The sequence below is a fragment of the Pseudomonas congelans genome, assembly GCF_900103225.1.
In the GTDB taxonomy this organism is placed as follows: domain Bacteria; phylum Pseudomonadota; class Gammaproteobacteria; order Pseudomonadales; family Pseudomonadaceae; genus Aquipseudomonas; species Aquipseudomonas congelans.
Map to the genome: position 1 here is coordinate 57,672 of NZ_FNJH01000003.1, position 56,615 is coordinate 114,286.

Here is a 56,615-nt window from a genome sequence, read left to right on the forward strand (position 1 = left end):
CAGGCCGGGTATCAAATGGCCGCAACGCTTGCCCCATGGTCGTATCGGCTACCCGCTGAGTGGGCGGCTGCGACGTTTCTTTCGTCGCCTGGGCATCGGCGCTTCCAGGCACTCGCCGGAGCTTGCGGTAAAAAGCTTATACCCTGATTTTTCCGATGCCGAGGTGTCCGGCTTTCTGAGCGCGTTGCGCGCCGAGCACACCGGACCGGCGAGGGAGTTGTCGGGTTTTGTCAGACAACGATTGAGCAGCCTCGCCGATGAGTTGCGAGCGCTTCAATTGACTCTGGACACCTGGGTCGCAGAAACGCCTTTTTCTGCGTTGCGCAGGCCGAGGGAGGTCGCCGCGACACGCATTCACGATTGCTGGAAACGCTTGAGCGTTCAGTGCAGAAACTTTCAGGGTGATTTTTTAGGGTACGCGCTCGACCTGGATAATCTGCGTATCGGGCAACTACCGGATATCACGGCCAACTTCGACCATGTGGCGGTGCTGAAAGCGCGCGCCATGCAGCTTACCGATCCGCAAGCAGATGCATTATTGAAAAACTTCAATAGATTGCGTTCGCTGAGCCTGGACTTCAATGACCTGCGATCCTTGCCCGCTTCGATAGGGCAAATGCCTCAGCTTGCAGAGCTGTCCATCAGCCACAATCCGCTGATCTGGACAGAGTCCTCAAACATCGCATTGCAGAACCTGAACCGCCTGGAAATTCTGGACCTGAATTTTTGCTCGCTCGGCTCGGACGTCCCCATTAACGCGCTGAACTCGCTACGCCTGCTGTTTTTGCGCGGCACGGGCATCAGCACATTGCCGGCGTGGAACTGGCTGCGGTCTGAGCTGATTCGTATTGATGTGCGTGATAATCGCATCTCGGAAATATCCGTTGATGAACTCGATAACATCGAACGCTCTCTCAGCTCCTCGCGTCTGCACTTGCATCTGAACGGCAATCCATTGAATTCACCCACGCTGGAGCGCATCCGGTTGTTTCGCGAGGGCAGGCTGCGACCGCGTTGGGGTGTCAGCCAGAACCTGCGTTCGGTCGAAGCCGGACCTGACAGTGCACCGTGGCTTGCAGGCCTGAATCGTGAGCAGGTGAATGCCCGCACACGGCTGTGGCAAGACCTGCGCGCGTGCGCCGGGTCCACGGATTTCTTTCAGATGCTGAGCGATCTGACGCACTCGGCCGACTTTTCAAGTAACCGCGACGAGCTGATTGCGCGAGTCTGGTCGATGATCGAATCCGCTTCCGTAAACGCCGAACTGCGTACCCAGCTTTTCGATCTTGCCGCACACCCGCAGACCTGTGGCGATGGGCTCGCATTGGTGTTTGGCGACATGGAGGTGCGCGTCCAGGTGTTCTCGATCATGTCATCCACGCCGGAGGCCGCGCAGCCACGCAAGCTGTTCAAGATGACCCGCAGCCTGGACCGCCTGGATCAGGTTGAGAAAATTGCCCTGCGCGATATTGCGCTTCGTCAGGCAAGCGGCGAAAGGGTCGATGAAGCCGAAGTGCGTCTGGCCTACCGCGTCGGTCTGCAAGCGCGACTTGAATTGCCCGGTCAGCCGCGAACCATGCTGTTCAGCGCTATTGCCAGAGTGAGCGAAGCGGATTTGCAGGCGGCTTACAACGAAATCATCGATCGCGAAACCACCCCTGCGTTTTTCCAGTCGATGATTAGCCGGGAGTTCTGGATGAGTTACCTGGAAATTCGTTACGCCCCGGAGTTCGAACCGGTCAAGCAGCCTTTCAATCAGCGTTTGTCGGTACTTGATGAGAGGAGCCCGGATCAGCAATCCGATCAACAGTACCTCGAGCAGATTGGCGTGATCTCCCGTGAGCGTGAGCAGGCGATCAATGAATTCGCGATCAATCTTTCCAGGCAGATTGCGGAGGCGGTGAACATGACGCCTCAATAAGGGATATTCTTCACCCTGTCTGCCTATCGGGGAACCTGCATGCCTGTTCACGTAATCGACAGCCTCGCCAGCGTCGCGCCTGCCCAGTGGGATGCGCTGGTACCTGGCAACCAGCCATTCCTGCGGCATGCGTTTCTCAGCTCGCTGGAGGACAGCGGCAGTCTCGGGCCACGATCAGGCTGGCGTGCCGAACATGTGCTGCACTACGAAAACGATCAGTTGGTGGCGGCGTTGCCGGCCTACCGAAAGTGGCATTCGTATGGCGAGTACGTGTTTGATCACGCCTGGGCAGACGCCTGCCGCCGCGCCGGCATCGCCTATTACCCCAAGCTGCTGATTGCCGTGCCTTTCAGCCCGGTCGGCGGTTCGCGGATTCTGTCTGCGACGCCTCAGGGCGGCATGGAATTGCTCAGCGAGCTGCCGGCGTACCTGCAGCGTGAGGGGCTGTCGAGCGCGCACGTGAACTTTACCGATCCGGCGGCCGATGCTTTGCTTGAAACCCAGGAGGGCTGGCTGCAACGGATCGGTTGCCAGTTTCATTGGCACAATCGTGGCTACCGCGATTTCCAGGACTTTCTGGACGCATTGAGCTCGCGCAAGCGCAAACAGATGCGCAAGGAACGTGAGCAGGTGGCGGGGCAGGGCATCGAGTTTGAATGGCTCGAAGGCGCGCAGATGAGCGAAGTGCTATGGGACTTCGTCTATGCGTGCTACTCCAATACCTATGAGGTGCGTGGGCAGGCGCCTTACCTGACGCGTGAGTTCTTCAGCCTGCTGGCCGAGCGCATGCCCGAATCGATCCGTGTGGTCATTGCGCTGCAGGGCTCACGGCCTGTGGCGATGGCCTTCAGCCTCATTGGTGAAGACAGTTTCTATGGACGCTACTGGGGCTGCCTGGCCGAGTTTGACCGGCTGCATTTCGAAACCTGTTTCTACCAGGGTATGGACTACGCCATCGCCCACGGCCTGCAACGATTCGACGCCGGCGCGCAGGGCGAGCACAAACTGATCCGCGGCTTCGAACCGCAGATCACCCGTTCGTGGCATTACCTGATGCACCCAGGCCTGAAAGACGCGGTCAGCGAGTTCCTGGAGCAGGAGCGAGTCGGCGTGATGGCCTATGCCGAGGATGCACGCAGCGCGCTGCCCTATCGGCAGGCGGAGTAACCACCTGGCAGACCTTCAGCGACTGCACCGGCCCCTTCGTGAGCAAGCTCACTCCCACAAGTGCTGCGTACACCCAACCGGCAGGTGGGGTAGCTCGCTGCCCTGAAGATCTAGTTGCCCCTGAAGATCCTGTGGGAGCGAGCTTGCTCGCGAAGGGGCCAGCAGCCTCCCCATATACACCTGACCGGCCGGCGGGGTAGCGGCTAAATCACTGCCGCTAAAAATCTCGTGGCCCCTGAAGATCCTGTGGGAGCGAGCTTGCTCGCGAAGAGGCCTGCAGCTTCCCCATATCAATCCACGCCCACAAACCCACCGGTCTGATGCTGCCACAACCGCGCATACAGCCCGCCGTGGGCCAGCAGTTCGCTGTGCGTTCCGGTTTCGGCGACCTGGCCTTTCTCCAGAACCACCAGGCGATCCATGCGTGCGATCGTCGACAGGCGGTGCGCGATGGCGATCACCGTCTTGCCCTGCATCAACGTCTCCAGGCTCTCCTGAATCGCGGCTTCGACTTCCGAGTCGAGTGCCGAGGTGGCTTCGTCCATGATCAGGATCGGCGCGTCCTTGAGCAGCACGCGGGTGATCGCGATACGCTGGCGTTGACCGCCGGAGAGCTTTACGCCGCGCTCACCGACATGGGCATCGAAGCCGGTGCGACCTTCGGAGTCCGACAGCAGCGGGATGAACTCGTCGGCACGGGCCTTGTGGATCGATTCCCAGAGCTGTTCATCGGTTGCGTGCGGATTGCCATACAGCAGGTTCTCGCGAATCGAGCGGTGCAGCAGCGAGGTGTCCTGGGTAATCATGCCGATCTGCGCGCGCAGGCTTTCCTGGGTGATTTCGGAAATATCCTGGCCGTCGATGAGGATTCTCCCGCCTTGCACGTCGTACATGCGCAGCAGCAGGTTGACCAGCGTCGACTTGCCCGCGCCGGAAGGCCCGATCAGGCCGATCTTCTCACCCGGCTTGATGTCCAGGTTGAGGTTGTGAATGATCCCGTTGCCATTGCCGTAATGGAAATCGACCCCGTCGAACCTGACGCCGCCGTTTTCTATCTTCAGCGGCAGGGCGCCGGGTTTGTCATTGACCGTGACGGGCTGCGAGATACTTTCCAGGCCGTCCTGCACGGTGCCGATGTTCTCGAAGATGCCGTTGACCACCCACATGATCCAGCCGGACATGTTGACGATGCGGATGACCAGACCGGTGGCCAGTGCGATCGCACCCACCGAGATCATGGACTGCGTCCACAGCCAAAGAGCCAGACCGGTGGTCGTGACAATCAGTACGCCGTTCATGGTGGTGATGGTGGTGTCCATCGAGGTGACCACGCGGCCAGCCAGCTGACTTTTTTCGGTTTGATCGCGCATCGCTTCGCGAGCGTACTGCTGCTCGTGGTTGGTGTGGGCGAACAACTTGAGCGTAGTGATGTTGGTATAGCCGTCGACGATGCGGCCCATCAGCCTTGAACGCGCATCGGACGAATCCACCGAGCGCTGCTTGACCCTGGGCACGAAATACATCAGCGAGAGGATGAACGCCGCGATCCAGGTACCCAGCGGAATCATCAGGCGCCAGTCGGCCTCGGCGAACAGTACCATCGCACTGATCGCGTAGATCAGCACATGCCACAGCGCATCCACCGACTGCACGGCCGAGTCACGCAACGAGTTGCCGGTCTGCATGATGCGCTGGGCGATACGTCCGGCGAAGTCGTTCTGGAAGAAGTTGACGCTCTGTTTGAGCACGTAGCTGTGGTTCTGCCAGCGAATCAGGTTGGTCATGCCGGGGCTGATCGTCTGATGGACCAGCAGGTCATGCAGACCGACGAAAATAGGCCGCAGCAGCAGGGCCACCACCACCATCCAGATCAGTTCGGAACCATGAATGCTGAAGAAGTTCTCCGGCGGCGTGCTTTGCGCCAGGTCGATGATGCGGCTCAGGTAACTGAACAGCGACACTTCGATCAGCGCACCGATCAGCCCGACCACCAGCAGCGCAGTGAACGTCGGCCACACCTGACGCAGGTAGTAGAGGTAGAACGCGAAGACGGTATTGGGCGGGGCAGCGGTAGGAGCGTCTTTGAAGATATCGATCAGTTTTTCGAAACGACGATAAAGCATTGGCTATCACACCCACGCGACGTGGGTTCTCCTTGATAAGTGGAGGCTCTCCCGTCCGGACCGCACGAAGCCCGAAGGCTTCATGCGGTGCAGGTTTCCCGATCAGTTGACGCGTTTGGCGGACTTGATCAGGATCGGGTCGATTGGCACGTTTTGCATGCCTTTCTGAGTAGTGGTGCGGGCGTTGACGATGTTGTCGACGACGTCCATACCCTTGACGACTTTGCCGAACACCGCGTAACCGAAGTCGCGCGCGCCGTTGTCGAGCATGGCATTGTCGTTGGTGTTGATGAAGAATTGACTGGTGGCCGAGTTCACGTCCGACGTACGCGCCATGGCGATGGTGCCACGGACGTTATGCAAACCGTTCTGGGCTTCGTTCTTGATCGGATCCTTGGTCTGCTTCTGAACCATCTGCGGGGTGAAGCCGCCGCCCTGCACCATGAAGCCCGGAATCACCCGGTGAAAGATGGTGTTGGTGTAGAAGCCGCTGTCGACATAGCCCAGAAAGTTCTGGGTGCTGACCGGCGCCTTGGTGTCTGCGAGTTCGATTTCAATCTGGCCGAAGCTGGTGTCGAGTACCACGTGCGTGGCTTTGTCCGGGGCCGCCATCAGGTTGGCGGCGAACAGTACGGAGCAGGCGGCGAGAGCGATTTTTTTCAGCATGTGGCAACACGTCCTTCATTGAGAGATATCGACTGTGACCGGCAAGGTAACCACGTTTGGCTTTTTTTGCCCAGCGTGTTGGCGGGTTTGCAGCACTTCAGGCGATCAGGCTGTACCTCCATGAACCGCACAGAGTTTTCAGACTGCGTTGCTCGCGATGAATTCCAGCCGCGTGCGATTGACGTTCAGCGCATGGCCCTGGTGGTGCGACGAGCGCCATGTGTCTGCTCCTACGTCAGGCGTTTTGAGGCGTGCCGAGTGCAGCGGTGAGCGGTGCAGTGTCAAAGCTGCGGATCAGGTCGATCAGAATCTGCGTCGCCGGGCCCAGCGGCCGGTCCTTGCTGGAGTAAAGATAGAAAGTCGGATTGCGGCTGCCGCCCTTGTCCAGGCGCAGGGGCTTGAGCAAGCCTTCGCGCAGTTCACGCTCAATCATGTGCCGCGGCAGCCAGGCGAAGCCCAGACCGTTGCTGACGAAGGTCGCGGCGGTGCCCAGGCTGCCGACGGTCCAGCGCTGTTCCGCGCCCAGCCAGCCGAAGTCGCGCGGCTGCTGCCGGCCGGAATCGCGGATGACGACCTGCAACTGGCTTTCCAGGTCCTGAAAGGTCAGCTCGCGATTGGCCTGATGCAGGGCGTGGTCCGGGTGAGCGACGGCGACGAACTCGACGGAACTCATCTCGGTGCCCAGATGCCCGGCAATGCTGTAGCCGCTGATGGCCAGGTCCGCGACGCCTTCGAGCAGTACCTCCTCGACGCCGGAGAGTACTTCTTCACGCAGTCGCACCCGGCAGCCGCGGCTCTGCGGCATGAACGCGGTCAGCGCCCTGACCAGACGCGCCGAAGGATACGCCGCGTCGATCACCAGGCGCACTTCCGCTTCCCAGCCCTGTTCCATATGGTGGGCGAGGTCTTCCAGTTGGCTGGCCTGCTTGACCAGTTGCCGCGAGCGGCGCAGCAGTACACCACCGGCATCGGTCAGCACAGCCTTGCGCCCGTCGATACGCAACAACGGCACGCCGAGCTGTTCCTGCATGCGCGCCACGGTGTAACTCACCGATGATTGCGAGCGATGCAGCGCTTCGGCGGCCTGAGCAAAACCACCGTGATCGACCACGGCCTGCAACGTGCGCCACTGGTCGAGAGTCACGCGGGGCGCTTTCATGCTGTAATTCCTCTTAAAGTACGGGCTTATTGTTCTACTCTGACAATCCCGACTTGGAGATTGCCGAATGAATCGACTGTGTTGTGCGCTGCTGGCCATGTTGCCTGTGACGGCTCTGGCGTACCCCATCGAGGTGGAAAAACAGTACCAGGGCGTGAAGATCGATTATGTTGCCCACGACGTCTATCACGATACCGGGTCAATCACCGTCAACAACTACGGTGAAGTAGACGCCAAATGTTCGGTGGTGTTCATCAACGGGCCGGAGGCACCGCGCACCCGGCGTGTGCAGGTTGGCGCAGGCAAGAGTCTCGACGTTTCATCCCGATTCAATCGCAGCATCATAAAGTTGCGAATCAGGCTCAGCTGTCAGCCCGCCTGAGAGTAGAGCGCTCTTATGGATAAGACAAATTTATGGGTGGGAGCACAGAGGCTTCGCGTTTTTATGCAACGCGCTGGTGTTTGACCGGGGTTGCGGGGATGTAACTGATGGTGCAGCCCCGTTTCCAGGGCTGCTTTTGTTTGGTTATGAGGGCAAGGCTTCGGGACGGTCAGACAATGATGTCGGCGGCCTGCAGCGACTGCACGCCGGTGAGCTGGATTTCGAAGTCCGCGCCGACGTTGTCATCGATATTGCCGTACAGCACGCCGTCGGCAAAACGCAGCTCACCGCTGTTGTTGGCGCTGAACGCCGCGTTGCCGATGAACACGAAGGCATCGTTGCCATCGGTCAGCGGGCGGGCATCGAAGCCGGAGAAGTCCAGCTTGTCACCTTCGGCTGCCTTGAAGCCATTGATGATGTCGCGCAGTCCGCCCAGGCCCGTATCGCTGATGCCGTTGAACACGTAGTGGTCTGCGCCGGTGCCGCCGATCAGCGTGTCAGCGCCTGATCCGCCGATCAGCACGTCGTCGCCCGCGCCCCCGGACAAGGTGTCATTGCCAGCGCCGCCACTCAGGGTGTTGGCGTTCTTGTTGCCGGTCAAGGTGTCGGCAAACTGGCTGCCGATCAGGTTTTCAGTGCCCTTCAGTGTGTCCAGACCCGAACCGCCAGTGGCTTGCTGGGCGCTGGTGTTCAGCGCAACTGTGACGCCGTCCGTCGCGAGCTGATACGACACGGTGTCATTGCCATCGCGACCGTCCATGACGTTGTCGCCAGCGCCCGCATAAATCACGTTATCCAGGGCATTGCCGATGGCATTGGCGGCCCCGCTGCTGTTGATGACGATGTTTTCCAGATTGGCCCCCAGCGTGTAACTGGCCAGCGAGCTGTACACCGTATCGACGCCGCCCACCTGTGCATCGGCATTGGTCTCGACCACCCGGTCGGCGGCATCGTCGACGTAATAGCTGTCCGATCCATCGCCGCCAGTCAGCATGTCGGCACCTGCAGAGCCGTCGAGAATGTTGTTGCTGGCATTGCCGATGATGACGTTCTTCACGGCGTTGCCGGTGCCGTTGATGGCAGACACGCCGGTAAGCAGCAGGTTTTCCAGGTTTGCGCCCAGCGTCCAGCTGACAGAAGACACCACGGTGTCCACCTGCGAGGGCGAGTCATTGCTTTCGGTGACGGTATCAAAGGCGTTATCGACAACGTAGATATCGTTGCCATCGCCGCCGCTCATGTCATCCGCGCCCTGGTCGCCGTCCAGCACGTCATTGCCTGAACTGCCGACCAGCGTGTCGTCATCGCTGGTGCCGAAGATGTGGCCGCCTTCGTTCTGGCCACTCTCGAAAATGGCGGCCGGGTCGTTGTTGTCAGCGGCGTTGCCATGAAAACCCAGGTCATTGGCGATGAAATCGGCCAGGCGCTGGCCGACGATCTCGGCGGACTCTTCATGCAAGTGCCAGACGTCATCGGGGTATACCAGCGGGTTGACCTCGTAACGCAGGGGCAGATCGGTGTAGTCGACCGCCAGCTTGACGTCGGCGCGCTCAGCGGCAATGGCTTCCTGGACGCTTCTGACGTACCCGGCACCCTCGACGATGGCGTTGATCTTCTCATCGGTGTAGCCACGTGCCTTGGCCGCTTCAGTCTGGTAATGCCCGGTTTCGGCCATGTACACGGTGAAGTCGCCGATCTGCGCGTGCAAGTAGTCGAACACTTTCAGCGTCGAGGCCTTGTACAGCTCGGCTGCCGCTTGCTTGTCAGTGGCGCGGGCAATTTCCTGAGCGGCTTCTTCGCCCTGGCCCCAGATGATTCCGGTGGTCACTTTGTCGATGGCAGTCAGCGACGCCAGTTGCGACTTGAGCAACTCCGTGGCGCGCAACAGCGCAGGGCCCGGCTCATTGGTGTCGACCAGCCACCAGGAAACACGCAGCTCTTCCTGAGTGCCGGTCGAGTAGCCGACCACGGTGCTGCCGCCCACGGCGAGGTCGATGCCGTCACCGTTGGCGTCGGTGAACTGGCTGCGCACGTCGTAATCGGTGTAGCGGGTCAGGTCCTTGACCATTTCCGAGGTGCCGGACTGGTTATCGTCTTCGGTCATGCGCAGCAGGCGCGCATTGGACTGGCCCAGGGTCGGCAGGTAGAGAATCTCCTGCGTTTCGCGCTGGCCGAACACGAAGTCCGCATCGGTCAGGGTGTCGATCAGGTTGCCGCTCAGGGCGATTTCGAAGCGATTGCCGTCGGCGTCCGGCGTGGCGGACTTGATGTAGGTCTTGTCGCCCGTTTCGTTGAGGGTCATGTACAGCGTGTGATCCTCGCCGTTACCCAGCCCCAGAAAGCCCAGGGCCGAGACGTCTATCTTGTCCTGGCCGGGGGTGAAGTCATAGATCGTGTCGGTGGCAGTCAGGCCGCCAGCGTCGTAATCGCGGTAGCTGTCGGTCAGTGCGCTGTAGACGAAGGTGTCGGCGTCAGCGCCACCGTACAGGGCGTCGCGTCCTGCGCCACCGTTGATGATGTCGGCGCCGGTATCGCCGCGCAGTGTGTCGTCACCGCCCAGTCCCAGAATCGTGTCGTTGCCTTCAGTGCCGTACAGCGCCTCGGCATTCTCGGTACCGGTGAGAATCCCCGGCGTCACGTTGCCCACGGTGATGGCGAAACTGTCGGCCACCGAAGCGCCGGTGGCGTCGCTCGCGGTCAGCAATACCGAGTAAAGCCCCGATGCCGTGCCGCCCGGTGTGCCGCTGAAGGTCAGGGTCTTGCTGTCGAACTTCAACCAGTCGGGCAGGGCGCTGTTATCGGCCAGGGTCGCGCTGTAGGTCAGCGTGTTGCTGTCGGGGTCGCTGAAACTGCCGGGTTGCACGGCGTAGGAGAACGCCTTCAGCTCGGTGACATTCTGGTCCATCAACGGCGTATTCAGGACTGGCGCCTGATTGGCGGAGGCTGCCGTGGAGAAGATGAAGTTGGACGCACTCAGTTTGTCGGCCAGGTTGCCTTGCAAGGCGATCTCGAAGCGATTGCCTGTGCTGTCGACCGCATCGGTCTTGATGTAGGTCTTGCTGCCGTCGGCGTTGACGGACAGGTAAATGGTGTTGGCGCTGCCATCGCCCAGGCCGCGCAGGCCGATGCTGGACAGGTCGATGCGGTCTTCGGCAGGGTTGAAGTCGGTGATCGTGTCGCTTTGCTTGGTGCCGCTGGCGGTGTAATTGCGATAGCTGTCCAGGCGCGAGTTGTAGATGAACAGGTCCGCGCCTGCGCCACCGGTCAGGGTGTCGGCGTCGGCTCCACCGGTGATCGTGTCGGCACCCGCGCCGCCGTCGATGCGGTCCGTACCGGCATTGCCGTTGAGGACATCATTGCCGTCGGTGCCGGTGAGGGTATCGCCGCCCTCCGTGCCTTCCACGACCCGCTGGAATGTGAAATGGCTGGCATTGAGCGTGTCTTTCAGGTTGCCGCTCAAGCCCAGCTCGAAGCGGTTGCCGCTGGCATCGGCGTCGAGTGATTTGATGTAGGTGCGGTCCAGTGTGGCGTTGTAGCTGATGTTCAGCGTACCGGCCTTGCCGCTGCCCAGGCCGGTAAAGCCGAGGTTCGAGAGGTCGATGCGGTCCTGGCTGATGTCGAAGTCGGTGACCAGGTCGGTGGCGCTGGTGGTCGCGGTACGGTAGCTGTCGGTCGGCTGATCGAAGCGAAAGGTGTCGGCCCCCGCGCCGCCGGTGAGCTTGTCGGCGCCGGCACCGCCGACCAGGATGTCGTCACCCGAACCGCCGTTCAAGGTGTCCTTGCCCGCCAGGCCGAAGATCAGTTCGTGGGCCGCGCCACCAGTGATGACGTCGTTGCCCTCGGTGCCATTGACCGTCACCAGCGGGAACGCATCACCTGCAAAGCTGCCATCGCCATACACCAGGGTCAGCCCCTTGCTGGTGTGGCTGATGGTGTTGCCGACGATGCTGTTGCGATCGGTGCCGTCTTCGTTACGCTCGGCGACGCCGTAGGTGGAGTTGTCACTGCCGGTGATCGTGTTGCCACGGATCAGGTTGTCGCTGCCGCTGAAGAACTTGCCGGACACGCCCGAGGTGTCGTCGTAGGACTGAATGATGATTTCCGGAACCGGCGAGCCCAGCGAGTTGTTGCTCAGGGTGTTATCGAAGATATCCACCCCGGAGCTGCCATAAATGCGCACGCCGGCATTGCCGTTGTCGTGGATGTCCACGCCGCTGACCGAGACCTGGCTGGACAGCTTGATCAGCACGCCCTCTGCCGCGTTGCCATACACCGCGCCGCCGGTGATGGTGATGTTGGCGGGCGATGGGATGTTCTCGCTGCCGCGCTGCACCACGATGCCGGTGCTGCCATTGTCATAGGCAACGTTGTTGCTCAGGGTGAAGTCGTGGGTGCTGGTGACCACGTTGAAGCCGTGGCGATCGTTGTTGTAGGCGACGTTGTTTTCAAACACGCTGTCGCTCAGGTAATCGGCCACGAAGCCGTCCAGACCGTTGCCATGCGACACGCTGTTCTTGATCACCATGTTGACGGTCTGCTCGTGCGGGTCGAAACCGTAGCCCGAGCAATCCTTGATCTCGACGCTGTCGAGGGTGACGTTCGAATCCTTGCCGTCAGAGCCTGGGATGTAACCGTTGAACCAGCCGTCCACCTTGCCGGTGGTGGCGTCGCGGTTACCGTCCAGCGTCAGGTTCTTCATGCCGAAGTCGTGGGTTTCTTCGCCATAGGCCGAGCGCACGATGCCGGTCACCTTGGTGTCCGAGCCATCCGCGAGCTTGATGATCGTCTCGCCCATGCCGGCACCCGACAGGGTGACGTTGCTCTTGAGCATCAGGCAGCCATCCGAGGGCTCCTCGCCACCGGACACGACGTACGTCCCGGCGCCCATCACAACTTCCCCGCCGCCTGCCGCAGCGGCTGCGTCGATCGCGGCCTGAATGGCCGCTGTATCGTCAGTCACGCCGTCGCCCAGTGCTCCGAAGTCTTTTGTGTTGAATATCATGGTGTTACTCCAGGCGACGAAGAATGTGGATGAAATGAGTCAATATTGCAGCGTCGGGATGATAAGACCTTTTTATGTGGAAAAGTTGCCGATATGGGCTATATTTTCGTCGAAACCGACGACATGTACGTCAATAATGCGACTGTCATATTTGTGACGGGTAACGCGGGGCGCGGCGACGGGTTGGCGTCAAAAAGCGGCGGCCTTCGAGTGGACAGTGAGTGACGCAACCGCTATGGTCGCGCCCTTCAAAAATGGGGGCGGGGCATGGGTTATCTACTTTTCGTCACACTGATTCAGGCGTTTTCGTTCAGCCTGATCGGTGTCTATCTGGCCGGGCACGTCGACAGTTATTTCGCGGTGCTGGTCCGCGTGGTGCTGGCGGGTCTGGTATTCATTCCGCTGACCCGCTGGCGTCAGGTCGAGCCACGTTTCATGCGCAGCATGCTGCTGATCGGCGCGCTGCAATTCGGCGTGACCTACGTCTGCCTGTACCTGAGTTTCAGGGTGCTGACGGTACCGGAAGTGCTGCTGTTCACCATCCTCACACCACTGCACGTGACCTTGATCGAAGATGCGCTGAACCGGCGCTTCAACCCCTGGGCATTGCTGGCAGCGCTGGTCGCGGTGCTGGGCGCCGGGGTGATTCGTTACGATGGCCTGGACGGCGACTTCCTCGGTGGCTTCCTGCTGCTGCAACTGGCCAACTTCACCTACGCCGCCGGGCAGGTGCTGTACAAGCATCTGGTGGCGCGCCACCCGAGTGACCTGCCGCACTACCGACGCTTCGGCTACTTCTACCTCGGCGCACTGGCCGTGGTTCTGCCCGCGTTCCTGATGTTCGGCAACCCGCAACACCTGCCCGAAGCGCCGACCCAATGGATCGTGCTGCTGTTTCTCGGCCTGTGTTCGACGGCGCTGGGCATGTACTGGTGGAATAAAGGCGCGTGCATGGTCAACGGCGGCACACTGGCGGTGATGAATAACCTGCATGTGCCGCTGGGGCTGTTGATCAATCTGCTGATCTGGAACCAGCATGAGGACTTCGCCCGCCTGCTGATCGGCGGCGGGGTGATCGTGGCATCGGTGTGGATCAGTCGGTTAGGCGTGCGGCGTGTGCCGGAGAGTGTTTCCGGCACACGTTGAGTCAGACGTGCTGGCCGCCGTTGACGTGAATCTCCGCTCCGTTCACGTAGGACGCGCCAGCCGTACACAGAAAGTAGATCAGCGAGGCGACTTCCTCGGGCTTGCCCAGCCGGTGCATCGGCACCAGCCGCTCGACAATCTCGGCGGTGCCGGGTGACAGAATCGACGTATCGATTTCACCCGGCGCAATGGCATTGACCCGTATCCCGTGCGGGCCGAAATCGAAAGCCATTTCCCGTGTCAGCGCCGACAGTGCCGCCTTGGACGTGGCATAGGCGACCCCGGCAAACGGGTGGACCTTCGAGCCGGCGATCGAGGTGACATTGATGATGCTGCCCTTGGCTGCCTTCAACTCGTCAAACAAACCCCGACCCAGCAGCGCGGTGGAGAACAGATTGACGTTGAACACCTTGATCCAGGTGCTGTAATCCGACTCCAGCACACCCATGCGCCCGCCATCCTCGGTCTTCGGTGAAACGCCGGCATTGTTGACCAGCGCATCGAGCCGCCCGCCGAGCTTGTCCTTGATCGCCGCCATGCTCTCGCTGACGCTGTCGATGTCTTCAAGATCCAGATGAATGTGGTTGAGCAGACCTTCAGCCCACGGGCAGTCAGCGACCCAGTTCTGCCGCGATGCCGTAAACACCTCCCAGCCAGCGGCATTGAAATGCTTGACCGTGGCATGACCGATACCCCGGCTTGCGCCAGTCAGCAAAAGCTTTTTCTTGTCGCCCATGAGTGCGTTCCGGTTTTTAGGGTGGATGCATCATGTTTTTTGGTGGGTAGGGTGTCAACGGGGTTTACGCAGTACCGGTCAGGCGGCATTGCGCATTGGGTTGATGTGCTTCAACACCCTGCGCCATAACGGCCGCTTTGGCCGGGGCGCTGCCTCGGCTACCACATTCGGCATGTCGCGCAAGCGAACCCAGGTTTCGCTGCGCCAGTGCAGCACGCTCAGCGATGTGCCCGGCCATTGCAGCTGGCTCATTCTGGGGTTATCCAGCGTGACGTTCTGTTGATCATGCAAGGTCGTCAGCACCTCATGCGTCAGCCACTGACGCAGCGCGCGGTTCTCCGGCACGTAATGATGAACCAGCAGCGCCAGCACGCCGGACTCGCTGATCATCAACTGCCGCTGGCACTCGCCATGAGCTTCCAGCCAGACCTCGCGACGCTGATCCGCATCGAGCTTGAGCGTGGCGCGCTCATCCAGCGCCCTGCCCATCAGGCGGGCAAGGTCGGCCAGGCAGAACCAGGCTTGAGATTCGGTGAAAATGGCGCGAAGGGTGCGGCGGTGGCGGAGGAAGAGGGTGGCTTCGAAATGGGGGGTATGGGTCACGCAGGGTGTTGCAGTGAACATGGGTGCAGCTCCTGGATATGAGACTGCCACAAGACGTCGTCAAACGAATGGGTGGCAGCTGTGCGAAGGTTGACGAACCGGTATCCAGGAAACCGGCAGACCCGAAGGTCTCCGACGCACAGCCGCCATAGCACGTACTTCAAGTTTAGCTTGATGCAGTGTGTGGGGCGCTGACACGCCTGGATAGAGCGGATCGTCAAATCCGGTCGCTGATTTGGCAGCGAACGGCGGGGAGGTTAGCGTGGCAGGGATGGGGTGGCAAGGGTGTGGGGGTGGGTTTGGGGTGTAGGAAAAGTCGTTTTTTCTTGGGTGGGTGAGGTGCGTGAGGTTTTGGATTGTGGTCAGATATTGAATTGTCTTGCAGGTTCATGAGGGGGCATGGGTACATAGCCCGGGTAAAAATAAAGCCCGATCATTATTCAGGGCGATACCGTATTAAATAGTGAGCCGGCCTGTCAGAGAAAGGGTGAATATGCCTGTTATCCATAGAGAAGGTTTACAACAAGCTGACGTGGAATTGCTAGCATCTGAGATGGGTAGAGTACTGCCAGCAGACTACAAAAGATTCTTGATGAGGATGAATGGTTTTTATATAGGGGCTCCTGATTATGTTATTTTGCCTCTGTCTGCGGCTGACGACGTTATCATAAGTTTTGATCGTTTCTTTGGTTGGCTGCCTGATGAGTCCTGCAACGATATAGTCGCATTTAATCAAGAGTTTTCTGGTGAGCTTGATTTTCTGCCTCAGGCAATCACTATCGGTGAGGATGGGGGTGGCAATCCTTATGTGATACTGCAAGGCAGTGAAGAGGTTGCTGCAGGGGTTTACTATTGGGATCGCACTCATTTACATGCTTCAGACGAACTCAAATCGCCTTGCATTGCCGAAATAAATGAATGTGGAAATCTCTTTTTCATGGCTTCCGATTTTTTCCAGTTTTACGATAAGATAATCTCTGTCATGAAGGGGGCGCCACAATTTATAGAAGAAGCTTAGCTCATGAAGGGGCACCTGCAGGCATGGAGTATCCGGCGGATAAGGATGTGGTTATGAACGTTGATCAGGCTGTTGATGCTGTGTATGCCAGGCTGGTTGGAAAACACTCCATTCCGGAAAAAATCCGGTTTAGGGTCGAGGTGTCTGACGAGGAAGTTTCTGAGCTTTTTTTGGCAGTTGACTTTTTAATTGAGTGTTATAAAGGGCAGGCAGTTATTCCCAAAAGAATAGCGCTTGCTTTTGTTGATATTTATGTCGGCTTTAATATTAATGACGATGTCTATGATGAGCGCGAGCGTTGCAGATATGAGAATATTGGAATCGCTCTTCAGCAGAAAGCTTATGATTTGTTTGACTGATACAGCGTTGGCCTCAATGGTAGATGCGTTGTAAAAGACAAGGTGTGCAATGAGCGAATTTGACCTGGAAGCATTACTTGGCAGTATTTTGGCCGATTTGAGCGATATTGCATCGGCGCATGGCGGGCGCGGACTCGGGTCGATCATTCTCGATTATGAGAAAACGTTGACAGGCTTGTTGCAGGGGACGCTAAGTGCCAACTTTATCCGTGATAAGCCTAGAGCGTATCTTGAGATTTACAGTGATTATGAGCATCCAGTTCTTAATAGGATGATTGTTGCTCAAGAGCATGTGCATCTTTACATTAAGCGCAATCAAGCGGGTGGCCATAATGCATAGTCGCCAATTCAGTACGGGCAACGTTTATCTCGATTGCCGAGAAGATAAAGCCTGTAGAGTGGTACGGCGTGTCCGTTCGGGTGGAATCGTATGCAATGGAATTTGATTTTTGAGCACGAATCCGTTTCGGCCCTTCTCGGCAAGCTGAACCATCAGGAAAAAACACTGCTGATTGCCTGCTATCTCTATCGGCAGGTTCGGCTTTTGAGACGGTTCGATAACGTCTATGCCACCGACCTTAGTAGCCTTTTTTCGAGGTCGTTAGACATTGCTCTGTCGGGACACAGGGCATCAGTTGAAGCTATTGAACGTGTGGTAAGCAGCCGTATACCTGACACTGAAGAGTACACCGAACAGGAGGGCGCTTATGCACAAAATCTGGTCATCGCGCTGGATTACTTTTTGTTGTTTCTGTTAGAGGTTGACGAGGCCAAACTTCAAAGCTGTATAAATATGGCGCTTCAAAATCTGGATCTATTAAACTTCGAAGCCGATGAGGGGTACGATGAGGTCAAGGTCACCATGGGGGAAATCGCAGTCGTATCTGGGTTGGTCGCTGATATTTTGAGCTTTAGACCCTCGCTCGATAGAGGCGTCGACCTGCTGGAGGGGTTAGTGAGTGAATATAAAATTTAAGGCAATGAAATAGAGCGACTGACAATTGAGTCAGTCGTCTTTTAAGTGCTCAACCATTATCGAGCGCGCCAGCATGGATGGTAAAAATGGCCTTCAAAAAAATAGTGATAAAGACCCCGCTGTACGCTGTTTATTTTATGTGCCTCCTTACGTATGCACTCTTGCACGGATCAGAGTATGACTGGATGGAGCCTGCTTCCATCGTGCCCTCCATCGAAGATGGGGGGAGCAGTCGGTCTGTGGTGCGCGGTGCCGCAGTTGTTATTGTTCTAGTGGTACAACTATTAATCTGCATAGCAGGTTCTCGGCGGGAGGCGCTTGCCACTGTCGTCTTACTCGGGGTCGTCCTTGCTGTTTACTGGTGACGTCAAAGCATTCACCAGCACAACCTCCACTAACCTGTCTTACTACCGCATATTCGAGTGGCATCACATTCGGATCGAATTTTGAACATTGCCTCGCTGTCCCAGCCAGTAACCTCTACCCTCAACAAACCCACACAGGAGGCGACATGTTCGACAAAGGCATCTGGCTGAACCAACCCCGGCATTGCAGCGTGACGGACGAGCGTCTGACAGTCACCACAGACCCGCAAACCGATTTCTGGCAGCAGACGCACTACGGCTTCTGCCGCGATTCGGGTCATTTTCTGGGTGTTTCGGTGACCGGTGATTTCACTGCGCAAGTGCATGTGCAGGGGGATTTCAAGACGCTTTACGATCAGGCGGGCTTGATGGTCCGCGTTGACGAGCGCAACTGGGTCAAAACCGGCGTTGAAGTCAGCGACGGAGCCCTGATGCTGGGCAGCGTTTTAACCTGCGGACAATCCGATTGGGCCACGGGTGCGTTTGATGAGTCGTCATGCGGCCTCTGGCTGCGAGTCACCGTCGCCAAGGGCGTGCTGCGCATTCAGCACTCCAGCGACGGCCTGCGCTGGCCGCTGCTGCGCCTGGCGCCATTTCCAGTGAGTGAGTCTTATACCGTAGGCCCGATGTGCTGCAGTCCGGAGCGGGGAGGGCTGGAGGTGGTGTTCTCTCATTTCGAGGTCATGCCTGCACTGGGCAAGGATTTGCATGATTTGACGTGAGTGGCTTACCGGTAGGCTCTTGCCGCCCACTGCTGGCTGTGGATGGGTCTACCTTCGGACCTCAGTTGTGCATAGTTCTGATTCCTCAGCCTTAACTTTTTACAGACAGTAGCTGTAGTTTAACTATGAGCAGTCGATACCTTCGGGTGCTTTTCCTCTTTGTCTTGGTGTGACCTTGAATAGACCTGTCCTGATTTTTTGCGTGGCTTTTCTTACCGGATGTGTGGGCCACTATCAGCAAGCTAAGTTGGCAGAGCCCCACTCCACGATAGAGGCCGCGTGGGGTAAAACTGACTTTATCCACGAAGGGTTTCAAGGGTACTGGGCTTACTACGATGCTCATTGCCAAGACACAGATGAGACCGGCGCTCTTGGCGCTGTCTCTCAAACTGAACCGGAGAAGAATCGCTTTCTGATTAAGCCCGAGAAACGCATTTATCTGAATTCACTCATTGTCGGGGTCAAACGACTGGAGGATCGCTACCGCACTTGGGTGCAGGTAAGCTGTTTGAACGTCAGCAGCTTCATTCCTAAGGAGGGCGCGACCTACAAGGTGACTCCTTCAGCTTTCGAAGGCCAATGTTCGTTATCGGTAATAGACCGGCAGACAGGGAAGCCGCCAGCTTCGCTCATGATCGAGCCTGTAAGGAAGGAGTGCGGGCTTTAACGGGCCTATACCAAAACGCCCCGCTGGGTTGATGATGAATACTCAGCGCCTAGCATGTGCTGAGTATTCAGCACTCCATCGACGGGCTGCACTGGGCAAGGATTTGCATGATTTGACGTGAGTGGCTCTTCAGCGAGCCGTCGTGGGGCTCGCTGAAGAGCGACAGGGTTATTTCGTGTTACTGAACGACAGTGAACTTGCAGTTTTCAGGTGATGTTTTTTCACACACGCTATAGACAAGACCAAAAGGCCCATCTTCTTTCTTCCAGACACCGCTTGCAGTTTTTACGGTGAAATCCTTATTGTTTTTAGCGATGAAACGCATGTCCAGCGCCTCGCGTCCACCTATGTTGTAGGTACAGTGTTGCAACATCTGAGGTGCGTCTGCACCCTCTTGAATAGCGATAGCCAGGTCAAAGGACTGCACAGGCATTTTCTTTGTCACAACGCCTTGCAGCACGCCGGTCCACTCGCCGTCATGGCCGCTCGCCCGGTAGACACCGGGTGAGACCTGTTCGATCTTCGAGACTGCAGGGCAGTTTTCCGTTGCTTGAGAGGCCAGGGACATACCCAGCAGGGAAGTAGCCATTGCGGCGCTGATCAGTAATTTTTTCATGATATTCCTTAAATTGATTTAATTCTTGATGTGTATATAAGCGTATGTGTAGGTTTTTTACGCAGTTAGGCCGAGCGGGCTTGTTTCCCAAGTCCGCTAGTTGGTTGCATATGGCTATCTAGTGTGTAGCAAGAAATGTGTTGCTTGTTATCTCGTTATTAAGCGAGGTGCGTGCTTCAGTAATAAATTGATCGTATCCAGTGTGGATGGGTTTATCGTAGGCGTTAGTCTGTCTATTGTCTGCGCCTTCAGGCCTTAATTGTGTGTAGGAAATGGCGTTGGCTTGTGTGGGGGGAGTGGGTTGGCTGATTGCTCCTGAAACCCTGTCCATATAGACATGGCAAGAGCAGCGCGCGGGATGACGCCTCGAAAGGCCAAGCCGGGGGCTTCACCAAGGCTTGGTTCGTGAAAGCCACTCCCCGCAGGCGCACACACCAATAATGCCTTTGCGGTATCCGCAGATGGGAACCGAAATCTTTGGCTGGCGGGATGGCGGTTATGGCCCATTAGATCTAACGCCGAAGCACTCAGAAATCCTGATCATTCTTAAGGCGCCATTCACGTATGTGCGCCTCGACCAAGCCAGTGCCAATCTTCCCAACGGAGCCGCATCCCTGGACAAACCACCCGGTCCAATGGCAATCCGGCCTCCTCGAAGGTAAGCGAAGACCGCTTGCATGAACCACGCCTGCACTGCCAGCACCGCCCAGAAGTGGCTCCAGTCGCCGGAAAAAACGCAACACTGCACTGCCCAATGACGCGATAGCCATCAATGCCGGTATCAGGTACCGATAGCGCTTTAGAATTCCGGTGTTGCTGGCTTCTCTCTCCATCGACCTTTTCCCGCTCCAATCAAAATTGAATGCTCCAATCATGGAGCCTGCAGTGTTTCTGATAACATCCGCCCCCATTCAATTAGCAATACCAGCATCGACACACGGAGAGTGAAAATGAAACGCCTGCACTGGCTCCTCGCTGGAAGCTACGCCGCGCTTTTAGCAGGTTGCAGCAATCCAGTTCCCTTTGGAACACCTGAAGATTTGGCCCGTATGAGGCAAGATCTCAACTTGGCGTATTTGCCGTCGACCGTGCTCCCTCTGAAATGGGCCTATTTTGACTATGGCGTTCAACAAGAAGGGGTGGACACAGTTGATACTCTCGCGCTGGTCCAACCCGGCTTACTCACACTGGTCGGGTATGAGAACGGCCACTACGTCCGGCAAGCTGAAGTTACCAGCGCGTCAACTGACTGCATGTACATTTTCAAGGGTGATGTCAGCGCACAGCCGGTGTGGTTACTGAAAGCTGATCGCCCTGTATTTTTGACTACCGGCAACAGCAGAGGGCTTATCGACGTCACCCGACGTAAAACACTGATTGATCAGATGACGGCGGCAGGTTTCATTCCCCACCTTGATGTCCAAGGAATGCCCTATCAGCCAACCGGAATCACCGAACGCAAGCTCGTAATGATGACAGGCTATGGGCAACGCGTTGAGTTAATGGAGCAGAACAAGACTTACAACGTCTGTAAAAAACAAAGCTAAAGACCCGAGGCGGCCTTTTTCGAGGGGCAGCAACCGGCCGATTCTTTTGAAAAAGTCGGCCATGGTTTCCACGGCAGAAAAGTACGTGTCTGAGTTTGAAATCTTTGCTTGGAGTAGAGAGTTCCGGGTTCAGATTTCCCGTAGATGCGCGCAAAAAGGCATTTTCAGCAGTCAGTACATACGCAGCCTGGAAGGACCGACTTTTTCAACACAATCGGCCAGGAGCAGACGCTTAGCCGACCAGCTTCCGTCCGGAGAACAGCACGAGAGTGACCATGATCACCTGACAGCTGCGCGATGCTACCGATGGCGATAGGCGAGCAATGTCGCCACATTGGTATTCTCATCCCCACCAGCTAACCTGCCAGTCTTAGCCATCAGTCATGGACGCCCCTAGATGCAGCCACCCAAGAAATACTCTGTTGTTTTGGTCGATTCAGATGGTAGTCACACGCTCTACCCGATGAAAGAATGGTGCCGTCAGAATCCCAATGAAGCACCACCTATCGATCCAAATACGAATTCTCAGCAGCTTCGTCGTGCATTCACTCGAATGGGATGGGTAACTGAAGAAACTGAAACCCAGGTTCTGATCCTTCATCCCGGTACACCCAAAACAGCTATCCAATCCATCGAAGACGAAGATCTGGCTCTTGGAGACGAAGACACGCCAGATTCAGATAGAGAGACAGTTTTTGAACTGGAATGGCAGCTACGCGACTTCATATCTCACAACATCGAATCACTGAAACTGGAAGGTAAATCCCTTCGCCTCTATGTCGACCCTCAAGGTCGTGAGGGAGTTGAATACCCTACCGAAGTTGGGCCAATCGACATACTCGCACTTGATCCAGATGATGCGTTCGTGATTTTTGAACTGAAACGTGGACGTGTGGCAGATCGTGCCATCGGTCAGATCAGCCGCTACATGGGCTGGATCAAGAAGAACCTTGCGCACGGGAAGATGGTGAAGGGCGTCATCGTTGCGAAATCCATCAGCTCAAACCTACGTCACGCTATCGTGGCAGTGCCTAATGTCTCGCTTTTTGAGTATGAAGTAGCGTTCAGCCTGAACCAAATCCTTGAAGCAGATGGACCATGTCAGATGAAATATGAGGAGTGAATAGCCCCAACTTTCGTAGACCCATCAATTGACTGCTGCTGGCCGCTTCCCGACGTACACGAAGGGCTGAAATCGGCCAGAAGCTGCCCTTCACGAAATGTAGCAAACGGCCGAATCTGTTAAAAATTGGTTTCTCGGACTGCCAGTAGACTCATCGTAGCCCCTCTTCTGATGCTGCTGAGTAAAATCTTAGTGCGAGTGTGCAGTTATTCCAGATATCGGTATCGGGCACGTACTTTTTTGCCGAAAAAATCACATTTAACTGTTTGAACACGGTCAGTCAGAAGCGGAAAGTCTTCGCGCCAATCGTGTCTAACCGTATATCCATTTTTGGATATACGCAAAATCAGGGTTACCGCTTAGCGGGCACGAGCAGAAAAAATCCAAAATTTTTCGCGGCGAGATATAATTGGGAACTTCTAAACTGAAAAAAGCTATGTGCATGACAACACTTCCTGGCAGCTGGATATATATTTTGCTTAGCTCTTCGGATTACACTCGCTGCAAGATAGGTCGAACCGATGGAAATCCTTTAAAAAGATTCAGAAATCTTAGAACTGGCGATCCCAACCTAGCGTTGCACGTAGCATATTATGTGCCAGCAAAATTGGCTTCAATCTCAAAGATTGAGTCCAGTATTCATTACGAATTTAAAGACTGTCGGATCACCAATCACGAGGATACAAATTCTGAGTGGTTCAGGGTCAAGTTTGAACAAGCAGAAATGTATATAGACTATCTGCTAGAATCGTTTTTGGATCAGGAGCTTTCTAACCGATCAAATATCCACTTAGACATTCCGACAAAAATGTATGAGTCAGATCTAAGGGATATCTATGAGCCTGATCTTCATGACCGAAGCTTTGCTGAATGGGTTTTGAGAAATACTGAAGAGTAACCAGCAGTCAAAATTGCTCACCAAGTTCTTTAGCCACGCGACTCTGCCTAGCGGGAGAGAAACTGAATAGGAAGTTTGCGCGGTAAATACGGTAGCGATCAGAGTGGTCAGCTTTTGGCTCAAAAGATCTTTCCGCCTCGCAGGTCCAGCTAGAGTCCTCACTTGACAAAATCGGTACATCCCGTATCTTACATTCGCGCTCCCCGGCTCTCGCGCGCGATCATACCTAAACGCGCCTCTCAGGTATGTGTCTGATCTCGCAGGCATTTATGTCTGTGAGTAGGACAGGATTGTGAAGAGGGGGGAAGCGCACTATTTCTTCGTTGTCTTCCTGTAAATGCTTTCCAGCCTAAGTTCTTGGCGGAGCTCCTGCCTAATTAAAGCCTTTTCCTTCCAGCTGTCTTCGTAAATGATTTGCTCGTCGAGCCTTACATATACTACACAGTCGCCTTTATCTGAGAAATGCACGTTTCTATACACTGCCAGCACTTTTCTGTTTACTATTATCTTGTTTCCATTTTGCACGGTTATTCCAGGCAGGGTTTGGATCTGGTGCGGAGTTTTTTCGAGTATTGTTTTGGCATACGGCAAAGCTGTCAAGCTATCTCGAATGTGCGATTGAGCCCGTGTGATTCTCGTTAGATGCCGCCATGCATAATTGCTGATGGATACTTTTCCAAGGCAGCAGGGCACAATTCCTCGGATTTTAGAAAATTTAGGGCGGGCCCATTCTCGTACTTGAGCAGTTGTGGCAAAGATCGGAACGGTGAACCTTCCCATTCCGCTTACAGGTCGGCGCTGTTTGTGTATCAGCCGTTCGATTTCAAATCTGGAGGCTGGCGTCAGAGTGTGATTTTCAGAAACTGATAAGGTCTCAATTGGTGTTTTTTTGTCGATGAGCTTCCAGTAAATCTTTGTTTCTGGATCAAGGCGTACCCAAATCAAAATTACGGGTTGATTGGTGGCTTTCCACTTTTTCAAGTGTTCTTGATCAATATTCTGTAAGCGCCATCGTTTTTTGGTCGGCGTCCAGCGCCCGAAGCTTACCCCAGTTTTAACTTGCACAGCTAGTTGTGCGTGGGTTGGGCTGGGAAAATCGACCGGAAACTTCAGCTGAAGATCAAGGGCACCTATTCCTTCTCCGCGCATGGTCTCTCGATGAGCTTCACCGTTGAAAATTAGAGATAAGACACTTGCAGCCAAGTTCTCACCGGCATTGCCTTGGTCGAATTTAAAGATGTTCATCAAATTTTCCGTGTAGTTATCATGCTGAGCTTATCAGCAATTTTGAATGCAGCGACAGTAGGATCTAATCGACGGTCTAACGCCGTTCCTAGCATCAACCTAGGGGCGCTAGGGGTGACTGCTGCGTGTTGCGACCGGCGGCACACGGCCAAAAGCAGTCTCTCGCGTAGACGCCGAGTCTCTGCATCATCGTGTCTTTTCAGCACGGGCTTGCGACACCCTGCAACCGCCAGCTAAAGTCCACCATCCCGTAAGATTCGCAGATGAAAGGACTTGAGATGCAGGCCAGTGACTTTAAACATCCGCATACACGATGGCACTACACTACAGTTCTGGAGCGCACAAACAATTTGATTTTCATGCATGCCATAACTGCCAAGGAAAACGACAAATCTTTTATTTTTAATGAAGAAGCAACAAAAAAACTAAACTGGGACAAAAGCATCAAGACAATGTTCGACTACCGAATGTCTTTCGGAATCGGAGATGTCTATGAGCGCATATTCCAACTTTGCGTGATCTCACTATGCTCAGATATAGAGCTATTTTTCAAGAAAACCTTCGAAATATTCGAATATAAAAAAGGCTCCGGAAAAGGCTTCTACCAAAGATTTAACGATGTAATGAAAGCCCTAAAAGCAGCTGGTCACGACTTTTCACCAATAGAAGATCGATTAAGCAAAATAAATCTTGCCTTCCAGGTACGCCACATATGCATCCATAATTATGGAGTCGTTGACGACGACTTTCAAAAAAACACGAACACCGGCAAGCTCGGTGAGACTTATGTAATAGAACAGGAGCAGTACCGAGAGATGTATGACGCCTACGTAGCCCTTCTTTTGCATTTGGACAATCACTTGCCCTCGGCAAAATAATCAAACGATCTATTCCCGGGCAGCCTCTGCACGCGTAATGCTTTATATGTAGACTCATGCATCTTCGCTGCAAAAACGGCACAGACATATGCTTTTGCCTGCTCTCTCGCTCGCGCATAAGCCAGTTCGAGCAGGCACGAGTCTGCTGAGTTCAACGTCGTCCGGTAGCTCAGTAATCAAGGGAAAAATGACTCTTGCAATAAACGTGATTCTTGGCCTATCGTCGCAGCTGCAGGCACTGATTGACCAGGTGAAAGCCGAGGAAATTCGCTCAGTCCCCTCAAAGGGACGTGTCATGTAAAGTTGAGCCGTAAGACAAGAATTTTAAGGCCGTTACAGGCACTGTATGGGTTCTGGAGATATTCCGATGAATTTTTTGAAAGTAATATTGGCTGTCACTTTTTTTGCTGCTGCTTCCTCATGGGCTGGAGATTTGACTGGACCTCAAAAGAATGCAGTCAGATCAGCGAAGCAGTATCTCAGTATTACGGGCTTCTCACGGAATGGGCTTATTCATCAGCTTTCATCTGATGCTGGAGAGGGTTTCGACGTTTCTGACGCTACGATAGCAGTGGACAGCATGAAGATTGATTGGAATCAGCAGGCGGTGAGGTCTGCGAAGCAGTATCTCAATATGATGGGCTTCTCGTGCAAAGGCCTCATTAAGCAACTTTCCTCGAGTGCTGGAGAAAAATACACTGTGGACCAAGCAACCTACGGGGCAAACCATGCAGATGGTTGCTGAAAAACGGCGTGCTTTAAATCGCCCCTAGTTTCGTAGACGCCATCAAGCTACAAGGAAGGGTTGCTAACCCTGCATAGCTGTCCGCTTTTGGCCGACTGCTGTCCGTCGTGACTGGCAGAGGTCGACCCAATGCGGCCGGTTAGGAGGGGTAGAATCGAACAGTGCCCATGGTGCGGTGATAGCCAAGTTCCTGTGGGTTAAGCACATTTGTGGGTGAGAGGGGGAGGCAAAGGTGTTCCATCCTCATAGGAGCCTAATGTTTTTCGTGCACGTAACACTAGCTCCTCAACCTGCACATACGGCAAATCCTCGGTGAACAACGAGATGGTTAAAGTGTTGTTAGCATCACATCGGAACACCTCAGCACACACCTGCCCATTTGCGTCGACGAGTTCAATCCCGAGACCATCCCTGATCACATCAGAAGCAATCTGAAACCGAAAATCCATGTATTACTCCTTTGTAGTGGTCGCCTGTTTACCCCTGCTCAAGGCCCCGCACGCACACCTTTCTCCTGCGCCTCCTTCACAAGCCGCTCACGATCTTCAGGAAGCAGCATCCGCGCCTCAACCAGCGAGTCTGCAGCTTTACTCAGTGCAGACACATAAGCCTCCTTCGTGGGGTAGCGTTCCTCCAGGGAAAGGCGAGGGTCTCCGGCCGTGACTCGCTCTTTCTTCGTCGCGGCAAACGGGAGGAAGCTGCCTTGGAAGTTACAAAAGCCGCCATCAAAAAGCTCGGGCCGGAAAGTGTTCCAACCCGTGTAAGTCCCGATGGGAGCGCCCAAATACACATCCCGAACGCCACCCACATCAATTCCGTCTGCATCCACTTGAGGCACCAGGAGGCCGTAACTGCCAACCCCCGATTTCGGCGGCTCTTTTGTGAGAATGCCAGAGCTGTCTTCGGGACGAAAACCAGGTCCAAAATCAAGAACTTGCAGGCTATTGACGGCACCGGTGTAGCGGAGCTCGGGGCGCGAAACGCCACCGTAATTTGTTGCGGGGATGAGCGGGAAACTGACCCTGTCCGCCGGCACGAGGGTGCCGTCCGCCACAGAAGGCTTTATCGAAGCGGGCGGTGCTGTCTCATCACGAACCCAGCCAACGAGATTGATGAACGCTGCGCGCATTGTCCAGGTGTGTGGATTTGGATTTGATTGAACCTGGCAAAGCCCAAAGGGTGGGTTAGCCGGGAGTGGCAAGGACGGCGGTGCATGCTGCGTACTTGCCATAATAAAAGTGCGGACGTTTTCCGGTTCAGGTGCATCGCGCAAGCCGAGTGGATCTGTAAGGCCAAGCGACTGGCGCCCCTCCCAAAGCTCAAGGGCCGTTGCCATGTGGAATATCAGAGGGCAAGTGTTGTTATCGTTGCAGCGATCCAGCAAACCCTGCGAGCGTCCGGTAACAGGGTCGGTTTCCCGGCCATAGGTAAACGGAAAATCGTAAGCAGGGTAATCATGATCGACCTGCTGGCCCCACGCCCGACCAGGTTGAGCAAACCGGATGTTGAGCGGCATCAGGCCACCACCGATATGCGGCATCGCACCATCATAGACCCGATGACCTGCCTCGCTGCGGTTGAAACCCAGCGCAATCATGCTGCGGATGAATCGCCCGGATTGTGATGAGCCAGTGATAATCGACTTGACCTTAGACCCATGCACTACAGGGTTGGGCACACCGGTATCGTCATGCTCAGCCTGCTGGAAAAACGCACCAACATCCCGTGCGATCGCAAAACCAATACCCATTACCGCCGGCTCCTTGGCCCGGTAAATCAGCTCGTAAAGCTTACCGGGCTGAAAACCAGCGGGTAGGCATATCTGGGTTTCGCTCGGCGTATTGCAATCGCCAAACTTCCAGTCATTCACTGGAATTTCCTGTCGGGGCGCATTTGCCCGCGAACGCACCGTCAACGTCGGACGAAAGCCATCCGCGAGCACTTTGGTATTGTCGGTTTCAACCGATTTGTAGCTCGTATGAGGTGGCGTAGAGGTGAACCAACCTGCGGACAGGTTAAGGCTGACGGTCGGTGAGAGCGTGGTCAACTCACTGCGCACCGCACCTGTTACGGGCGACCCATCAGTATTTATGGCCGTCGGCAATTGCACCATCATGCGGTTTTCACCCGGGGCAACGTCCCCCTGCCAGGCAAACGCGATCAGCGTCGTACCCTGGCGCTGTAGAAAACCGTCCCCGGCGACTTCGAAGTTGTTGAGCGCTGCTGGACTACCCCGCATATCAGCGTTGAACAATAACATCGCGCGCTTAGAGCCTCGATTTGGCACGTCGAATAGAAGAATATCATTCGATTTGGCCACGTCAGCGGGACGCAGGATTGCAACATCAGTAGTGTATTCAACCATCCCGCGACCGTTACGGGGCGCAAGTTCGATGTCTTGAATAATTTTGTTTCCAGACGCTCCTGGGTCTAACTCACCATGAGCGCGCGCAAAGACGCGTTCGTAAGTCCCTGTATTCCCGAAGCTTTCGCCTCCGAAAGCGGGTTCGGTCCGCAGGATCTCCAACTGAGTAATACGGGCTTGGGCGGGTACTGCAACGATCATCATGGCGCTTGCAAACGCTGCAGCATGAAGTAGGCGATTCATCCTTACCCCCAATTTGTCATTTTTTTTATGGATGGCTTTTGATGCTTTGATAGCAATGACTTGTACAGACCGAAAGGCTTCAAGCATAGGCCGCAGCTAGCTCGGCTATCATGAATTCGTAAGCGTTCCGAGAGCATACCGCTTAAAAATACCGGGACACCATCGCCCTTAATGCTGGAGTTCGGAGGATGAGTTCGCCGGACGCTTACGTCATTCCCAGCTAGCTGGCTGCTCGTATGTTTCTGTCTGCAATGTAGGAAAGGATTTGCTACAGGTTAATTCGTGCTGCCGGCCACTACTCAACCAGCATCTGGCGGAGTCTGCTTCGACTCTAGAAACGCACGCATCTCGGCCATGACCTGATCGTGTGGAACATTGGGTGCCGGATCATTGATTGACGCTTGGACCTGCGCACGAAACCACATGTCGTAGCTGGCGGCCTGTTCCTCAGTTTCAAACTCCGACACGATTGGAGAGATTCTAGCGCTCATGATCCAGCTCCCATGGGGTGTGAATCCATCTTGAGCATTCAGTTACGCATTGTCTGCGCCGTTCAGCCCGAATGTTGTTTAGGAAACGGCTCTGCCAACGGTGTAGCCCCCACCCGCGCTGATTCCCCCCTTAAACCACCTGCATATCTGCCCCACTAGGCTGCTGATACAACCCCAACCCAAACTCCGGTATCACAGTAATCAGATAATCGAAAATATCCCCTGTATCCGCTCGTAATTAACCCACACCGTCGTGCGGGTGAAGCAGTAGATTTCCAGCGGAATGCTCTGCGAGGTGGGTTCCAGCTGGCGGACCATGCAGGTCATGCCGGAATTACGATCAGGCTTTAATAATTTGGCTGCCTGCCAAAAAAAGCTTCGCTGTCACTACATGCGGCATGGACAAGAAGATCGATTGGCAGTGCTTTGCAAACTCAATGCTGCATTCAGTCGACTAGGGCTTTCTTAATGGTATGTCGGCTTGTAAAAAGATGATTTCAAACCGACAGCGCGGGACCTGATCGAGCAAAGAAATGACGCCATAGATTCGTCAGTTTCAAATGCTGAGAGAGACTGCTCTAGAGGGAAATACGATCAGGGGAAAGAAAATATTTCAAATTGTTTCAGGTTTGCGGCGCCGTAGCCCGCGATCTAGAAGGGCTGGGCATTCATACAGCGAAAAAATGGATCCGAATCCTACTTTTCAGATCGGTTATCCACAGGTCTAGCGTCTTGTAATTTTACAAGTGCCACATTATCTTGTAGCGAGTTCCGCAAGAAAACACCACATGTAGTGTTTTTCGGAATAGCTACGGATTAAGGAATGACAGCGAGTATGAGTGCGAAGTTTGGTCGCCCAGCACACATACCCGCCTACCCTGAGCCAATGCGAACATCGGTGGGACATGCATTAGAGAAAAATCCGAGCTGGGATGTCAACCGTCCTGCTTGGTTTTCTGCTCAAGCGGTGTTCCTGCCTATCCAATTTTATGTATGCACAGGAGCACCTAAACGTGCCTAAAAATCCTAAACAAACATCGACGTCTGTGGCCAGCCTTGCGTCCAAAATCCTCCGTAGCGACACCTCTTCGGCTATTCAAAAAGAATTGGCAGGGTCGGCTATGGCCCAGGCTTCCAGCGGTAAACAAACTAGTGCCGATATGGAGACCAAAGCCAGCCTTATTCTGGACAGCAACAAATACAACGCCACAACCAAGACCCTCGCAGCATCGGTGCTAGCCCAATCGAACAAAGAGCGGGGTAATTAACATGGCTCAGTATTTCGTTAACCGCAATGCGCAGGCCAATGGTGACCATGAAGTCCACACCAGCTCGTGCACTTTCTTGCCTGCACTCCAAAATCGCGTTGATCTTGGCCAACACGCCATCTGCGTAACTGCGGTGCGCCAAGCTCGCAACACGTACCCACAGTCGAACGGTTGCCGGACGTGCTGTTCGGCCTGCCACACTCAATAGACTGTTTTGAAGGTCTTATTTGTACCGGGGGCAGCCTGCAGGCTGTCCCTTTTCAAAGTTCAACCTGGTGTGTAAGCGCCCAATTATCCGGTCGAACGTTCCGTTGTCGGCCTGTCACGAAATCACTGGTACACCGTTGACTAAGGGCAAAAGCGTTCCGTTAGATCAAGCCAAACAGCCTCCTAACACAGGATCCGCAGAATTCCGTGGTACCAGGTGATCATCACTGCCTGAGCGACCTATTTCTCCGCTCTGGAGAAACGAGGTTTTTAATCAATTCTCACGATTTGTAGAGTTAGTAATGCTTTGCCATGCGAGCCTCCAGCCAATCATGGCTGCAATTATAGCCGCACTGACCTTTCTTACTAACCCCAGTACCTCGGGATGCTCACACGGTTCTATCTACACTTTAGTTGCAGGTTAATTCGTGCTGCTAGCCGCTACTTAACCAGCATCTGACGGAGTCTGCTTCGACTCTAGAAACGCACGCATCTTGGCCATGACCTGATCGTGTGGAATATTGGGCACCGGATCATCGATCGAGGCCTGCACCTGAGCACGAAACCACTTGTCGTAGCTGGCGGCCTGTTCCTCAGTTTCAAACTCAGACACGATTGGAGAAATTCGAGCACTCATGATCCAGCTCCTAAGGGGTGTGAATCCATCTTGAGCATTCAGTTATGCATTATCTGCGCCTTTCAGTCCGAACGTTCTGTAGGCAACGGCTCTACCAGCGGTGTAGCCCCCACCCGCACTGTCTCCCCCCTCAACCCCACCCGCATATCCGCCCCACTAGGCTGCTGATACAAACTCAACCCAAACTCCGGCATCACCGTAATCAGATAATCGAAAATATCCCCCTGTATCCGCTCGTAATCCACCCACACCGTGGTGCGGGTGAAGCAGTAGATTTCCAGCGGGATGCCCTGCGAGGTGGGTTCGAGCTGGCGAACCATGCAGGTCATGTTCGGGTTGATGTCGACGTGGCTTTTCAGGTACGCCAGGGCGTAGGCGCGGAAGGTGCCGATGTTGGTCATGCGCCTGCGGTTGGCGGACATTTGTGCGACGTTGCCTTGTGCCTGGTTCCAGGCCAGCAGTTCGGCCTGTTTGCGGCCGATGTAGTCGGTGAGCAGGTGGATTTGCATGAGTTGCTGTTCTTCATCGTCGCGCACGAAGCGCACGCCGCTGGCGTCGATGAACAGGCTGCGCTTGATGCGCCGTCCGCCGGATTGCTGCATGCCGCGCCAGTTGCGGAACGACTCTGACATCAGGCGCCAGGTCGGGATGGAGACGATGGTTTTGTCGAAGTTCTGTACTTTGACGGTGTGCAGAGTGATGTCCACCACGTCGCCATCTGCGCCGACCTGCGGCATTTCGATCCAGTCGCCGACGCGCAGCATGTCGTTGCTGGTCAGCTGCACACTGGCGACGAAGGAGAGCAGGGTGTCCTTGTAGACCAACAGGATGACCGCCGACATGGCGCCGAGGCCGGACAGCAGTAGCAGCGGCGAACGGTCGATCAGGGTGGCGACGATGATGATCCCGGCGAAGACGTACAGGATCATCTTCGACAGCTGCACGTAACCCTTGATGGAGCGCGTACGGGCGTGCTCGGTGCGCGCGTAGATGTCCAGCATGGCGTTGAGCAGGGCGCCGATGGCCAGGGTCATGAACAGGATGGTGAAGGCCATCGCCAGGTTGCCGATGACGTTTTTGCCTGTGGTGCTCAGCCCGGGGACCAGATTCAGGCCGAACTGAATGACCAGCGACGGCACCATCTGCGCCAGGCGATGGAAAACCTTGTTGTGGCGAAAGTCGTTGATCCAGTGCAGGGATGCCTGACGGCCCAGCATCCTCACGGCATACAGGACCAGAAAGCGCGCCACGCGGCCAAGTACCAGTGCGGCGGTCAGCAACAGGATCAGGGCCAGCCCGGTGCGTACCCACGGGTGCTGATCGAGCATGTCCCAGATTTCCTGGGTCTTGAGCCAAAGCGAGTGAATATCCATAAAAGCATCGGGCCCGTTGAGCGAAGAGGGGGGCGTGATTAGAACATTTACCGGGTCGGACGGGGCGGCCTGTGAGCACGAAGTGCACGTTGGGCAATGATTTCAAATTGTATCAATTGCTGAAGTAGACTCATCGCTCATTATCAAAGGAGTTGCGTCTTGCACCTATCCATCGTTCAACGCTGTGCGTCACGTCTCGGGTTGCAGGCCTTGCTGGTACTGGTCGGCCTGGCCTCGTCTACCCTGGTCAGTGCCGCCGGTGCATTACCGACCTACGGTGAAATGGACGCAGCAGGCTTTGCGGGCGCTCCTCGGGAGAACTACGCCCTGCAGGACTTTTCCGATAAATACCGTGCGACGCTGGAGATCTCCGCCAAAGACGATGTGTTTCGTCCCGGCGTCATCAACGTGTACGACAAAGCCAGCGGTGCGGCCTTGATCCGCGTGCAGTCCGATGAACTGGTGCTCGGCACTGACCCAAAGACCGGCAAGGTCAAAACCAACGTGCACGAGTTGCCCTATGGCGAACAAAGCGTACTGATCTATCAGGATTTCAACTTCGATGGCATCAAGGACCTCGCCTTGATGGACGGGCAGAACAGCTGTTATCACGGCCCCTCGTATCAGGTCTTTCTCGGCACGGCCGATGGTTTCCGGCACAGCGATTCGTTTACCAAACTGGCGCAAAACAACTGCGGCCTGTTCAGCGTGAATGAGAAAACCCGCAAGATCGAGACCATGACCAAAGACGGTTGCTGCTGGCACCAGACGTCTACCTACAGCATCCGTAATGGCGAGCCGGTTCTGGAAACGCAGACGGTCCTTGACCATACCGGTGGGTCGGGACTGCCGACTGAAACAGTCAGTCGCAATCAGAATGGCAAGATGACGCACACCACCCGCATTGTCTGGGAGGAAGACCAGCAGCGTGAGGTTCTCTTGTCGTTCAGGCTCGCGCCGTCCGGCAAGCGCGTTGTGTTGTTCCGTTCAGGGGACGCAAGCCCGGTCTTTTACGCGGCTGTGGACAGCAAGAATCAGGTCGGGCTGCTGTTTCCCCAGGCTGAAGGCGAGCAACTGAAGTACGACGCTGCCAGTCACCTACTGAGCTTCGTGCGCGGCGACACCGCTTACCGGATCGTCGGTGACGCAAAGGGTGCGCCCACAGCCATGCAGGTGGTGGTGCGTGGCAAAACCACCGAACTGAAGCTGCTGGCCGAACCCGCTCAAGGTTCGCTGAACAAGGTCGCTGATGCGTTGAAAGCCGCGCAGTAATCAGGCAGCGGGGGGCTAGCCCCTATACCTCACCGCCTCGACAAACGCACTGAACGCCGGCGACGCCTGTCGCCGGTTCGGGTAGTACAAGTGAAAGCCTTCGAAATACGGGCTCCAGTCGACCAGCACTTCTTTCAAGCGGCCGCTGGCAATGTGCGGTTCGGCCATGGAGTCCGGCACGTAGGCCAGGCCCACGCCGTCCAGTGCGGCGTTGAGCACATGAATCATGCTGTTCGAGGTGAATTGCCCGTTGACCCGTATGTTGAGCTTGCGGCTGCCTTTCTCGAACTCCCAGGCGTAGCAGCTGCCGTTCGGCGAGTGACGGATGTTGATGCAGGTGTGTTGGGTCAGGTCCTGAGGCTGGAGCGGGACGGGGTGCCGCTCGAAGTAGGCCGGCGAGCCGACCACTGACAAGCGCCAGTCAGGCCCCAGGCGCACGGCAATCATGTCCTTGCTGATGGACTCCCCCAGGCGAATGCCTGCATCGAAACGTTCGCTGACAATATTGGTGAAGCCGTAGTCGATGCAGATCTCGATCTGGATATCCGGGTACTGCGTCAGAAACCCTGCAAGCATCGGGCGGATGATGCCTTCTGCGGCGTCATCGGAGCAGGTAATGCGAATGGTGCCGGCGGGCTTGTCGCGCAGTTCGCCCAGCACTTCGACTTCTGCGGCAATCTGATCCAGCAGCGGCCCGATCGAGCGCATCAGCCGTTCGCCTGCTTCGGTCGGTGCCACGTTGCGGGTGGTTCTTGCCAGCAGTCGCAGGCCCATGCGCTCTTCAAGACCCCTCATTGTGTGGCTCAGGGCTGAAGGGCTGACGCCCAGTCTGGTGGCCGCCTTGGTGAAGCTCTGATCGCGCGCCACCTGCAGAAAGGCTTGCAGATCATTGAGTTTGGGTGTGCTCATTGCTGAATCCTTCTCACAAGCGCGTATAAATTGTGGTGTCTAATCATCCTAATCCCATTGCCCTAACCTGTGCCGACTATTTTCAACATCGCCAGGTCAGTGACGCATGCAAGCATTCGATTCAACGCTAAAGGGGGCTGAGACGACAGCACATCCGCCGGCCTGGGGCGCCGTGTTTTCGATGGCGCTGTGTGTGGTGGTGCTGATTGCGTCAGAGTTCATGCCGGTCAGTCTGCTGACACCCATCGCGCAGGACCTGGGCATCAGTCAGGGGCAGGCAGGGCAGGCGATTTCGATCTCCGGCTTTTTTGCCGTATTGACCAGCCTGCTGAACACGCCGCTGACCGGGCATCTGGATCGCAAGCCTGTCCTGCTGGGCTTCAGCCTGTTGTTGCTGGTGTCTGGCGTGATCGTCACGCTGGCCTCCAACGGCTGGTTGTTCATGACGGGCCGGGCATTGCTCGGAATTGCCATTGGCGGTTTCTGGTCGATGTCGACCGCCACCGTGATGAAGCTGGTGCCGAAGCAATCGGTCGCCAAGGGCCTGGCGCTGATCAACGGCGGCAATGCGCTGGCGGCGACGGTCGCGGCGCCATTGGGCAGCTTCATGGGCCAATACATCGGCTGGCGCGGCGCGTTTTTCCTGGTCATCCCGCTTGCGGCGCTGGCGTTTGCCTGGCAGTGGCTGAGCCTGCCGGCCATGCGCAGCCAGCCGCACAACCGGGCACGCAATCCGTTTCGCCTGCTGCGCAACCCGCAAGTGGCCATCGGCATGAGCGCGATCCTGTTGCTGTTCATGGGCCAGTTCGCCGTCTTCACCTACCTGCGGCCGTTTCTGGAAGAGATCACCGGGGTCAGCGTCAACACGTTGTCCCTGATGCTTTTGGCGCTGGGGGCCAGCGGGCTGGTCGGCACCTACCTGATCGGCAGGCTGCTGCACAAAGGTTTGTATGCCTGCCTGATCGCCATTCCGCTGCTGATGGCGGTGCTGGCCGTGGCGCTGACCGGCCTGGGTCATTCGCCTCAGTCCGTCGCCATTGTGCTTGCCGCCTGGGGACTGATTGCCACGCCTGCACCGGTCGCCTGGGGCCTCTGGTTGAGCCGCACGCTGCCCGACGATGCCGAGGCAGGCGGGGGCCTGATGGTGGCGACCATTCAACTGGCGATCACCGCCGGCGCCGGTATCGGAGGCGCGCTGTTCGACCGCTTCGGCTGGTGGAGCCCATTCGCATTCGGTGGCGTGTTACTGGCGTGTTCGGCCGCGCTGGCCTGGACGGCACGAGACAACGCGTTTCTGCCGGTAAAAAACGCCGGTCAGGGCCGGGCAGGTTAACGCGGGTCAATTTCTCAACGAGGTAACACGCCATGAAAAAGATTCTTTTGATGCTTGGGCTTTTAATCAGCTCATACGCTGCGACAGGAGCAGACATGTCTCACGGTGCCGATAATTTCTACACAAGCGACAAGGTCGTTGCGCAAAAAGTGCTGTTCAACAACCAGTACAAGATGAAAGTCGCGGGCAATCTGTTTATACCCAAAGGCTCGAACCCGAATGTTAAAGCTCCGGCAATCATCGTCGGCCACCCGATGGGGGCGGTGAAGGAGCAAAGCGCCAATCTGTACGCGCAGAAACTGGCCGAGCAGGGGTTTGTCACCTTGTCGCTGGATCTGTCGTTCTGGGGCGAGAGCGAAGGCCAGCCGCGTAACGCCGTTTCACCTGATCTCTACGCCGAAGATTTCAGTGCTGCAGTGGACTTCCTGGGTACGCAGACCTTCGTGGACAAAAAACGAATCGGCGTTCTGGGGATTTGCGGCAGTGGCAGCTTTGTCATCAGCGCCGCGAAGATCGATCCGCGCATGAAAGCCATTGCCACGGTGAGCATGTATGACATGGGCGCTGCCAACCGCAACGGCCTGAAACATTCGCAGACGCTGGCGCAGCGCAAGAAGCTCATCGAGCAGGCGGCACTGCAGCGCGACGTAGAATACAGCGGCGGTGATACGGCTTATACCAGCGGCACCGTACACAAACTGACTGACACATCCGGCCCGATCGAACGTGAGTTCTACGATTTCTATCGCACGCCACGGGGCGAGTTCACGTCTGAAGGCCAGTCCCCCGAATTGACCACTCACCCGACGCTGACCAGCAACATCAAGTTCATGAACTTCTATCCGTTCAACGACATCGCGACCATTTCGCCACGCCCGATGTTGTTCATCGCCGGTTCAAAGGCGCACTCTCTGGAGTTCAGCGAGGAAGCCTACAAACTGGCCGGCCAGCCCAAGCAATTGATCATCGTGCCGGATGCCGGGCATGTGGATCTTTACGATCGGGTCGATCTCATCCCGTTCGACAAGCTGGGCGAGTTTTTCAGGAACAACCTGAAGTAATCTGCCGGAAAGCAATACGCTTGAAAAGGCCCTGCACAAGCAGGGCCTTTTCGTTATCGGTCACTGGTGATTTCAAATCTTCCTAGAGAACCGCAGGCTCATCCTCATCGCGCAGGTGAATGTCCAGCCCCTGCCGACCCGCTGCAAGATCAGCGCGCAATGTCAGTGCCGGGATCTCGTAATCGCCGTCGTTCTGTCTGCGAAAGGGCAAGGGCTCAAGGGTGAACAGGGTATCCAGGCGGTTGCCGTAGTCGGTGCAAATCCGCGCAAATGTTGCGCTGTCCACTTTGCCTGCCCGGTACACGGGGAAGGGCGCGAGCACATCGAAACCCGGATAGAACAGGATGCCGTGCTGGATAGGAAAGAGGACGTCGTTCAGCGCGCCGTTCACGCCACGCTCGCTGTAGTGCGACTCCCAGCCGCCCATGGTCACCACCAGCATGGCGCGCTTGCCTGCCAGCGTTCCTTCACCGTAGCGATCACCCCAGTGGTGGTCGCTGTGCTCGCCCACACCGTAGGCGAAACCACAGGCGTACACCCGCTCTATCCAGCCTTTCATGATCGCTGGCATCGAAAACCACCAGAGCGGGAATTGAAAGATGACGGCGTCTGCCCAAAGCAATTTGGCCTGCTCGGCCTCGATGTCCGGCGGCTGAATGCCGGCGGCAAACACGCGTTGCGACTCAAGGGCAGGGTCAAAGCGGCTGCTTGTTTCACGACCGGGAGCATCGTTGGCGTCGATGATCGCTTTCCAGCCCATCTGGTAGAGGTCGGACACCTGCACCTGATGGCCGTTGTTCTGCAGATGAGCGACTGCAAAGTCTTTCAACGACCCGTTCAGCGAACGCGGTTCGGGGTGGGCGTAGACAATAAGTATGTTCATGAGCGGCTCCGGTTTGTCTGTAATGCCGCAACGCTACAGACTCGATCGGGTATGCTGGAAATCAATCTCCAAAACACTTGGTATTTGCATGAACAATACCTTGCGGCGTATCGACCTCAATTTGCTGGTCACGCTGGATGCATTGCTCTCGGAGCAGAATGTGACCCGCGCGGCGCATCGGCTGAACCTGACCCAGCCCACGGTCAGCCTGCAGTTGGGCAGGCTGAGGCAGGTGCTGGACGATCCATTGTTGTTGCCGGGACCGCGGGGGATGACCCCGACCGCGCGGGCTGAAGAACTGCGCGACCCACTCAGGCAGGCGCTTGCCGCGCTGGAGTCAGCGTTGCTGCCCGGCCGGGATTTCGATCCGGCGAAGGCCGATAACACTTGGCGCGTGGCTGCCAGCGACTACGCGACCATCGCGTTGATATGGCCATCGCTCGGCAGGTTGCGCAGCAGTGCGCCGGGCACACGTCTGGCCATGTTGAACAAGCACCCTGTCAGTCTGGCCGCTGATCTTGAAAACGGTCGGCTGGATCTGGCGTTGCACACCCGCGATGAGGCGCCGCCCAAGCTGCGCCAGCGGTCGTTGATTCATGAACGTTATGTGCTTGCCGCCCGGCATGATCATCCGGACCTGATGCAACCCGTGTCGCTTACACGTTTCTGTGAGCTGGAGCATGCGGTCATGTCTCCCGACGGCGGTGGCTTCGCTGGAAGCACTGATCAGGCCTTGGCGGCGCTGGGGTTAAGCCGGCGGGTGGTATTGTCGGCACCGCATTTCGGCTCGCTGGTGTCTGCACTGACCAGCAGCGACCTGGTCGCAGTGGTGCCTGAACGGCTGGTGCGCAATCAGCCGACGCTCGTCGTTCAGGAACCGCCGCTTTCGATTCCCGGGTTTGAAATGCTTATGCTATGGCCAGAGCGTTTGCACCGCGATCTGGCTCATATGTGGTTGCGAGAACTGATGGCCTCGGCCATTGATTGAGCCGTGCGGCGCCCACGATTCAAGTCCGCAGCTTGCGTCCGCGCAACGCACTCAAGCACTCGCGCCCCGCATCCTCGGCGGTTTGCATAACCTTCTGGCTGCTGTCTTCGGTGATCCAGGTCAGCAGCCGGACCTGCCCCGTCGCCTGGCTGCCGCCGTGCATGCGAGAAAGGGTTTCACGTTGCTTGAGCATGGCTTTCATGCGTGTGGCGAGCATGAAGATGTCGTCGATGAAACCGTCTTCGACGTTGTCGTGATGCTCGATGCCCAGCCCCGTGGCGTCGTGGTCGATGCGCAGGTGGTAGTGCATGGCGCCGCTTGCATCTTCGCTGCCGAACAGCGCGATGACGAAACCTTTGCCCAGCAGCGAGCGCAAGGCGTGCTGGATGATTTCCTGCACATCGGGGGTGATCTGTCTGACTTCGCGGCTCATGTAACAACACCTGACCTGATGAGTAGTGCAGGCAGTATTCAACGACGGGATGTAAAGCGCGGTCCGGGCCAGGTAATGCTGGGTAAAGACGCCTTTGTTCATGCTGAAAAGGTCCGCCTCAAAAGGTCTGGCCCAGCGAGAACTGGAACACCTGGGTCTCGGCGTCTTCGGGCTTTTTGATCGGCACGGCGAGGTCGAAGCTCAAGGGGCCGAGCGGCGAGTACCAGGTCACGCCGACGCCGACCGAACTGGCCATCTGGTCGATATTGATGTTGCCGCAGTTCTGCGTGGTGGTCAGGTAGCACTTGTCCGCGTAGACCGTGCCGAAGTCCCAGAACAGCGAGGTGCGCAGGGATTTCTGGTCTTTGACGAAGGGCATCGGGAACAGGTATTCCATGCCACCGGTGATCAGGATGTTGCCGCCCAGGGCTTCGGTGTCGCGGTCGGAATAGTAGATCTGCCCCTGACTGGCGTAGGTGCCGGTGGCCGGGGTATTGCGCGGCCCCAGCGTGCCGTCCTTGAAGCCGCGCACCGTAGCCTGGCCGCCCGCCGTATAGTTTTCGTAGAAGGGCAGGCCGTCGGTATCGCCGTAACCGTTGCCGTAGCCGAGTTTGGTATGCAGGCGCAGCGAGGTGGTGTCGCTGAGCGGCAGGAAGGTCTGGCCGTTGTAGTCGAGTTTGTAGAACTGCAGATCACTGCCCGGCACGGTGCTGGTCAGGGTCAGGCTTTGCGAATGACCGCGTGTGGCCAGTACGCCCTTGTTGAGGGTCGATTCCGACCAGCCGACGCTGGCCTTGAGGTTGGTGAACGCATCACCCTCGCGCTCCATAAAGTCGTAGATCTCGTCAGCGCTGTAGCTGCCGGCGTCCAGGGTGTCACGCTGAATCGACAGCCCGTAGGTCAGGCGCGATGTTTCGCTGATCGGATAGCCGAGGTTGACCCCTGCGCCCACGCTGTTGAGCGAGTAGTAGGAGACCTCGTCGTCATCGTCGTAATACTTGCTGTAGTCGGTCGCATTGTAGAAAACGTTGTAGCCCAGGCTCACCCCGTCAGGCGTGAAGTACGGGTTGGTGAACGCGAAGTTGTATTTGGTCTGGTATTCGGAGCGGGTCATGCCGAGGCTGGCGAAGTTGCCGGTGCCGAGGATGTTGTTCTGCGAGATGGAGCCGCCGAGTATCAGCCCTGCGCTTTGCGAAAAGCCCACGCTGGCGGTGATGTTGCCCGAGGCCTGCTCTTGGACGGCGTAGTTGATATCCACCTGGTCGTCGGTGCCGGGGACCGCTGGCGTTTCCACGTTCACTTCCTTGAAGAAGCCGAGACGCTCCAGACGCACCTTCGACTGGTCGATCAGGTAAGTCGAGGCCCAGCCGCCTTCCATCTGGCGCATTTCACGGCGCAGCACTTCATCGGCGGTCTTGGTGTTGCCGCGAAAGTTGATGCGGTTGGCGTAGGCGCGCTTGCCGGGGTCGACCACGAAACTGATATCGACGGTGTGATCGGTATCGTTGGCTTTCGGCACGCCATTGACGTTGGCGAATGTGTAGCCATCGTTGCCCAGACGGCGGGTGATCAGGTTGGTGCTGTCAGTCATGACCTTGCGGGAGAACACCTGGCCCGGCTTGACCAGAATCAGTTGGTCGAGCTGGTCCTTGGGCACTTTCAGGTCGCCGCCCAACTTGACGCTGCCCACGGTGTACCGGTCGCCTTCGGTGATGTTGACGGTAATGAACACGCCTTTCTTGTCAGGCGTCAGCGACACCTGCGTCGAGTTGATATCCATGTTGATGTAGCCGCGGTCCAGGTACCAGGAGCGCAGTCTTTCCAGGTCGCCGGAGAGTTTTTCGCGGGCGTACTTGTCATCGTTCTTGAAAAACGACAGCCAGTTGCTGGTCTTGAGCTGAAACTGATCAGCCAGTTGTTCATCGGAGAACACGATGTTGCCGACCACGTTGATGTGCTGGATCGACGCCACCGTCCCTTCGTCGATAGTGATTTTCAGGGCGATGCGGTTGCGTGGCGCGGGCAGCGCCTGGGTATCGACCGAAGCACTGTAGCGGCCCTGGGAGACATATTGGCGTTGCAGTTCATTGCGCACGCCCTCAAGCGTGGCGCGCTGAAAGATCTCGCCTTCACTGAGCCCCGACTGCTTGAGGCCCTTCATCAGGTCGTCGGTACTGATGACCTTGTTGCCGGCAATCTCGATACTGGCGATAGAAGGGCGCTCGACTACATTGATCACCAGCACGTTGCCATCGCGTGCAACGTTGATGTCTTGAAAGAAACCGGTCTTGAACAGTGAGCGCGACGCGTCGGCCAGACGCTGCTCATCCGCCTGATCGCCGACATTGAGCGGCAGCGCAGCGAATACACTGCCGGCCGACACGCGTTGCAGGCCGTTGACGCGGATGTCCGAGATGGCAAAAGTATCGGCGTGTACCAGCGGGACGCTGAATGCCAGGCAGAACGATAGAAGCAGACGCGAAGAAATCATCAAACCCTTTCCAGAAAGCTGCGACAAAGGCCAATGACACGCCAGAAAGGGCCGGTCCGGTAGGCGCTGTTGGCTGCGCAGCATAGGGGGAGGGCATGTTGGGGACGGTTAACGCCGTGTAAGGTTAGGTAAAGATCATCGCGCCCGGCTGACACGCCGCAGCAGCGCCGGGATAATCGGCCACCACCAATCAAGGGCCTGCCATGACTTGCGTATTGCTTGTCGACGATGATCGGGAACTGACGGAAATGCTCAGCCAGTACCTGACCCGTGAAAGCTTCGACGTGACCTGCACCAACAGCGCTGAAGAGGGCGAGATAGAGGCCTTGTCCGGGCGTCACGACATCGTCGTGCTGGACATCATGATGCCGCGCATCTCCGGGATCGAAGTGCTGCGGCGTATCCGTGCGCAAAGCCAGGTGCCGGTGATTCTGCTGACCGCACGCGGCGACAATATCGACCGTATTTCCGGGCTGGAACTGGGCGCTGACGATTACGTGCCCAAGCCCAGCTCACCCGGTGAACTGGTGGCGCGCCTGCGGGCGATCATGCGCCGGGTGCGGGCGGTATCGGTAGTCGAGACGGTCAGGGATGTGATTCAGGCCGGAGAGCTGATGCTCTGGCCGGGCAAGCGCGAGGCGCGCTGGCAGGGCGTGACGCTGGAACTGACCGGCAACGAGTTCTGCCTGCTCGAAGAACTGGCGCGGCATGCCGGGCAACTGGTCAGCAAACAGAACCTCTCGATGAACGCGCTGGGGCGGCCGCTGGCCCGCTACGATCGCAGTATCGACGTGCACATCAGCAGCATTCGCCACAAGCTCGGTCCGCGCAACGATAACCAGAGCTGGATACAGAGCGTGCGCAATCTGGGCTATATGTTGATCACGCCATGAGGCCGAGCCGGTTGTTCTGGAAATTGTTTCTGGCGTTCTGGCTGGCGACCAGCCTGACCTTCATGGTCGGTGCCGGCCTGTTCATGTTCACCCAGTCCGGGCGGGGCGATCCTTCGTTCAGTACGGTGCTCGACAATGAAGTGCGCATTCTGCAGCAGTCGGGCATTGCTGCGGGGCAGGCGTTGCTTGATGCCTGGCAGCCGGAGGGGCACGGCAGGGTCGGTCTGTACGACAGCAACGGTTTGTTGCTGGCAGGCAATTCGCTGGAAAACCCTCGCTTCGAACTCGCCGTGCACACGCGCGAAGGCGCACTCGTGCATATCCGCTCTACCCAGCGACCTAACCACGACGATCAACCCTCTCACCTCAATCCGCTGATCACCGGCACGGTCATGAGTGCGCTGTTCAGCTGGTTTCTCAGCAGCTATCTGGTGGCACCGCTGATGAAATTGCGTGAGGCGATGGGCAAGGTCGCCAGAGGCCGTTTCGACACACGGGTAAAACCCGATATGGGCCGGCGGCGCGATGAAATCGTCGACCTTGCCGAGGATTGCGACCGCATGGCCAATCAGCTCAAGGTCATGGCCGACTCTCAGCAACAACTGCTGCATGATATTTCCCATGAGCTGCGTTCGCCGCTGACGCGCATGAGCGCCGCAATCGGCCTGTTGCGCCAGGAGCCGACCCAGCTGGACATGCTCGAACGGATCGAGCGCGAGTCGGAGCGCATGGACTCGCTGATCGAGGAATTGCTGACCCTGGCGCGCATGCAGAGCGATGTCGAAAGCCTGACGCGGGAACCGGTCGATGTCATCAGCCTGCTGGCGGCCATCGTCGAAGATGCCGAGTTCGAGGCTGGACTGAAGCAGTGTCGGGTCAGGCTGGAGGCTCCCGGATCTTTCGTCGCACAGATCGACAGCGAACTGCTCTACCGGGCCTTCGAGAACGTGATCCGCAATGCCGTTCGCCACACTGCGGTCGGCAGCGATGTAGTGGTGGTCGCCAACGTTCAGGCCCAGCCGCTGTGCCTGATGGTCAATGTCATCGATCAGGGGCCAGGCGTGGACGAGGAGTGCCTGCAACGTATTTTCCAGCCCTTCGAGCGCGGCCCGGAGAATGCCGCGCAGGGCTTCGGCCTGGGCCTGGCCATCGCCCTGCGGGCTATCGAAATGCACGGTGGGCAGATCGCCGCACGCAATCGGCCGGGCGGCGGGCTGGTGGTCGATGTGCTGCTGCCGGTGTCGTGACGGCGCTTGCTTGACCGTCTCGGTGCTCAGTCAGTGCAACGGCGCTTGCAGGCTGGCCCTGAGTCCACCCTCCGGACGATTGTCGAGGCTCACGTTGCCGCCCATCGATAGCGCGACTTTTTGCACGATGGCCAGCCCCAGGCCGACGCCTTGGTCGTTGCCACGGCTGTAGAACGGCTCGAACAAGCGTTCGCGCTCCTGTTCATCGATACCGGGGCCTTGATCGTCGACGTTGAGCCGGAAGTAATGCTCGCTGAAGGTCAGCCCCACCGTGACCTGGCCGCCTTCCGGTGAGAAGTTGACGGCATTGGTGATCAGGTTGTGCAAGGCGATGTCCAGCGCGGGGAAGTCCACCGTTGCTTCGCGGGTGGCCTCCGTGCACTCAAAGGACAGCTCCAGATTCTTGCTCAGCACCCAGGGCGTCAATTGCACCAGGCTGTCGCGCACGGCGCTGACCAGATCCACCGCCACCTTGCCCGCTGGCGAAGGGCCGGGCTCCAGGCGCGCAATGGTCAGCAACTGATTGACCAGCCGCGTGGTGCGGTCCACGCCGATGATCAGGTAGCCCAGCGACTGCTGCCGTTGGTCTTCGTTGTGCGCTTCCAGTACGTTTTGCGCGTGCACCCGCATGACCGCCAGGGGCGTGCGCATTTCGTGGGCCGCATCGGCAATGAAGCGTCGCTCGCGTTTGAGCAGGTCCTGAATCTGCCCCAGCAGACGGTTCAGGGCAGCCTGCATGGGTTCCAGTTCAGCGGGCAGGGCGTTGAGCTGCAGAGGGTGCAGGGAACCGGCGTTACGGCCGCGCAGGGTATCGGCAAAATCGGCCAGCGGCCTCAGCCCCCAGCGGATCGCCAGCCAGATCGCGATCATCAGCACCAGGCTGCCGATCAGGTTCGGCAACACCGTGTGACGCACAATGCGGTTGACCAGATCCGAGCGCACGTCATCGCGCTCACCGACCCAGACCAGCAGCCCGTGCTGTGTGTCCCTGAGCACGAAGGCTCGCCATTGATGGCCGGCCATGTCGTTGAAATCACTGAACCCGGTGCTCTGTGGCGGATGAGTGAAGGTGGGGGCGCTGGCAGTGTGTACCAGCGAATTGTTGTCCTTGTCCCAGACCTGAAAGGCGATCTTGCCCTCGTAAGGGTGGCCGTCAACACGCGGTTCGGCCTGGGCGAGAGCCTGATTGAAGGCCTGATAGAGCTGCGCATGTTCCTTGCGCTCCATGGGCATGCGCATCACGCCTTCCAGCAGCCTCGCGTTCTGCGCCAGTTGGGCATCGTAGATTTCCGCGATTTCGTGATTGCTGTCATGCACGTTGAACAGCGTCAGAACCAGAAGACCACACAGCAGCAGGCCGATGATCAGGGTCAGTGTGCGGCGGCGTATCGACTTCAAGAACGCTCCTCCACCAGGTAACCCACGCCTCGAATGGTACGAATCAGGGTGCTGGAAAACTTTTTGCGCAGATGATGAATGTGCACTTCAAGGGTGTTGCTTTCGGCCTCTTCGTTCCAGCCATAGAGCAGTTGCATGAGCCGTTCGCGGGTCATGACCCTGCCTGGCGGCGAGAGCAATTCATACAGCAGTTGATATTCCTTGGGCGTCAGGGCAACTGCGGCATCGTGATAGCTGACCTGTTGCGTGCTGGGGTCCAGGCGGATGCCGTTGTGTTCGATCAGCACCTTGGCGCGCCCGGCACTGCGCCGCAGCAGGGCGCGCAACCGGGCCTTCAGCTCGGACACATCGAAGGGTTTGACCAGGTAATCGTCAGCGCCAATGTCCAGACCGATAATCCGGTCTTCGGTGGCGTCGCGTGCGGTCAGGATCATGACCGGCAGCGTCGATCCGCTGTGACGCAGTCGACGCAGAACTTCAAAACCACTCAACGTCGGCAGGCCGACGTCGAGAATGGCCAGATCGAAGCTCTCGCTGAGCAGAGCATGCAGGGCGCTGCTGCCGTCCTTGATCCAGTCAACGGTGTAGCCTTCCCGGCTGAGTGCCTGCTGAATGCCTTCGCCCAGTGCAACGTCGTCTTCGATAAGCAGCAGACGCATGGTGTCTCCGTCAGTTGAGCTTCTTGTTCACGCTGGCGAGCAGCGACTGGATGTCTTTCCTGCGCCCGGCGTCGGCCTCTTCACGGCCAGGACGGGGTGGTGCCTGCAACGCTTTGTTCAGAGCTTGCTGTGCTTGAGCATAGTTGCCTTGATCGAACTGATGTTGCGCCGAGAAAAATAGCGTATCGATGCCGTTCGGGTTGATTTTCAACGCCTGTTCCAGCAATTGCCCGGCCTTGGCCGAGTCGCCGAAACCTATCGGCCAGCCGGGAACCTTGTCATACAACGCTGCCAGGCTGGTGTAGGCCGAGCCCTGCAAGGCATTGGGGTCCAGGGTCATGGCCTTTTCCAGGTCGGCCTTTGCCTGTTTGGCTTTGCCCAGCGCACCAAGGCCACCTTGTGCTCCGGCCCAACTGCTGGTGACGATGCCTGACCAGATCCACGCTTCTGCAGCGCCGGGACGATCCTGAGTGAAGGCCGTGGTTTGCGTGGCGAGCTTCTCGAACGCATCGACACGCTGCTTTTCGGGCAGGCCGTACTGAATATGCGCCCATTCCTTCTGGATACCCGCCAGACGTTGCTGGTCAGGTGCATCGAGTGCCCAGAGCGGCAGGCTGATCAGGCTCATGACGACGAAAGCGATTCTTTTCATGGTATGTGCTTCTCTTGCGCAATGGGTGAACTGTGGTGGCGGATCAACGGGAGATGCTTGCGCAGGCCCCGGTCCACGAGGGTCGGCAACAGGCTGTTGAGCCTGACGAAAAAGCGCTCCGGCCAACCGAGGTAAAGCTCTCTGCGGTTGCCTGCAATGGCCTGGAGTACCGCCTGGGCGACGTCTTGCGGGTCGTCGACTGCTGAACTCAGCGCGTCGTTCAGCGCCTGCGCTGCAGCACTGTTCATGCTGGTCCGGGTGGCGCGCGGTGCGACGTACAGTACGCCGACCCGGGTGTCGGCCAGCTCGCGACGCAGCGCTTCGGAAAAACCTCGCAACGCGAACTTGCTGGCGCAGTAAGTGGCATACCCGGCATGGCCGATGGAGCCGTAGGTAGAACCGACGTTGACCACCATGGCTTCGCTGGCCTGCTTGAGCACCGGCAGCATCAGGCTGGTCAACTGGATCGGTGCATGCACATTGAGGGTCAGCATGGCATCGATGTCGCTGGCTGACAGCTGCTCGAGCATCGCGAAATGGTTGGTGCCCGCGGCATTGATCAGCAGGTTGACGCCAGGCACAGCGCCGACCGCACGAACCACCTGCTGACGACCCTGTGCCGTGCACAGGTCTGCCTCGACCCAGTGCAGATTGGCAGGGTAGAGTTCGAGCAGTTGACGCAGTGGATGTACGTGCCGCGATACCGCCAGGACCTTGGCGCCCTGGCTGCACAATGCTTCGGCAATGGCCAGACCGATGCCGCCGCTGGCACCCGTTAGGACGACGTGCGCGTCAGGCAGCCGCATGAGCCGACTCCTTATGCGCGGTCAGCGCAGCGCCCGGCAATTCGCGAAACATGTCGGTGTACAGGCGGTAAACCATGCGCGACGCATGGATCACGGCCTGTTGATCGTCCGGATCGTCGACCTTGTCCATCAGCTTGCGGAAGGTTTCCATGTGGCCTATGTCCAGGCTGCCGTGAGAACTCAGGTAGCTGAACGCTTCTGGTCCAAGGCCGAGCCCTGCGCGCATGCTGTCTGCTGCATGGGTGGCCAGGGCAATGCTGGTGCCTTCCAGCACATTGACCATGCCGAACAGGCCCACCGGGTTGCCGCGTGCGATGAGGTCGTAAAGGTAGGCGACCATCAGTTCGATAGGCGCGCCGGGCTGCCCGTTTTCCACGGCCTCGGCCTGACCGCCACAGGCACGCAGGTCGTTGAGTACCCATTTTTCATGCCCGTATTCATCCTCGATGTATTCACATACGGCCGCGCGCAGCCATTCCATCCTCGACGGCAGCCGGGCGCCACAGGCCATCATCAATGGCACGGTATGACGCACGTGGTAATAGGCCTGGGTCAGAAAGGCCCGGTAACTTTCCAGGCTGACCTGGCCAGCCATTGCCTGGCGAATGATCGGCAGGTTGAACAGCGTTTCGCGTTGTTCCTGGGTCGCATCCTGCAGGGTCTGAAAAAAGCTCATGACAAGGCACCTTGGGTCAGGTTGTAGGGAGTGAAAAGTGCTTGGTAGCGTTCAAGAATGGCCTCGCGGCGCGGCCGGCCATTCGCGGTAGACAAACCGTTTGCGGGGCTGAACGGCTCGTCGAGTCGCGTCCAGCTCTTGACGCTGGCGTAATCGGGCAGCGTCTGATTGGCCTTGTTGACGGCCTCTTCGATCTCCACGTCAGTGGTGTCGGGACGCGATGGCCAGATCAGGGCGTGGTTGGACGGCAGGGCCTCGCCATACACGAACGCCTGGGCAATGCAGTGGTTCTGGGTAAGTTCTGCTTCGATCCATTCCGGATTGACGTTACGTCCGAAGCTGGTCACGAACTGATGTTTCTTGCGGCCCTTCAAGTACAGGTAGCCATCAGCGTCGAACTCACCCAGATCGCCGGTAGGCCACCAGGCCGGTGCGGGTGTGGTGTCGCCCAGATAACCGAGCATTGGACTGCCGGCCACCAGCACTTCGCCGTCAGCGGCCAGGCGTAACCTTATGTGCGGCAGTGGACGGCCAACACTCCCGGCACGCCGGGCGTCCGGACGATTGAGGGTGATGACCGAGGCGCACTCCGACAGGCCATAGCCCTCGAAGACCGGCAGGCCTGCCGCTTGAGCGCGCAACAGCAGATCGTGGCTGACGCGCGCGCCACCGACTGCGGCGAAGCTCAGCATCGACGCATCGAACGCACCCGCTTCGCAGGCCGTCACTAGCAGCAGCAACAATTGAGGGACCAGAATCATGCTGTCCGGGCGGCGCTGCTGCAAAAACATCAGCAGGCGCGAGGCGTCGACGCCACTGGCACCCTGAATACCCAGGTCCTGCTGGCTTGGCAGGCTGATGCGTGCGCCGGCATACAAGGCTGCATAACAACCTATGTTTTCCAGCAGGATCGCCAGCGGCAAGAGGCTCAGATGGTGTACAGGCCGCACCGACTGACTGGCTTCATGAAGCCCGCGAGCAACCCTGAGGATGCTGTCGGCACTCAGGCAAACACCCTTGGGGGTGCCCGTGGTGCCCGAGGTGAAGGTCAGTTTGGCGGTGCCCACCGGCATGTATGTGTGCTCGGCAGCGCGGCGTTGCCAGAATGCGCCATGTTGTCGGTAATCAGAGGCCTGCAACTCTTGAGCGAAGACTGATCCGGTAATCACCGTGTCCGCCTGGCTTCGCTCCAGGCAATGCCGTCGTTGGGCGAGGCTGAAGAATGGCGGCAGCGCCACACAGCTCAGCCCTTCGAACAGTACGGCCAGGTCCCAGAGCAGGGCGTCGGGGCTGTTGTCCAGCATCAGCGCCACGATCTGCGCATTGGCGGCGCGCAATTGTTCGCGGCGCTGCGTGAGCTCCTCGACCAGTGCGGCGTAATCCAGCGCCCGGTCTTCGCCTTGCAGGGCGATGGCCAGAGGCTGCTCGTCGGCAAGCGTCTGCAGTCTTTGCCAAAAGGCTTCACGTTCATGCGACATGGCAATCAGGCTCCAGTGTTTGTGGCAGTCCAAAGCGCTCGAAGATGCCCATGCTGCTCAGGTGCAGAAAACCGGCACGGATGTCGCCGACATGCACGCTGGGCCGTGAGTCGTAGTACGAGCCCCAGGTGTGACGCTCTTCGCCCAGACGTGCCGGATCGGCAGCGCACAGCGTGACCGGATTCAGGCCCAGACGATTGAAGCTGTTGACCAGTGCTCCGTTGCCGGTAAAGGCAACCCATTCGAAACCGCCCATCGCCAGCAACCAGGTCACTGTGATGATGCTCAGCCGGGCGCTGCCCAGGCTGCTGGCCGCCAGGTTGCCGACTTCGACAATGCCCTGGCGCTCGATCGGGCGCCCTGCCGCAGTGTTGACCTGCTGTTCGATGGGGTGATCCAGATAGCTCTCCAGAAACAATGTGCCAGCGCTGGCGTGACGAATGCCGGCGACGGCACACAGCGCGCCGCTGCCGTCCTGGAGCCCGAAAAGCTCCGGCATGAATTGCCTGACGTCGGCGTTGTGGGCCTTGCGAAATTGTTGCTGAACGAACCGTTCCAGAGGCTCACGCTGCTGTTCATGCGCCAAGACGCGGAAGAGGGTCAGGGCGGGAGCCCCGGTATTGCCAAAACTCAGCGGTAGACGAATGTTCCAATCGATATCAGGCATTGGCGAGGCTCCTCCCCCGGTCAGCGAGTAGGGTGGAGTATCGAAGCGGTTTCTTAACCGAATCTGAAGGTAGAAAAATAAATCACGGCCTTCGATTTTTTAGCGTGTATGAAGGGAGAAAAAGCCTCGCGAAGAGCGGCCCGGCAGCGTTGCCCGGCAACGTTTCGAATGGCCTTTATCGGCCCTTTGGTAAACAAAATCAGCCTTTGGTGGTAAAGAAACTCGGCCCCGACGCTCGAAACCGTTACGCTATGCAGCTGTATTTTTGTTTTTCGTCGAGGTAGCACCCGTGTTTTCCGAATTCGCCCTGCACGAACGCCTGCTCAAAGCTGTGGCCGAGCTTAAATTTGTCGAGCCTACGCCCGTGCAGGCGGCCGCCATTCCGCTCGCACTGCAAGGGCGCGACCTGCGGGTGACTGCGCAAACCGGTAGCGGCAAGACCGCCGCATTTGTGCTGCCGATCCTCAACCGTCTGATCGGTCCGGCCAAGGTTCGCGTCGACATTCGCGCAGTGATCCTGCTGCCAACCCGCGAGCTGGCTCAGCAGACGCTCAAGGAAGTCGAGCGCTTCTCGCAGTTCACCTTCGTCAAGGCCGGTCTGATCACCGGTGGCGAGGACTTCAAGGTTCAGGCCGCCATGCTGCGCAAGGTGCCGGACATTCTGATCGGCACGCCGGGTCGTCTGCTGGAGCAGTTGAACGCCGGCAATCTGGACCTCAAGCACGTTGAAGTGCTGGTCCTGGACGAAGCCGACCGCATGCTGGACATGGGCTTTTCTGAAGACGTCGAGCGTCTGGCCGGCGAATGTGCCGGTCGTGAGCAGACCATGCTGTTCTCGGCGACCACCGGCGGCGCTGGCCTGCGGGAAATGATCGGCAAGGTGCTCAAGGATCCACAGCACTTGCAAGTCAACAGCGTCAGTGAGCTGGCTTCCGGCACGCGCCACCAGATCATCACTGCCGACCACAACGTGCACAAAGAGCAGGTTCTCAACTGGCTGCTGGCCAACGAGACTTATAAGAAAGCCATTATCTTCACCAACACCAAGGCCATGGCCGACCGTCTGTATGGCCGTCTGGTGGCGCTGGAGTACAAGGCGTTCGTGCTGCACGGCGACAAGGACCAGAAGGACCGCAAGGCGGCCATCGACCGTCTCAAGCAAGGCGGTGCGAAAATCATGGTCGCCACCGACGTGGCGGCTCGCGGCCTTGATGTCGAAGGTCTGGACATGGTGATCAACTTCGACATGCCACGCAGCGGCGACGACTACGTCCACCGCGTCGGGCGTACCGGTCGTGCGGGCAGCGACGGCCTGGCGATTTCGCTGATCTGTCATGGCGACTGGAACCTGATGTCGAGCGTGGAGCGCTACCTCAAGCAGAGCTTCGAGCGTCGCGTCATCAAGGAAGTCAAAGGCACCTACGGCGGGCCGAAGAAGGTCAAGGCCTCCGGCAAGGCGGTAGGCGTCAAGAAGAAAAAGACCGACGCGAAGGGCGACAAGAAGAAAGTCGCGGCCAAAGGGCCGACCAAACGCAAGACGGTCAACCGTCCCAAGTCCGATCTGGTCAGCCAGGACGGCATGGCCCCGCTGAAAAAACGCAGCACCCCGGCCCCGGCCGCCGAGTGATTGCCGTGATCGCTCCCGTGCATTCGGGAGCGATCAACTTCTTTTGCAGTCTGTCTTCGTGCTGACAATGCCTCGCTACACCGCCCGCCAGCTTCTCTGAACCGTCATACACCTCGCAGGTCACACCCTTTGAGTCGCATGCCCGTGGCTGGATGTCATGGGTGATCATTCCATGCTGGACGGAGGTTTAGAGAAATGACTTACAACTGGGATCTTATCGAGCGTTTGTTGCACGAAGTGCAGAACAACGGCACCCCCTCGACATCCACTGAATTCGAGACGCTGCTCAATCGCAGCTACATCGAACCGCGTCCTCGTGAGGAAGGTGGAGATGGCTCGACGTACATGCTGACAAAGCGCGGCGCGAGCCTGCTGGCTTTGATCGACAGCAGCATTCCGGGGAATGACCATCCGCGTCAGGTACTCAACGAGCAGGCAGGCGACCCGCTTGATCCGGCGCTCTTTGACACCATCGCCAAAAAGCCCCAGATCGCATAAAACCGCTGACGTTGCGCATGCCGACTCGGGCCAGGACGCAGAGCGTCCGGAACGGCATGCCCACGCGGAGCATGGGCACGATGGTGATAGGGCTATCGTTCCTCACGCTCCAGCGTGGGAATGCCTTGGGTGACGCTCCGCGTCACGATTCTGCGCCACACCGCGCACTCAAGGCAGGACGCAGAGCGCCCGGAACGGCATGCCCACGCGGAGCATGGGCACGATGGTGATAGGGCTATCGTTCCTCACGCTCCAGCTTGGGAATGCCTTGGGTGACGCTCCGCGTCACGATTCTGCGCCACACCGCGCACTGAAGACAGGACGCAGAGCGTCCGGAACGGCACGCCCACGCGGAGCATGGGCACGATGGTTGTGGTGAGAGGGCTATCGGACTACTTTTGCGACTTCAGGCAATCGAGGTCGGTGAAGTCCTTGCGCATGTCGGCGATGCGGCTCAGTAGTTTGGCGCGTTGTTCCGGGGTGCTCAGGGCGGTGATGTCGACGATCAGCGATATCGCGGCTTTCTCGGTCTGGTCGTAGGCCTTGCGGTATTCAGGGGTCCAGAACGTCTCGCGGTCCTGCAGCAACGCGGCGATGCGTTGCGGGAAGTCGCTGGCCTGACGCTGCTGTACGGTGGCGAGGAACAGGTTCTGCCAGCGCGTACGGTTTTCAATCCAGGCCTTGTTCTGCTCGCCGAGTGATGCAGACCAGGCCTGAATGCGGTCTTTCTGCGCCTGATTGAGCTTGCCGACCCACGGCGTCACGCGTTTCTGCATACGGTCGGCACGTTCTGCAATCTGGCGTTCCAGTGGCTGGTCGAGGTATTTGTTTTCGCGCTTGCGCTGATCCTTGGCGAACGACTCCTGCATCTCCTGCACTTGCTTGTCGTCAAAGCGCGACAGCAACTCCACCGCAGACGGCGTGATCTCCTTCGAGATCTTGGATATCGCCTCTTTTGCTTCGCTGGTCCGAGCCTGCAGCCCTTCGTAAGTCACCTGGTCGGTCTTGACCATGTCTTCGAGCTTGTCCAGCCAGGTCAGGTATTCCGGCAGCTGGGTGCTGCAATGCCAGCTCAAGTGTTGCTTGAGGCGCACGTCCAGCCAGCTTTTCTGTTCCGAGTTCATGTCCAGGTAGTCGCTGAGCGTCCACGGAATGATCACGTCGAGGTTGCGATACGCCAGTCCTACCTGATTGCATCCTGCGAGCAGTGCAACGGTCATCAACAGCGTGACGAATGCTTTGAATAAAGACTGCATGACATCTCCTTGGCGTACTGACGTGCAGTAGAGGAGCGTAGCGTCTGGCAGTTCAACCGGTTTCGGCGTTTAAAAGAATGAACGCACCGCTTTGAGGGTAAACGTCCCGTCACAGCGTGCATTGTGGCCGCTGTAGACGCTGCAATCGCCGCCGCTCAGGCTTGAGCCGCTGTAGATGAGGTTCATGTCGATGCCCAGCCAGGGGCGTGACAGGTTCAGCGACCAGTCGTTGAAGCCGTTGATTAACCCGCCGTCGGCGGCGGACTGCGGCGTATCGAATTGATGATTGGCGTACTGCATGCGCACGCCGACTCCGAGCTGCTCGATGGCGCCCAGATCGACGAATACCGTGCTGTCGCGGGTGCCGACATCGTTGCTGAAGGCCGCGCCGATCCGGCTGTTACGCATGCGCAGACCGGCATAGAACTCGTGGCTGTCGATCTGGCTGGTGTCGGGGTAACTGTAACGAATCATCCCCAGCTCGTAGCCCAAGGTGTTATCGAAGGGCTTCTTGAAGCCCATGTAGGAATCGAGCTCCATCCCGGTATCTGAGGCCAGGCCCATGTTGGGCGCCCATTGTCCGAAGTAGAAGCCGCTCTCGTGGGTCAGGTCCATGCCGCCATGAAAGGAGCCGGAACCGCCGCTGGGCGTCACCAGACCCTGGGCCATGCTGCGCGTAGGCGTGGTAGCAAGTTTCAGGTCGAAGTCGCCCAGATCCCGCTCCAGAACCTGGGCAGAGACAGACTGACAAACAAGCATGGCGCTGAAAGACAGCACGTGTAAGCGATGACTGAGCATGGCTCACTCCTTGATCTGCGAGGAGTGTGGTCAGGGATGGCGTATCGAAAATGGCTCAGGAGCCGACACAAACCGCGAGCTAGAGCCTCGCAAGGATACCGTCGAAATGCGCTGAGGGCGGACCGTTCGTCGATCCGTTATGTGTCAGTTGGCCGCAGTGGTGCGCGCAGAGGGAATGATCAGCCCGCGAATCACCACCAGCGCCTGCTGAAACGACGGGTAGCCGCTCTTGGCAACGTCCAGTTGGGCATATTCGGCCTGGTAACGCTCGGCCAGCTTTGGATCGCTGACGCTCAGTTGCTGGGAGAGCAGGGCGATGGCCAGGGGATGCTTGTGTTTCGCGGCGGTTTGCAGCAAATCGATAATCTGCTTCGGGTCGGCCTGCTGACGGATCAGTAGCACGGCCTGGTAGAACTCGGCTTCGCCCGACGCGTCGTCAAGTGCGGCTCGGCGCAGCATGGCCTCGGCCAGTTCATAGTTTTCGCGGTCATCTTCGCTGATCAGCAGTTTGGCCTGCAGCATGTCGTTCTGATACAGCAGGTGCTCCGCCCGGCAAGGGCTGTCGGTAAGCTGGCTGTCGTTGGGGCCGTTTTCGCAGTGGTGCGACGCGCAGCCGCCAAGGTAGACAAGTGCACCGAAAAGCATCCAGTTCTTCATTCGAGCATTCCACAAAGAAGATAACGTCCAGAGCGTGATCCAGCTCGTGGTCATAGTGATATCAGAGGAGAGAGTAGCAGCGTGACCGGAAGAATATCCAGCGAAGGATGGTCAATCTAGCGCCTTGAGTGTCAAGGCGCGTAGAGATCGACAGGCAGGACGCGGTTTTACTTTTTACCGAGATTGATCTGCTTGGAAGGTGCGAAGGTCTGGCCACTCACGCCTTTGGCAATTTGCTGGATTTCACCGCCGGACTTCAGGAAAGCTGCAATCTGCGCGTTGATCGAGTCGCTCGTTTCAACGGCTGGGGCGGGTTTGGCTTTCGAGTGGGATGCTTTGATACGCATGGCTGCCATTTACCTTCATAAACGTAATACGGCCAGCCAGAGTACAGGAAACGCTTGATTATTGCTTGGTGATTATGGCACTCGCCCGAGCCGAGCCTGCACTCGGCGGCTTGGCGAATTTATTCTGGAAGTCGCTAACCGACTGTTTTCAGTAAAAAAATATCAATGAGGTGCCGCGGCGCTGCGCGGCAAGGCCAACCCATGACGAATCGGGAAACTGACGAGTGGAGGCTGCGTCGAAGCGTTCGGCCACGCTACGCGAACCCGGACTCAAAGTCGGGTAGAATGCCGCCCACGTAATGAGGGTATCTGGAAATGGCTTTAATCGGGCGCTACAACAGCTTGCAAATCGTCAAGCACACGAACTTCGGTCTGTATCTGGACGGTGCGCAGGATGGTGAAATCCTTCTGCCCAATCGGTACATCCCCAAGGACGTTCCTACGGAAGATGAAGACTGGCTCAATGTGTTCATCTATCTGGACAGCGAAGACAAGCTGCTCGCCACTACTGAAAAACCCAAGGTGCAGGTCGGTGAGTTCGCCAGCCTGAAGGTGGTTGAAGTCAACAGCATCGGTGTGTTCCTCGACTGGGGCCTGCCCAAGGACCTGTTGCTGCCTTACTCCGAAGAGAAGCGCACCCTGCAGGCCGGCGATTACTGTGTGGTTCACGTCTACCTCGACAAGCACACACGGCGCATTACCGCCACTGCGCGCCTGGATCGTTACCTGGACAAGACGCCTGCCAGCTACAGCGTGGGGCAGGAAGTCGATCTGCTGGTGGCCGAAGCGACCGACATGGGGTTCAAGGCGATCATCAACAACAAGCACTGGGGCCTGATTCACAAGAACGAAGTGTTCAAGTTCATGCGCGCCGGCAAGCAGGAAAAAGGCTACATCAAGGAAATTCGCAGCGACGGCAATATCAGCCTGAGCCTGCA

General features: G+C 57.5%; 53 protein-coding genes and 1 pseudogene (2 of these 54 cut by a window edge). 25 read left to right on the top strand and 29 right to left on the bottom strand.

The genetic code is table 11. From position 1 onward, the window contains the following. Both BLR20_RS11455 and BLR20_RS11460 read left to right on the top strand, forming a co-directional pair. Window positions 1–1,921, top strand: partial view of an NEL-type E3 ubiquitin ligase domain-containing protein gene (locus BLR20_RS11455; RefSeq protein ID WP_054994048.1) — the end only. 2,975 nt of this gene lie to the left of the window's left edge; only the last 1,921 of its 4,896 coding nucleotides appear in the window; its start codon lies off the left edge, out of view; it ends in the stop codon at window positions 1,919–1,921. A 39-nt stretch (window positions 1,922–1,960) separates the two neighbouring features. Continuing rightward, entirely contained in the window at window positions 1,961–3,088 is a 1,128-nt protein-coding gene (locus BLR20_RS11460) for a GNAT family N-acetyltransferase (protein ID WP_054994047.1), read from the top strand. Window positions 3,089–3,378: 290 nt separating this feature from the next. Here BLR20_RS11460 and BLR20_RS11465 read toward each other — a convergent pair whose 3' ends face one another. The 3 genes from BLR20_RS11465 to BLR20_RS11475 all read right to left on the bottom strand — a co-directional run bounded on the left by BLR20_RS11465 (window position 3,379) and on the right by BLR20_RS11475 (window position 7,036). Then, a complete protein-coding gene (locus BLR20_RS11465; RefSeq protein WP_010433381.1) occupies window positions 3,379–5,211 on the bottom strand; it encodes an ABC transporter ATP-binding protein in 1,833 nt (610 codons plus the stop codon). 102 nt (window positions 5,212–5,313) lie between these two features. Continuing rightward, window positions 5,314–5,877, bottom strand: coding sequence for a peptidylprolyl isomerase (locus BLR20_RS11470; protein ID WP_003314459.1), 564 nt, complete (start codon window positions 5,875–5,877; stop codon window positions 5,314–5,316). Between the two features lie 235 nt (window positions 5,878–6,112). Beyond that, window positions 6,113–7,036 (bottom strand): LysR family transcriptional regulator, encoded by a 924-nt coding sequence (locus tag BLR20_RS11475; RefSeq protein WP_032614945.1) that lies wholly within the window; start codon window positions 7,034–7,036, stop codon window positions 6,113–6,115. Between the two features lie 67 nt (window positions 7,037–7,103). Here BLR20_RS11475 and BLR20_RS11480 point away from each other — a divergent pair, with 67 nt between their 5' ends. Further along, window positions 7,104–7,418: a hypothetical protein gene (locus BLR20_RS11480; RefSeq protein WP_010433386.1), complete on the top strand. Its 315-nt coding sequence runs from the start codon at window positions 7,104–7,106 to the stop codon at window positions 7,416–7,418. 169 nt (window positions 7,419–7,587) lie between these two features. Here the strand turns inward: BLR20_RS11480 and BLR20_RS28460 are convergent, their stop codons facing one another. Beyond that, entirely contained in the window at window positions 7,588–12,420 is a 4,833-nt protein-coding gene (locus tag BLR20_RS28460) for a M10 family metallopeptidase C-terminal domain-containing protein (RefSeq protein WP_054994046.1), read from the bottom strand. Window positions 12,421–12,687: 267 nt separating this feature from the next. On the opposite strand from BLR20_RS28460, the gene BLR20_RS11495 reads away from it, so the two are divergent. Further along, window positions 12,688–13,566, top strand: coding sequence for a carboxylate/amino acid/amine transporter (locus BLR20_RS11495; protein WP_054994044.1), 879 nt, complete (start codon window positions 12,688–12,690; stop codon window positions 13,564–13,566). Window position 13,567: 1 nt separating this feature from the next. Here the strand turns inward: BLR20_RS11495 and BLR20_RS11500 are convergent, their stop codons facing one another. Then, window positions 13,568–14,302, bottom strand: coding sequence for an SDR family NAD(P)-dependent oxidoreductase (locus BLR20_RS11500; RefSeq protein WP_010436074.1), 735 nt, complete (start codon window positions 14,300–14,302; stop codon window positions 13,568–13,570). 78 nt (window positions 14,303–14,380) lie between these two features. Beyond that, window positions 14,381–14,926: a BRO-N domain-containing protein gene (locus BLR20_RS11505; protein ID WP_054994043.1), complete on the bottom strand. Its 546-nt coding sequence runs from the start codon at window positions 14,924–14,926 to the stop codon at window positions 14,381–14,383. Window positions 14,927–15,398: 472 nt separating this feature from the next. Here BLR20_RS11505 and BLR20_RS11510 point away from each other — a divergent pair, with 472 nt between their 5' ends. The 6 genes from BLR20_RS11510 to BLR20_RS11540 all read left to right on the top strand — a co-directional run bounded on the left by BLR20_RS11510 (window position 15,399) and on the right by BLR20_RS11540 (window position 19,012). Further along, the gene (locus BLR20_RS11510; protein WP_074594686.1) at window positions 15,399–15,923 is read left to right on the top strand and encodes an SMI1/KNR4 family protein; all 525 of its coding nucleotides are present in this window, start codon (window positions 15,399–15,401) and stop codon (window positions 15,921–15,923) included. A gap of 53 nt (window positions 15,924–15,976) precedes the next feature. Continuing rightward, a complete protein-coding gene (locus BLR20_RS11515) occupies window positions 15,977–16,282 on the top strand; it encodes a hypothetical protein (protein ID WP_074594785.1) in 306 nt (101 codons plus the stop codon). 49 nt (window positions 16,283–16,331) lie between these two features. Then, window positions 16,332–16,622, top strand: coding sequence for a hypothetical protein (locus BLR20_RS11520; protein WP_074594688.1), 291 nt, complete (start codon window positions 16,332–16,334; stop codon window positions 16,620–16,622). A 90-nt stretch (window positions 16,623–16,712) separates the two neighbouring features. After that, entirely contained in the window at window positions 16,713–17,258 is a 546-nt protein-coding gene (locus tag BLR20_RS11525; protein ID WP_074594691.1) for a hypothetical protein, read from the top strand. Between the two features lie 511 nt (window positions 17,259–17,769). Beyond that, complete coding sequence (locus BLR20_RS11535; protein ID WP_074594696.1) at window positions 17,770–18,345, top strand: DUF1349 domain-containing protein; 576 nt, start codon at window positions 17,770–17,772, stop codon at window positions 18,343–18,345. A 202-nt stretch (window positions 18,346–18,547) separates the two neighbouring features. Further along, a complete protein-coding gene (locus tag BLR20_RS11540; protein ID WP_244158747.1) occupies window positions 18,548–19,012 on the top strand; it encodes a hypothetical protein in 465 nt (154 codons plus the stop codon). 178 nt (window positions 19,013–19,190) lie between these two features. Here the strand turns inward: BLR20_RS11540 and BLR20_RS11545 are convergent, their stop codons facing one another. After that, on the bottom strand, window positions 19,191–19,628 hold the full coding sequence (locus BLR20_RS11545; protein ID WP_074594701.1) for a DUF3757 domain-containing protein: 438 nt from the start codon (window positions 19,626–19,628) through the stop codon (window positions 19,191–19,193). 950 nt (window positions 19,629–20,578) lie between these two features. Between BLR20_RS11545 and BLR20_RS11555 the strand changes: the two genes are divergently transcribed. The 3 genes from BLR20_RS11555 (at window position 20,579) to BLR20_RS28465 (ending at window position 23,196) form a co-directional block, all read left to right on the top strand. Further along, complete coding sequence (locus tag BLR20_RS11555; RefSeq protein WP_074594703.1) at window positions 20,579–21,175, top strand: hypothetical protein; 597 nt, start codon at window positions 20,579–20,581, stop codon at window positions 21,173–21,175. A 397-nt stretch (window positions 21,176–21,572) separates the two neighbouring features. After that, a complete protein-coding gene (locus BLR20_RS11560; RefSeq protein WP_083369880.1) occupies window positions 21,573–22,298 on the top strand; it encodes an endonuclease NucS domain-containing protein in 726 nt (241 codons plus the stop codon). A gap of 442 nt (window positions 22,299–22,740) precedes the next feature. Then, complete coding sequence (locus tag BLR20_RS28465; RefSeq protein WP_420875067.1) at window positions 22,741–23,196, top strand: GIY-YIG nuclease family protein; 456 nt, start codon at window positions 22,741–22,743, stop codon at window positions 23,194–23,196. A 312-nt stretch (window positions 23,197–23,508) separates the two neighbouring features. On the opposite strand, the gene BLR20_RS11570 is transcribed toward BLR20_RS28465, so the two are convergent. Further along, window positions 23,509–24,441 carry a DUF4365 domain-containing protein gene (locus tag BLR20_RS11570; RefSeq protein WP_074594708.1) on the bottom strand — a complete coding sequence of 311 codons (933 nt, stop codon included), beginning with the start codon at window positions 24,439–24,441 and terminating at the stop codon, window positions 23,509–23,511. Window positions 24,442–24,719: 278 nt separating this feature from the next. Here BLR20_RS11570 and BLR20_RS11575 point away from each other — a divergent pair, with 278 nt between their 5' ends. Both BLR20_RS11575 and BLR20_RS11580 read left to right on the top strand, forming a co-directional pair. Continuing rightward, window positions 24,720–25,319 (top strand): hypothetical protein, encoded by a 600-nt coding sequence (locus BLR20_RS11575; protein ID WP_074594710.1) that lies wholly within the window; start codon window positions 24,720–24,722, stop codon window positions 25,317–25,319. A 367-nt stretch (window positions 25,320–25,686) separates the two neighbouring features. Next, entirely contained in the window at window positions 25,687–26,064 is a 378-nt protein-coding gene (locus BLR20_RS11580) for an Ltp family lipoprotein (RefSeq protein ID WP_074594712.1), read from the top strand. A 197-nt stretch (window positions 26,065–26,261) separates the two neighbouring features. On the opposite strand, the gene BLR20_RS11585 is transcribed toward BLR20_RS11580, so the two are convergent. From BLR20_RS11585 to BLR20_RS28115, 4 genes and pseudogenes are all read right to left on the bottom strand, one after another. After that, window positions 26,262–26,513 carry a hypothetical protein gene (locus BLR20_RS11585; RefSeq protein ID WP_016568768.1) on the bottom strand — a complete coding sequence of 84 codons (252 nt, stop codon included), beginning with the start codon at window positions 26,511–26,513 and terminating at the stop codon, window positions 26,262–26,264. A 38-nt stretch (window positions 26,514–26,551) separates the two neighbouring features. Next, entirely contained in the window at window positions 26,552–28,672 is a 2,121-nt protein-coding gene (locus tag BLR20_RS11590; RefSeq protein ID WP_074594791.1) for an alpha/beta hydrolase domain-containing protein, read from the bottom strand. Between the two features lie 299 nt (window positions 28,673–28,971). Then, window positions 28,972–29,163, bottom strand: a complete 192-nt coding sequence (gene relB, locus BLR20_RS11595; RefSeq protein ID WP_074594714.1) for a type II toxin-antitoxin system RelB family antitoxin — start codon at window positions 29,161–29,163, stop codon at window positions 28,972–28,974. 62 nt (window positions 29,164–29,225) lie between these two features. Further along, window positions 29,226–29,505 (bottom strand): annotated as a pseudogene (locus BLR20_RS28115) (mechanosensitive ion channel family protein); the annotation flags it as partial. 671 nt (window positions 29,506–30,176) lie between these two features. On the opposite strand from BLR20_RS28115, the gene BLR20_RS11605 reads away from it, so the two are divergent. Continuing rightward, on the top strand, window positions 30,177–30,431 hold the full coding sequence (locus BLR20_RS11605; RefSeq protein ID WP_024673820.1) for a hypothetical protein: 255 nt from the start codon (window positions 30,177–30,179) through the stop codon (window positions 30,429–30,431). A gap of 652 nt (window positions 30,432–31,083) precedes the next feature. On the opposite strand, the gene relB (BLR20_RS11615) is transcribed toward BLR20_RS11605, so the two are convergent. Together relB (BLR20_RS11615) and BLR20_RS11620 are read right to left on the bottom strand one after the other, a co-directional pair. Next, entirely contained in the window at window positions 31,084–31,275 is a 192-nt protein-coding gene (gene relB / locus BLR20_RS11615) for a type II toxin-antitoxin system RelB family antitoxin (RefSeq protein ID WP_074594718.1), read from the bottom strand. 62 nt (window positions 31,276–31,337) lie between these two features. Beyond that, a complete protein-coding gene (locus BLR20_RS11620) occupies window positions 31,338–32,648 on the bottom strand; it encodes a mechanosensitive ion channel family protein (RefSeq protein ID WP_074594720.1) in 1,311 nt (436 codons plus the stop codon). A gap of 159 nt (window positions 32,649–32,807) precedes the next feature. Between BLR20_RS11620 and BLR20_RS11625 the strand changes: the two genes are divergently transcribed. Then, window positions 32,808–33,920, top strand: coding sequence for an XAC2610-related protein (locus BLR20_RS11625; protein WP_054993461.1), 1,113 nt, complete (start codon window positions 32,808–32,810; stop codon window positions 33,918–33,920). Between the two features lie 15 nt (window positions 33,921–33,935). On the opposite strand, the gene BLR20_RS11630 is transcribed toward BLR20_RS11625, so the two are convergent. Next, window positions 33,936–34,829, bottom strand: a complete 894-nt coding sequence (locus BLR20_RS11630) for a LysR family transcriptional regulator (RefSeq protein ID WP_010436103.1) — start codon at window positions 34,827–34,829, stop codon at window positions 33,936–33,938. A 106-nt stretch (window positions 34,830–34,935) separates the two neighbouring features. On the opposite strand from BLR20_RS11630, the gene BLR20_RS11635 reads away from it, so the two are divergent. After that, the gene (locus BLR20_RS11635) at window positions 34,936–36,162 is read left to right on the top strand and encodes an MFS transporter (protein ID WP_054993462.1); all 1,227 of its coding nucleotides are present in this window, start codon (window positions 34,936–34,938) and stop codon (window positions 36,160–36,162) included. A gap of 32 nt (window positions 36,163–36,194) precedes the next feature. Continuing rightward, window positions 36,195–37,223, top strand: a complete 1,029-nt coding sequence (locus BLR20_RS11640; protein WP_054993463.1) for an alpha/beta hydrolase — start codon at window positions 36,195–36,197, stop codon at window positions 37,221–37,223. Window positions 37,224–37,305: 82 nt separating this feature from the next. Here the strand turns inward: BLR20_RS11640 and BLR20_RS11645 are convergent, their stop codons facing one another. Then, window positions 37,306–38,106: an NAD(P)H-dependent oxidoreductase gene (locus tag BLR20_RS11645; protein WP_054993464.1), complete on the bottom strand. Its 801-nt coding sequence runs from the start codon at window positions 38,104–38,106 to the stop codon at window positions 37,306–37,308. Between the two features lie 88 nt (window positions 38,107–38,194). Here BLR20_RS11645 and BLR20_RS11650 point away from each other — a divergent pair, with 88 nt between their 5' ends. Then, window positions 38,195–39,094, top strand: coding sequence for a LysR family transcriptional regulator (locus BLR20_RS11650; RefSeq protein ID WP_054993465.1), 900 nt, complete (start codon window positions 38,195–38,197; stop codon window positions 39,092–39,094). Between the two features lie 19 nt (window positions 39,095–39,113). Here BLR20_RS11650 and BLR20_RS11655 read toward each other — a convergent pair whose 3' ends face one another. After that, window positions 39,114–39,527: a hypothetical protein gene (locus tag BLR20_RS11655; RefSeq protein WP_054993466.1), complete on the bottom strand. Its 414-nt coding sequence runs from the start codon at window positions 39,525–39,527 to the stop codon at window positions 39,114–39,116. A 118-nt stretch (window positions 39,528–39,645) separates the two neighbouring features. Next, the gene (bamA, locus tag BLR20_RS11660; protein WP_054993467.1) at window positions 39,646–42,018 is read right to left on the bottom strand and encodes an outer membrane protein assembly factor BamA; all 2,373 of its coding nucleotides are present in this window, start codon (window positions 42,016–42,018) and stop codon (window positions 39,646–39,648) included. Window positions 42,019–42,221: 203 nt separating this feature from the next. On the opposite strand from bamA, the gene BLR20_RS11665 reads away from it, so the two are divergent. After that, window positions 42,222–42,911, top strand: coding sequence for a response regulator transcription factor (locus tag BLR20_RS11665; RefSeq protein ID WP_054993468.1), 690 nt, complete (start codon window positions 42,222–42,224; stop codon window positions 42,909–42,911). Between the two features lie 11 nt (window positions 42,912–42,922). Further along, the gene (locus BLR20_RS11670; protein WP_054993469.1) at window positions 42,923–44,158 is read left to right on the top strand and encodes a HAMP domain-containing sensor histidine kinase; all 1,236 of its coding nucleotides are present in this window, start codon (window positions 42,923–42,925) and stop codon (window positions 44,156–44,158) included. A gap of 30 nt (window positions 44,159–44,188) precedes the next feature. Here BLR20_RS11670 and BLR20_RS11675 read toward each other — a convergent pair whose 3' ends face one another. From BLR20_RS11675 to BLR20_RS11705, 7 genes are read right to left on the bottom strand one after another with little or no spacing between them, the layout of a single operon-like run. Then, window positions 44,189–45,556: a sensor histidine kinase gene (locus BLR20_RS11675; protein WP_054993470.1), complete on the bottom strand. Its 1,368-nt coding sequence runs from the start codon at window positions 45,554–45,556 to the stop codon at window positions 44,189–44,191. After that, window positions 45,553–46,215, bottom strand: coding sequence for a response regulator (locus tag BLR20_RS11680; protein WP_010436120.1), 663 nt, complete (start codon window positions 46,213–46,215; stop codon window positions 45,553–45,555). Before BLR20_RS11680 ends, BLR20_RS11675 begins: the two co-directional genes overlap by 4 nt. Window positions 46,216–46,225: 10 nt before the next feature. Then, entirely contained in the window at window positions 46,226–46,867 is a 642-nt protein-coding gene (locus tag BLR20_RS11685; protein WP_054993471.1) for a tetratricopeptide repeat protein, read from the bottom strand. Beyond that, entirely contained in the window at window positions 46,864–47,673 is an 810-nt protein-coding gene (locus BLR20_RS11690; protein WP_054993472.1) for an SDR family oxidoreductase, read from the bottom strand. The genes BLR20_RS11685 and BLR20_RS11690 overlap by 4 nt, the downstream gene beginning before the upstream one ends. Next, on the bottom strand, window positions 47,660–48,349 hold the full coding sequence (locus BLR20_RS11695; RefSeq protein ID WP_054993473.1) for an iron-containing redox enzyme family protein: 690 nt from the start codon (window positions 48,347–48,349) through the stop codon (window positions 47,660–47,662). The genes BLR20_RS11690 and BLR20_RS11695 overlap by 14 nt, the downstream gene beginning before the upstream one ends. After that, window positions 48,346–49,827, bottom strand: a complete 1,482-nt coding sequence (locus tag BLR20_RS11700) for an AMP-binding protein (RefSeq protein ID WP_054993474.1) — start codon at window positions 49,825–49,827, stop codon at window positions 48,346–48,348. Before BLR20_RS11700 ends, BLR20_RS11695 begins: the two co-directional genes overlap by 4 nt. Then, window positions 49,817–50,494: a thermostable hemolysin gene (locus BLR20_RS11705; protein WP_054993475.1), complete on the bottom strand. Its 678-nt coding sequence runs from the start codon at window positions 50,492–50,494 to the stop codon at window positions 49,817–49,819. Before BLR20_RS11705 ends, BLR20_RS11700 begins: the two co-directional genes overlap by 11 nt. A 289-nt stretch (window positions 50,495–50,783) precedes the next feature. Here BLR20_RS11705 and BLR20_RS11715 point away from each other — a divergent pair, with 289 nt between their 5' ends. Further along, entirely contained in the window at window positions 50,784–52,121 is a 1,338-nt protein-coding gene (locus tag BLR20_RS11715) for a DEAD/DEAH box helicase (RefSeq protein WP_004416638.1), read from the top strand. A 195-nt stretch (window positions 52,122–52,316) separates the two neighbouring features. Then, window positions 52,317–52,619: a hypothetical protein gene (locus BLR20_RS11720; protein WP_010436139.1), complete on the top strand. Its 303-nt coding sequence runs from the start codon at window positions 52,317–52,319 to the stop codon at window positions 52,617–52,619. Between the two features lie 392 nt (window positions 52,620–53,011). Here the strand turns inward: BLR20_RS11720 and BLR20_RS11730 are convergent, their stop codons facing one another. The 4 genes from BLR20_RS11730 to BLR20_RS11745 form a co-directional block, all read right to left on the bottom strand. Next, complete coding sequence (locus tag BLR20_RS11730; RefSeq protein ID WP_032614993.1) at window positions 53,012–53,875, bottom strand: DUF6279 family lipoprotein; 864 nt, start codon at window positions 53,873–53,875, stop codon at window positions 53,012–53,014. Window positions 53,876–53,944: 69 nt separating this feature from the next. After that, the gene (locus tag BLR20_RS11735) at window positions 53,945–54,673 is read right to left on the bottom strand and encodes a TorF family putative porin (RefSeq protein ID WP_054993476.1); all 729 of its coding nucleotides are present in this window, start codon (window positions 54,671–54,673) and stop codon (window positions 53,945–53,947) included. A gap of 144 nt (window positions 54,674–54,817) precedes the next feature. Continuing rightward, complete coding sequence (locus BLR20_RS11740; protein WP_010433729.1) at window positions 54,818–55,330, bottom strand: hypothetical protein; 513 nt, start codon at window positions 55,328–55,330, stop codon at window positions 54,818–54,820. A 167-nt stretch (window positions 55,331–55,497) separates the two neighbouring features. Then, a complete protein-coding gene (locus BLR20_RS11745; protein WP_002554403.1) occupies window positions 55,498–55,686 on the bottom strand; it encodes a hypothetical protein in 189 nt (62 codons plus the stop codon). A 306-nt stretch (window positions 55,687–55,992) separates the two neighbouring features. On the opposite strand from BLR20_RS11745, the gene BLR20_RS11750 reads away from it, so the two are divergent. After that, window positions 55,993–56,615, top strand: partial view of a CvfB family protein gene (locus tag BLR20_RS11750; RefSeq protein ID WP_010433731.1) — the 5' portion only. 214 nt of this gene lie beyond the right edge of the window; only the first 623 of its 837 coding nucleotides appear in the window; it begins with the start codon at window positions 55,993–55,995; its stop codon lies beyond the right edge, outside the window.

What these genes read in the sequence shown, in the direction of transcription:
- BLR20_RS11470 (WP_003314459.1), bottom strand. Translation starts at nt 5,877, where the DNA reads ATGCTGAAAAAAATCGCTCTCGCCGCCTGCTCCGTACTGTTCGCCGCC.
- BLR20_RS11525 (WP_074594691.1), top strand. Translation starts at nt 16,713, where the DNA reads ATGCAATGGAATTTGATTTTTGAGCACGAATCCGTTTCGGCCCTTCTC.
- BLR20_RS11730 (WP_032614993.1), bottom strand. Translation starts at nt 53,875, where the DNA reads ATGCAGTCTTTATTCAAAGCATTCGTCACGCTGTTGATGACCGTTGCA.
- BLR20_RS11475 (WP_032614945.1), bottom strand. Translation starts at nt 7,036, where the DNA reads ATGAAAGCGCCCCGCGTGACTCTCGACCAGTGGCGCACGTTGCAGGCC.
- BLR20_RS11720 (WP_010436139.1), top strand. Translation starts at nt 52,317, where the DNA reads ATGACTTACAACTGGGATCTTATCGAGCGTTTGTTGCACGAAGTGCAG.
- BLR20_RS11645 (WP_054993464.1), bottom strand. Translation starts at nt 38,106, where the DNA reads ATGAACATACTTATTGTCTACGCCCACCCCGAACCGCGTTCGCTGAAC.
- BLR20_RS11620 (WP_074594720.1), bottom strand. Translation starts at nt 32,648, where the DNA reads ATGGATATTCACTCGCTTTGGCTCAAGACCCAGGAAATCTGGGACATG.
- BLR20_RS11505 (WP_054994043.1), bottom strand. Translation starts at nt 14,926, where the DNA reads ATGTTCACTGCAACACCCTGCGTGACCCATACCCCCCATTTCGAAGCC.
- BLR20_RS11680 (WP_010436120.1), bottom strand. Translation starts at nt 46,215, where the DNA reads ATGCGTCTGCTGCTTATCGAAGACGACGTTGCACTGGGCGAAGGCATT.
- BLR20_RS11495 (WP_054994044.1), top strand. Translation starts at nt 12,688, where the DNA reads ATGGGTTATCTACTTTTCGTCACACTGATTCAGGCGTTTTCGTTCAGC.
- BLR20_RS11585 (WP_016568768.1), bottom strand. Translation starts at nt 26,513, where the DNA reads ATGGATTTTCGGTTTCAGATTGCTTCTGATGTGATCAGGGATGGTCTC.
- BLR20_RS11700 (WP_054993474.1), bottom strand. Translation starts at nt 49,827, where the DNA reads ATGTCGCATGAACGTGAAGCCTTTTGGCAAAGACTGCAGACGCTTGCC.
- BLR20_RS11520 (WP_074594688.1), top strand. Translation starts at nt 16,332, where the DNA reads ATGAGCGAATTTGACCTGGAAGCATTACTTGGCAGTATTTTGGCCGAT.
- BLR20_RS11590 (WP_074594791.1), bottom strand. Translation starts at nt 28,672, where the DNA reads ATGAATCGCCTACTTCATGCTGCAGCGTTTGCAAGCGCCATGATGATC.
- BLR20_RS11630 (WP_010436103.1), bottom strand. Translation starts at nt 34,829, where the DNA reads ATGAGCACACCCAAACTCAATGATCTGCAAGCCTTTCTGCAGGTGGCG.
- BLR20_RS28465 (WP_420875067.1), top strand. Translation starts at nt 22,741, where the DNA reads ATGACAACACTTCCTGGCAGCTGGATATATATTTTGCTTAGCTCTTCG.
- BLR20_RS11555 (WP_074594703.1), top strand. Translation starts at nt 20,579, where the DNA reads ATGAAACGCCTGCACTGGCTCCTCGCTGGAAGCTACGCCGCGCTTTTA.
- BLR20_RS11740 (WP_010433729.1), bottom strand. Translation starts at nt 55,330, where the DNA reads ATGAAGAACTGGATGCTTTTCGGTGCACTTGTCTACCTTGGCGGCTGC.
- relB (WP_074594714.1), bottom strand. Translation starts at nt 29,163, where the DNA reads ATGAGCGCTAGAATCTCTCCAATCGTGTCGGAGTTTGAAACTGAGGAA.
- BLR20_RS11515 (WP_074594785.1), top strand. Translation starts at nt 15,977, where the DNA reads ATGAACGTTGATCAGGCTGTTGATGCTGTGTATGCCAGGCTGGTTGGA.
- relB (WP_074594718.1), bottom strand. Translation starts at nt 31,275, where the DNA reads ATGAGTGCTCGAATTTCTCCAATCGTGTCTGAGTTTGAAACTGAGGAA.
- BLR20_RS11510 (WP_074594686.1), top strand. Translation starts at nt 15,399, where the DNA reads ATGCCTGTTATCCATAGAGAAGGTTTACAACAAGCTGACGTGGAATTG.
- BLR20_RS11655 (WP_054993466.1), bottom strand. Translation starts at nt 39,527, where the DNA reads ATGAGCCGCGAAGTCAGACAGATCACCCCCGATGTGCAGGAAATCATC.
- BLR20_RS11465 (WP_010433381.1), bottom strand. Translation starts at nt 5,211, where the DNA reads ATGCTTTATCGTCGTTTCGAAAAACTGATCGATATCTTCAAAGACGCT.
- BLR20_RS11460 (WP_054994047.1), top strand. Translation starts at nt 1,961, where the DNA reads ATGCCTGTTCACGTAATCGACAGCCTCGCCAGCGTCGCGCCTGCCCAG.
- BLR20_RS11640 (WP_054993463.1), top strand. Translation starts at nt 36,195, where the DNA reads ATGAAAAAGATTCTTTTGATGCTTGGGCTTTTAATCAGCTCATACGCT.
- BLR20_RS28460 (WP_054994046.1), bottom strand. Translation starts at nt 12,420, where the DNA reads ATGATATTCAACACAAAAGACTTCGGAGCACTGGGCGACGGCGTGACT.
- BLR20_RS11690 (WP_054993472.1), bottom strand. Translation starts at nt 47,673, where the DNA reads ATGCGGCTGCCTGACGCGCACGTCGTCCTAACGGGTGCCAGCGGCGGC.
- BLR20_RS11545 (WP_074594701.1), bottom strand. Translation starts at nt 19,628, where the DNA reads ATGAAAAAATTACTGATCAGCGCCGCAATGGCTACTTCCCTGCTGGGT.
- BLR20_RS11665 (WP_054993468.1), top strand. Translation starts at nt 42,222, where the DNA reads ATGACTTGCGTATTGCTTGTCGACGATGATCGGGAACTGACGGAAATG.
- BLR20_RS11650 (WP_054993465.1), top strand. Translation starts at nt 38,195, where the DNA reads ATGAACAATACCTTGCGGCGTATCGACCTCAATTTGCTGGTCACGCTG.
- BLR20_RS11560 (WP_083369880.1), top strand. Translation starts at nt 21,573, where the DNA reads ATGCAGCCACCCAAGAAATACTCTGTTGTTTTGGTCGATTCAGATGGT.
- BLR20_RS11745 (WP_002554403.1), bottom strand. Translation starts at nt 55,686, where the DNA reads ATGGCAGCCATGCGTATCAAAGCATCCCACTCGAAAGCCAAACCCGCC.
- BLR20_RS11735 (WP_054993476.1), bottom strand. Translation starts at nt 54,673, where the DNA reads ATGCTCAGTCATCGCTTACACGTGCTGTCTTTCAGCGCCATGCTTGTT.
- BLR20_RS11695 (WP_054993473.1), bottom strand. Translation starts at nt 48,349, where the DNA reads ATGAGCTTTTTTCAGACCCTGCAGGATGCGACCCAGGAACAACGCGAA.
- BLR20_RS11480 (WP_010433386.1), top strand. Translation starts at nt 7,104, where the DNA reads ATGAATCGACTGTGTTGTGCGCTGCTGGCCATGTTGCCTGTGACGGCT.
- BLR20_RS11575 (WP_074594710.1), top strand. Translation starts at nt 24,720, where the DNA reads ATGCAGGCCAGTGACTTTAAACATCCGCATACACGATGGCACTACACT.
- BLR20_RS11500 (WP_010436074.1), bottom strand. Translation starts at nt 14,302, where the DNA reads ATGGGCGACAAGAAAAAGCTTTTGCTGACTGGCGCAAGCCGGGGTATC.
- BLR20_RS11685 (WP_054993471.1), bottom strand. Translation starts at nt 46,867, where the DNA reads ATGAAAAGAATCGCTTTCGTCGTCATGAGCCTGATCAGCCTGCCGCTC.
- BLR20_RS11535 (WP_074594696.1), top strand. Translation starts at nt 17,770, where the DNA reads ATGTTCGACAAAGGCATCTGGCTGAACCAACCCCGGCATTGCAGCGTG.
- BLR20_RS11580 (WP_074594712.1), top strand. Translation starts at nt 25,687, where the DNA reads ATGAATTTTTTGAAAGTAATATTGGCTGTCACTTTTTTTGCTGCTGCT.
- BLR20_RS11635 (WP_054993462.1), top strand. Translation starts at nt 34,936, where the DNA reads ATGCAAGCATTCGATTCAACGCTAAAGGGGGCTGAGACGACAGCACAT.
- bamA (WP_054993467.1), bottom strand. Translation starts at nt 42,018, where the DNA reads ATGATTTCTTCGCGTCTGCTTCTATCGTTCTGCCTGGCATTCAGCGTC.
- BLR20_RS11570 (WP_074594708.1), bottom strand. Translation starts at nt 24,441, where the DNA reads ATGAACATCTTTAAATTCGACCAAGGCAATGCCGGTGAGAACTTGGCT.
- BLR20_RS11705 (WP_054993475.1), bottom strand. Translation starts at nt 50,494, where the DNA reads ATGCCTGATATCGATTGGAACATTCGTCTACCGCTGAGTTTTGGCAAT.